This is a genomic window from Pseudomonas sp. BCRC 81390, assembly GCF_030341915.1.
GTDB lineage: Bacteria > Pseudomonadota > Gammaproteobacteria > Pseudomonadales > Pseudomonadaceae > Aquipseudomonas.
In genome coordinates, this window is sequence record NZ_JATAAG010000009.1 from 1 (window position 1) to 55391 (window position 55391).

At 64.4% G+C, this 55391-nt stretch carries 53 protein-coding genes and 1 rRNA gene (1 of these 54 running past the window's edge); 21 read left to right on the forward strand and 33 right to left on the reverse strand.

Annotation, left to right across the window (positions count from 1 at the left end):
- Positions 1–71: ribosomal RNA gene (locus tag QSV36_RS03700) — 16S ribosomal RNA — on the reverse strand; the annotation flags it as partial.
- A gap of 525 nt (positions 72–596) precedes the next feature.
- On the opposite strand from QSV36_RS03700, the gene rhtA reads away from it, so the two are divergent.
- Together rhtA and QSV36_RS03710 are read left to right on the forward strand one after the other, a co-directional pair.
- On the forward strand, positions 597–1484 hold the full coding sequence (gene rhtA, locus QSV36_RS03705; RefSeq protein WP_289129970.1) for a threonine/homoserine exporter RhtA: 888 nt from the start codon (positions 597–599) through the stop codon (positions 1482–1484).
- Positions 1485–1674: 190 nt separating this feature from the next.
- Entirely contained in the window at positions 1675–1956 is a 282-nt protein-coding gene (locus QSV36_RS03710) for a hypothetical protein (RefSeq protein ID WP_289129972.1), read from the forward strand.
- 43 nt (positions 1957–1999) lie between these two features.
- On the opposite strand, the gene QSV36_RS03715 is transcribed toward QSV36_RS03710, so the two are convergent.
- A complete protein-coding gene (locus QSV36_RS03715; RefSeq protein WP_289129975.1) occupies positions 2000–3808 on the reverse strand; it encodes an aminopeptidase P family protein in 1809 nt (602 codons plus the stop codon).
- A gap of 218 nt (positions 3809–4026) precedes the next feature.
- Here QSV36_RS03715 and QSV36_RS03720 point away from each other — a divergent pair, with 218 nt between their 5' ends.
- Together QSV36_RS03720 and QSV36_RS03725 are read left to right on the forward strand one after the other, a co-directional pair.
- Positions 4027–5145, forward strand: a complete 1119-nt coding sequence (locus QSV36_RS03720; protein WP_289129977.1) for a DUF3182 family protein — start codon at positions 4027–4029, stop codon at positions 5143–5145.
- Positions 5129–5899 carry an alpha/beta hydrolase family protein gene (locus tag QSV36_RS03725; protein ID WP_289129979.1) on the forward strand — a complete coding sequence of 257 codons (771 nt, stop codon included), beginning with the start codon at positions 5129–5131 and terminating at the stop codon, positions 5897–5899. The genes QSV36_RS03720 and QSV36_RS03725 overlap by 17 nt, the downstream gene beginning before the upstream one ends.
- Here the strand turns inward: QSV36_RS03725 and QSV36_RS03730 are convergent.
- Together QSV36_RS03730 and QSV36_RS03735 are read right to left on the reverse strand one after the other, a co-directional pair.
- Positions 5878–6258: an antibiotic biosynthesis monooxygenase gene (locus QSV36_RS03730; protein ID WP_289129981.1), complete on the reverse strand. Its 381-nt coding sequence runs from the start codon at positions 6256–6258 to the stop codon at positions 5878–5880. The two genes, QSV36_RS03725 and QSV36_RS03730, sit on opposite strands and share 22 nt — an antisense overlap.
- Positions 6259–6317: 59 nt before the next feature.
- Positions 6318–7349 (reverse strand): GlxA family transcriptional regulator, encoded by a 1032-nt coding sequence (locus QSV36_RS03735; protein ID WP_289129984.1) that lies wholly within the window; start codon positions 7347–7349, stop codon positions 6318–6320.
- Positions 7350–7431: 82 nt separating this feature from the next.
- Between QSV36_RS03735 and QSV36_RS03740 the strand changes: the two genes are divergently transcribed.
- Entirely contained in the window at positions 7432–7980 is a 549-nt protein-coding gene (locus QSV36_RS03740; protein WP_289129986.1) for a cysteine hydrolase family protein, read from the forward strand.
- Positions 7981–8030: 50 nt separating this feature from the next.
- On the opposite strand, the gene QSV36_RS03745 is transcribed toward QSV36_RS03740, so the two are convergent.
- Positions 8031–8594 (reverse strand): helix-turn-helix domain-containing protein, encoded by a 564-nt coding sequence (locus tag QSV36_RS03745; RefSeq protein WP_289129989.1) that lies wholly within the window; start codon positions 8592–8594, stop codon positions 8031–8033.
- 83 nt (positions 8595–8677) lie between these two features.
- Between QSV36_RS03745 and QSV36_RS03750 the strand changes: the two genes are divergently transcribed.
- The 7 genes from QSV36_RS03750 to QSV36_RS03780 all read left to right on the forward strand — a co-directional run bounded on the left by QSV36_RS03750 (position 8678) and on the right by QSV36_RS03780 (position 15829).
- Positions 8678–9610 (forward strand): DMT family transporter, encoded by a 933-nt coding sequence (locus tag QSV36_RS03750; RefSeq protein WP_289129991.1) that lies wholly within the window; start codon positions 8678–8680, stop codon positions 9608–9610.
- A gap of 161 nt (positions 9611–9771) precedes the next feature.
- On the forward strand, positions 9772–12687 hold the full coding sequence (locus QSV36_RS03755) for a monovalent cation/H+ antiporter subunit A (protein ID WP_289129992.1): 2916 nt from the start codon (positions 9772–9774) through the stop codon (positions 12685–12687).
- Positions 12687–13031: a Na+/H+ antiporter subunit C gene (locus QSV36_RS03760; protein ID WP_289129994.1), complete on the forward strand. Its 345-nt coding sequence runs from the start codon at positions 12687–12689 to the stop codon at positions 13029–13031. The genes QSV36_RS03755 and QSV36_RS03760 overlap by 1 nt, the downstream gene beginning before the upstream one ends.
- Positions 13028–14707 carry a monovalent cation/H+ antiporter subunit D gene (locus QSV36_RS03765; RefSeq protein ID WP_289129996.1) on the forward strand — a complete coding sequence of 560 codons (1680 nt, stop codon included), beginning with the start codon at positions 13028–13030 and terminating at the stop codon, positions 14705–14707. Before QSV36_RS03760 ends, QSV36_RS03765 begins: the two co-directional genes overlap by 4 nt.
- Positions 14704–15192 (forward strand): Na+/H+ antiporter subunit E, encoded by a 489-nt coding sequence (locus tag QSV36_RS03770; protein WP_289129998.1) that lies wholly within the window; start codon positions 14704–14706, stop codon positions 15190–15192. Before QSV36_RS03765 ends, QSV36_RS03770 begins: the two co-directional genes overlap by 4 nt.
- The gene (locus QSV36_RS03775; protein ID WP_003259015.1) at positions 15189–15467 is read left to right on the forward strand and encodes a K+/H+ antiporter subunit F; all 279 of its coding nucleotides are present in this window, start codon (positions 15189–15191) and stop codon (positions 15465–15467) included. The genes QSV36_RS03770 and QSV36_RS03775 overlap by 4 nt, the downstream gene beginning before the upstream one ends.
- Positions 15464–15829 carry a Na+/H+ antiporter subunit G gene (locus QSV36_RS03780; RefSeq protein WP_225777114.1) on the forward strand — a complete coding sequence of 122 codons (366 nt, stop codon included), beginning with the start codon at positions 15464–15466 and terminating at the stop codon, positions 15827–15829. The genes QSV36_RS03775 and QSV36_RS03780 overlap by 4 nt, the downstream gene beginning before the upstream one ends.
- A gap of 9 nt (positions 15830–15838) precedes the next feature.
- Here QSV36_RS03780 and QSV36_RS03785 read toward each other — a convergent pair whose 3' ends face one another.
- The 14 genes from QSV36_RS03785 to QSV36_RS03850 all read right to left on the reverse strand — a co-directional run bounded on the left by QSV36_RS03785 (position 15839) and on the right by QSV36_RS03850 (position 31006).
- Positions 15839–16051 carry a hypothetical protein gene (locus QSV36_RS03785; RefSeq protein ID WP_289130002.1) on the reverse strand — a complete coding sequence of 71 codons (213 nt, stop codon included), beginning with the start codon at positions 16049–16051 and terminating at the stop codon, positions 15839–15841.
- Complete coding sequence (locus QSV36_RS03790) at positions 16048–16518, reverse strand: hypothetical protein (RefSeq protein WP_225777112.1); 471 nt, start codon at positions 16516–16518, stop codon at positions 16048–16050. The genes QSV36_RS03785 and QSV36_RS03790 overlap by 4 nt, the downstream gene beginning before the upstream one ends.
- A 404-nt stretch (positions 16519–16922) precedes the next feature.
- A complete protein-coding gene (locus QSV36_RS03795) occupies positions 16923–17117 on the reverse strand; it encodes a hypothetical protein (protein WP_170029161.1) in 195 nt (64 codons plus the stop codon).
- A 179-nt stretch (positions 17118–17296) separates the two neighbouring features.
- Positions 17297–17701, reverse strand: coding sequence for a TraR/DksA family transcriptional regulator (locus QSV36_RS03800; RefSeq protein WP_225777110.1), 405 nt, complete (start codon positions 17699–17701; stop codon positions 17297–17299).
- 222 nt (positions 17702–17923) lie between these two features.
- Positions 17924–18133 (reverse strand): hypothetical protein, encoded by a 210-nt coding sequence (locus QSV36_RS03805; protein ID WP_289130003.1) that lies wholly within the window; start codon positions 18131–18133, stop codon positions 17924–17926.
- A 435-nt stretch (positions 18134–18568) separates the two neighbouring features.
- A complete protein-coding gene (locus QSV36_RS03810; RefSeq protein ID WP_289130005.1) occupies positions 18569–18844 on the reverse strand; it encodes a hypothetical protein in 276 nt (91 codons plus the stop codon).
- The gene (locus QSV36_RS03815) at positions 18841–19614 is read right to left on the reverse strand and encodes an enoyl-CoA hydratase (RefSeq protein WP_170029160.1); all 774 of its coding nucleotides are present in this window, start codon (positions 19612–19614) and stop codon (positions 18841–18843) included. Before QSV36_RS03815 ends, QSV36_RS03810 begins: the two co-directional genes overlap by 4 nt.
- Positions 19615–19627: 13 nt before the next feature.
- Positions 19628–20755 (reverse strand): acyl-CoA dehydrogenase, encoded by a 1128-nt coding sequence (locus QSV36_RS03820; protein ID WP_289130008.1) that lies wholly within the window; start codon positions 20753–20755, stop codon positions 19628–19630.
- A gap of 8 nt (positions 20756–20763) precedes the next feature.
- Positions 20764–21957, reverse strand: a complete 1194-nt coding sequence (locus QSV36_RS03825; protein WP_289130010.1) for an acetyl-CoA C-acyltransferase — start codon at positions 21955–21957, stop codon at positions 20764–20766.
- Between the two features lie 11 nt (positions 21958–21968).
- A complete protein-coding gene (locus QSV36_RS03830) occupies positions 21969–22736 on the reverse strand; it encodes an SDR family NAD(P)-dependent oxidoreductase (protein WP_289130012.1) in 768 nt (255 codons plus the stop codon).
- 13 nt (positions 22737–22749) lie between these two features.
- Positions 22750–24396 carry an AMP-binding protein gene (locus QSV36_RS03835; RefSeq protein ID WP_289130014.1) on the reverse strand — a complete coding sequence of 549 codons (1647 nt, stop codon included), beginning with the start codon at positions 24394–24396 and terminating at the stop codon, positions 22750–22752.
- A gap of 121 nt (positions 24397–24517) precedes the next feature.
- Positions 24518–28948 (reverse strand): NEL-type E3 ubiquitin ligase domain-containing protein, encoded by a 4431-nt coding sequence (locus QSV36_RS03840; RefSeq protein WP_289130016.1) that lies wholly within the window; start codon positions 28946–28948, stop codon positions 24518–24520.
- Between the two features lie 114 nt (positions 28949–29062).
- Positions 29063–30085, reverse strand: a complete 1023-nt coding sequence (locus tag QSV36_RS03845; RefSeq protein WP_289130018.1) for an AraC family transcriptional regulator — start codon at positions 30083–30085, stop codon at positions 29063–29065.
- A gap of 57 nt (positions 30086–30142) precedes the next feature.
- A complete protein-coding gene (locus QSV36_RS03850; RefSeq protein ID WP_289130020.1) occupies positions 30143–31006 on the reverse strand; it encodes a LysR substrate-binding domain-containing protein in 864 nt (287 codons plus the stop codon).
- A 112-nt stretch (positions 31007–31118) separates the two neighbouring features.
- Here QSV36_RS03850 and QSV36_RS03855 point away from each other — a divergent pair, with 112 nt between their 5' ends.
- Both QSV36_RS03855 and phnX read left to right on the forward strand, forming a co-directional pair.
- Entirely contained in the window at positions 31119–32225 is a 1107-nt protein-coding gene (locus tag QSV36_RS03855; protein WP_289130021.1) for a 2-aminoethylphosphonate--pyruvate transaminase, read from the forward strand.
- A 34-nt stretch (positions 32226–32259) separates the two neighbouring features.
- Positions 32260–33087 (forward strand): phosphonoacetaldehyde hydrolase, encoded by an 828-nt coding sequence (gene phnX, locus QSV36_RS03860; protein ID WP_289130022.1) that lies wholly within the window; start codon positions 32260–32262, stop codon positions 33085–33087.
- Between the two features lie 34 nt (positions 33088–33121).
- Here the strand turns inward: phnX and QSV36_RS03865 are convergent, their stop codons facing one another.
- The gene (locus QSV36_RS03865) at positions 33122–34186 is read right to left on the reverse strand and encodes an AI-2E family transporter (protein ID WP_289130023.1); all 1065 of its coding nucleotides are present in this window, start codon (positions 34184–34186) and stop codon (positions 33122–33124) included.
- Between the two features lie 133 nt (positions 34187–34319).
- Here QSV36_RS03865 and trhP point away from each other — a divergent pair, with 133 nt between their 5' ends.
- The 3 genes from trhP to QSV36_RS03880 all read left to right on the forward strand — a co-directional run bounded on the left by trhP (position 34320) and on the right by QSV36_RS03880 (position 37332).
- Positions 34320–35654: a prephenate-dependent tRNA uridine(34) hydroxylase TrhP gene (gene trhP / locus QSV36_RS03870; protein WP_289130025.1), complete on the forward strand. Its 1335-nt coding sequence runs from the start codon at positions 34320–34322 to the stop codon at positions 35652–35654.
- 106 nt (positions 35655–35760) lie between these two features.
- Positions 35761–36189: a DUF411 domain-containing protein gene (locus QSV36_RS03875; protein ID WP_170029148.1), complete on the forward strand. Its 429-nt coding sequence runs from the start codon at positions 35761–35763 to the stop codon at positions 36187–36189.
- A 144-nt stretch (positions 36190–36333) separates the two neighbouring features.
- Positions 36334–37332, forward strand: coding sequence for an alpha/beta fold hydrolase (locus QSV36_RS03880; RefSeq protein ID WP_289130026.1), 999 nt, complete (start codon positions 36334–36336; stop codon positions 37330–37332).
- Between the two features lie 31 nt (positions 37333–37363).
- On the opposite strand, the gene QSV36_RS03885 is transcribed toward QSV36_RS03880, so the two are convergent.
- From QSV36_RS03885 to QSV36_RS03910, 6 genes are all read right to left on the reverse strand, one after another.
- On the reverse strand, positions 37364–37945 hold the full coding sequence (locus QSV36_RS03885; RefSeq protein ID WP_289130028.1) for a DinB family protein: 582 nt from the start codon (positions 37943–37945) through the stop codon (positions 37364–37366).
- 14 nt (positions 37946–37959) lie between these two features.
- On the reverse strand, positions 37960–39066 hold the full coding sequence (zapE, locus tag QSV36_RS03890; protein WP_289130030.1) for a cell division protein ZapE: 1107 nt from the start codon (positions 39064–39066) through the stop codon (positions 37960–37962).
- Between the two features lie 189 nt (positions 39067–39255).
- Positions 39256–40404 carry a PQQ-dependent sugar dehydrogenase gene (locus QSV36_RS03895; protein ID WP_289130031.1) on the reverse strand — a complete coding sequence of 383 codons (1149 nt, stop codon included), beginning with the start codon at positions 40402–40404 and terminating at the stop codon, positions 39256–39258.
- A 24-nt stretch (positions 40405–40428) separates the two neighbouring features.
- Positions 40429–40746: a hypothetical protein gene (locus QSV36_RS03900; protein WP_289130032.1), complete on the reverse strand. Its 318-nt coding sequence runs from the start codon at positions 40744–40746 to the stop codon at positions 40429–40431.
- Between the two features lie 190 nt (positions 40747–40936).
- Complete coding sequence (gene speB, locus QSV36_RS03905) at positions 40937–41899, reverse strand: agmatinase (protein ID WP_289130035.1); 963 nt, start codon at positions 41897–41899, stop codon at positions 40937–40939.
- 24 nt (positions 41900–41923) lie between these two features.
- Entirely contained in the window at positions 41924–43003 is a 1080-nt protein-coding gene (locus QSV36_RS03910) for a polyamine ABC transporter substrate-binding protein (RefSeq protein WP_289130036.1), read from the reverse strand.
- A 102-nt stretch (positions 43004–43105) separates the two neighbouring features.
- Here QSV36_RS03910 and QSV36_RS03915 point away from each other — a divergent pair, with 102 nt between their 5' ends.
- Positions 43106–43996 carry a LysR family transcriptional regulator gene (locus QSV36_RS03915; RefSeq protein WP_289130038.1) on the forward strand — a complete coding sequence of 297 codons (891 nt, stop codon included), beginning with the start codon at positions 43106–43108 and terminating at the stop codon, positions 43994–43996.
- Between the two features lie 84 nt (positions 43997–44080).
- On the opposite strand, the gene QSV36_RS03920 is transcribed toward QSV36_RS03915, so the two are convergent.
- Complete coding sequence (locus QSV36_RS03920; protein WP_289130214.1) at positions 44081–46504, reverse strand: TonB-dependent receptor; 2424 nt, start codon at positions 46502–46504, stop codon at positions 44081–44083.
- A 148-nt stretch (positions 46505–46652) separates the two neighbouring features.
- Positions 46653–47774: a sigma-70 family RNA polymerase sigma factor gene (locus tag QSV36_RS03925; protein ID WP_289130040.1), complete on the reverse strand. Its 1122-nt coding sequence runs from the start codon at positions 47772–47774 to the stop codon at positions 46653–46655.
- 134 nt (positions 47775–47908) lie between these two features.
- Between QSV36_RS03925 and QSV36_RS03930 the strand changes: the two genes are divergently transcribed.
- Positions 47909–48391 (forward strand): LEA/WHy family protein, encoded by a 483-nt coding sequence (locus tag QSV36_RS03930; RefSeq protein ID WP_289130042.1) that lies wholly within the window; start codon positions 47909–47911, stop codon positions 48389–48391.
- 18 nt (positions 48392–48409) lie between these two features.
- On the opposite strand, the gene QSV36_RS03935 is transcribed toward QSV36_RS03930, so the two are convergent.
- Positions 48410–48673 (reverse strand): hypothetical protein, encoded by a 264-nt coding sequence (locus QSV36_RS03935; protein WP_289130043.1) that lies wholly within the window; start codon positions 48671–48673, stop codon positions 48410–48412.
- 122 nt (positions 48674–48795) lie between these two features.
- Here QSV36_RS03935 and QSV36_RS03940 point away from each other — a divergent pair, with 122 nt between their 5' ends.
- Entirely contained in the window at positions 48796–49116 is a 321-nt protein-coding gene (locus tag QSV36_RS03940; protein WP_225777085.1) for an ElaB/YgaM/YqjD family protein, read from the forward strand.
- Between the two features lie 22 nt (positions 49117–49138).
- Here the strand turns inward: QSV36_RS03940 and QSV36_RS03945 are convergent, their stop codons facing one another.
- Entirely contained in the window at positions 49139–49756 is a 618-nt protein-coding gene (locus tag QSV36_RS03945; protein ID WP_186678418.1) for a MiaE family protein, read from the reverse strand.
- Between the two features lie 153 nt (positions 49757–49909).
- On the opposite strand from QSV36_RS03945, the gene QSV36_RS03950 reads away from it, so the two are divergent.
- Positions 49910–50773, forward strand: a complete 864-nt coding sequence (locus tag QSV36_RS03950; protein WP_289130046.1) for a universal stress protein — start codon at positions 49910–49912, stop codon at positions 50771–50773.
- Positions 50774–50951: 178 nt separating this feature from the next.
- Here QSV36_RS03950 and QSV36_RS03955 read toward each other — a convergent pair whose 3' ends face one another.
- The 3 genes in view from QSV36_RS03955 to QSV36_RS03965 are tightly spaced (each overlapping or abutting the next) and all read right to left on the reverse strand, a layout consistent with a single transcriptional unit that may run on beyond the window.
- Positions 50952–51155, reverse strand: coding sequence for a formate dehydrogenase subunit delta (locus QSV36_RS03955; RefSeq protein ID WP_289130049.1), 204 nt, complete (start codon positions 51153–51155; stop codon positions 50952–50954).
- Entirely contained in the window at positions 51152–54034 is a 2883-nt protein-coding gene (gene fdhF, locus QSV36_RS03960; protein ID WP_289130051.1) for a formate dehydrogenase subunit alpha, read from the reverse strand. Before fdhF ends, QSV36_RS03955 begins: the two co-directional genes overlap by 4 nt.
- On the reverse strand, positions 54031–55391 hold the 3' portion of the coding sequence (locus QSV36_RS03965; protein ID WP_289130054.1) for a formate dehydrogenase beta subunit. Its footprint extends 199 nt past the window's final position; 1361 of the gene's 1560 nt are visible here — the last part of the coding sequence; its start codon lies beyond the right edge, outside the window; its stop codon occupies positions 54031–54033. Before QSV36_RS03965 ends, fdhF begins: the two co-directional genes overlap by 4 nt.

Consider the following 55391-nt stretch of genomic DNA (forward strand, 5'->3'; position numbering starts at 1 on the left):
ATCCGCTCGACTTGCATGTGTTAGGCCTGCCGCCAGCGTTCAATCTGAGCCATGATCAAACTCTTCAGTTCAATACTGCTTGGGTTTTTAAGAAACCCTAAACTTGGCTCAGCATTCTCAAATGACTATGTGATTTCTCGCATGGCCACTTGTGATGCTGATAATCTTTGTGACTATCAGTCCGTACTCACAAGCACCCACACGAATTGCTTGATTCGATTTGTTAAAGAGCGTTTGGTTAAGAGTGTTTCGTCTCAACCGAGGCGCGCATTCTACGCTTTCCTCATTGGCTGTCAAGCGTTTATTTTGAAGTTTTTTGCGAGAAACTCGTTTAGCTTCAAACACTTGACCCAACATGATGGCTTGCTTCGCTTCGCTACCGCGTTGGAGTGGGGCGCATTATAGGGCGATATCCGAAGCGGTCAACCTTTAATTTCAAAGATCTGGAATATTTCTGAAAATCGACGGCGACAGGGCTGACGTGCGCCCGGGCCAACCCACCTGTGCGGTCCCTGGTGCCTGCGGTGTCTGTTCCCTTCCAGAGCAATTGCGCACTATAGTGCTCACTTCAACCTGCCACGGATCGCCGCACAGAAATGAACACCCAACCCCGCAGCCTGGCCGCTACCCTCTTCCCGATCGGCCTGCTGCTCATCGCCATGGCCTCGATACAGTCCGGTGCCTCCTTGGCCAAAAGCATGTTCCCCATCGTTGGCGCACAAGGCACGACCACCCTGCGCCTGATCTTCGCCAGTATCATCATGCTGTTGATACTGCGCCCTTGGCGCGTCCGCATGACAGGCAACACCCTGCGCAACGTGATCATCTATGGCCTGGCGCTGGGTGGTATGAACTTCCTCTTCTATATGGCCCTGCGTACGGTACCGATCGGCATCGCCGTGGCGCTGGAATTCACCGGACCACTGGCGGTGGCGATCTTCTCCTCGCGTCGGCCAATCGACTTCCTGTGGATTGCCCTGGCCATCGTCGGCCTGCTGCTGTTGCTGCCGGCTGGCGATGGCGGGCAGGCCCTCGACCCGGTCGGCGCAGCCTATGCCCTGGGCGCCGGTGTGTGCTGGGCCCTGTACATCCTGTTCGGGCAACGGGCCGGGGCCGAGCACGGCATCCAGAGCGCGGCGCTCGGGGTGGTGGTGGCTGCCCTGTTCGTCGCCCCCATCGGTATCGCCCACGCTGGCAGCACCTTGCTCACGCCCGCGGTGCTCCCCATGGCCCTGGGTGTTGCGGTACTGTCCACCGCCCTGCCCTACAGCCTGGAGATGGTCGCGCTAACGCGCATTCCGGCGCGCACCTTCGGCACCCTCATGAGCATCGAACCGGCGTTCGGCGCGCTGTCCGGCCTGCTGTTTCTCGGCGAGGTGCTGACGCTCACCCAATGGCTGGCAATTCTGGCGATCATCACTGCGTCGGTCGGCACCACATTGTCCATGCGCAAGGAGCCGAGCCCGGCGGTCGCCGCAGACTGACATGAGAAATAGTTTCATTTGAGGCAGGAATAGTGATTGTGGCAACCGGTCTCGCTGATTAAGCTGTCACAAGATCATCATCTTTACGCTATCTACTGGACCGAACACGGACGCTGGGGAATTTTCAGGAAGAACCAAAGCGATAACGACGGGGCCAGACAACTGATCCGCTCCGCATTTAAGGACAGGAATGAAACGTATTTTTCTCATCCTGGCCATCTTGGCCATTGCCGGATGTGCTGCCACGGCCAAGACCGAGGTCAAAAGGGGCAAGAAGGGCCTGCATATCAGTTGCTCCGGCCTTTCTTCCTCGTGGGACAATTGCTACAGCAAGGCTGCAACTTCCTGCAGCACGCGTGGTTACCGCGTCATTGCCCGCTCTGGCGATAGCGACGAAGAAGCCGGTGACTACCTGTTCGGTATCAACCCGGCGGGCTACACCAGCCGCAGCATGATCGTCATCTGCAAATAACGGAAAGGGCAGCTTGCACGCTGCCCTTTTCGTTTACGCTGCCTTACACCGGCGCAGTGCGCGCTTCCAGCCAGGCCAGCGCTTCGCCCTGGAGCAACGGTGCCAGTCGCTCACGCACCTGGGCGTGGTAACCATTCAACCAGTCCAATTCCTCTCTGGTCAGCAGTTCGGGCAACAGGCAACGGGTGTCGATCGGGCACAATGTCAGGGTTTCGAAGTTGAGGAACTCGCCAAACGCGCTCTTGCCGGCCTCGCGCGTGGCGACCAGGTTCTCGATGCGCACGCCCCACTGCCCTGGGCGGTAAGTGCCTGGCTCGATCGAGCTGATCATGCCCGGTTGCATCGCGGTCTGCGGTGTGGGCGCCGCCTGATAGGCAATCACCTGCGGCCCCTCGTGCACGTTCATGAAGTAACCCACCCCATGCCCGGTGCCGTGGCCGTAATCCACCTGGTCAGCCCAGATCGGCGCCCGCGCAATGGCGTCGAGCAAAGGCGACAGCACGCCACGCGGGAAGTTGGCACGCGAAAGGGCAATCATGCCCTTGAGCACGCGCGTGCAGTCCTGCTTCTGCTGCAGGCTGGGGCTGCCTACCGGCACCATGCGGGTGATGTCGGTGGTACCGCCCAGGTATTGCCCGCCCGAATCGATCAGCAGCAGGCCATTACCCTCGATGACCGCATGCGACTGTTCGGTGGCGCGGTAATGCGGCATGGCGCCATTGCCATTGAAGGCGGCAATGGTCGCGAAACTCAACGAAACAAAGCCTGGACGGCGGGCACGCGCGGCCCGCAACTGTTCGTCGACGGTGAGTTCGGTAATGACTTCCTGACCGAGGCGGGCTTCGAACCAGGCGAAGAATTCGCACAAGGCTGCGCCGTCCTGCTCCATCGCCTGGCGGATGTGAACCAGATCGTCCTCACCCTTGCACGCTTTGCTCAGGGTGGTGGGGTTGATCCCCTCGATCAGTTCAACCCCGGCGGCCAGGTTATCCAGCAGGCCACAAGTGACCCGGGCCGGGTCGAGCAGCAAGCGGCTGCCGGCCTGCAGGGCGCCAAGGGCCGTGCCTGCCTCGGCGTAGTCGCGCACCTCGATGCCATCGGCGTCCAGCACCTGGCGCAGATGGTCATCGAGCTTGTCCAGGCCAACGAACAGGACGGCTTGCTGCTGGCTGATCAGGGCGAAGGCCAGGAACACCGGGTTATAGGACACATCACTGCCGCGCAGATTGAACAGCCAGGCGATGTCATCCAGGCTGGCGATGAAATGCCAGTCGGCCCCCTTGGTCTGCAGGCTGTGGCGCAACTGCTGGAGTTTTTCCGCCCGACTGACCGTCGCGTGGGGCGGCAAGTGCTGGTAAACCGGGTTGCCCGGCAGCGCCGGGCGCCCATCCCAGACCTGCTCCAGCAAGTCCTTGTCTGTCACCAGTCGTGCCCCGCGCAGCTTCAGCCGCTCGCCCAGCTGCCGTGCCGACGCCAAGGCCATGACCGCACCATCCACGGCCACGCTGCCATCAGGCTGGACGTTATCGCCCAGCCATTCCAGCGCGCCAGGCTTGCCTGGCAGCAGCTTCATCAATTCGATGCCAGTGCCTGACAACTCATGCTCCGCCTGTTCCCAATACCGGCTATCGACCCATAACCCGGCAAAACCAGCCGTGACCACCAGCGTGCCCACCGAGCCGTGGAACCCAGACAGCCAGCGCCGCCCCTGCCAGTAGCCCGGCAGGTATTCGGAAAGATGGGGGTCGGCCGAGGGTACCAGCAAGGCATCGATGCCCTCTGCAACCATGGCCTGGCGAACCTGCGCCAAGCGCTGCGGCACGCTTTGCTCAAGGGTGGTCTGAACGTTCATGCGCTCTCCTGCGGCTACATCACGGTTGATCCAGTGTGCCGATAATGGAACAGCCGTCGAAGCCCTGCAATCGTGGCGACCGACACACGGCATGCATTGCCCGCCACGCCCTGCGCAAGCCAGACATTTCCTACAGCACGCCCAGGACCACCGATCAACTCCCGCTGAACTTCGCCAAAGTAGCGGCTTCACACAGATACGTTCGTTACATAAGGCAAATGACCATGCCCAACGTCTGCGCCCCTAAAAGCGGCGTGGTGCTGCTCGACACCCGGGTACGCACCCCCGACCACGAGCATGCCGTGCATCTCAAGCTTGCCGAAGGCCTGGCCTGCCTGCTGGGTTGCCCGCATGTGCAGCCCAGCCAGCCGCCGACCGCCGCCGATGGCTACTATTACCTGCCCACCGAAACCTTGGTCGACCCCAGGCGCCAGTCTGCCCTGGGCATCCAGAGCGAACACGACCTGTTCGGCGGCCTGGTCGCCTACCCCTACATGGCGACCAAGGCAATCTCGCACCCGTTGCCGGGCGGGGCCAGTTTCCCTCCGGGCTGGACCGATGCCTTCGCCCGACACGCCAGCGACGCCCTGTTGCGCGGCTACACAGTGTTCAACAAAGCCGACGCGCGCAACGCTGCACGCCAGCTGCTGCTGGACGGCCCCTTGCGGATCAAGCCGGTGCTGGCTTGTGCAGGCCGCGGGCAAGAGGTCATTACCGCGCCGGATGCGCTGGAACCACTGCTGGCCGGCATGGATGACCAGGAGCTGGCACTGTGGGGGCTGGTGCTCGAAGAAGACCTCAGCGAGGTGCAGACCTTCAGCGTCGGTCAGGTACGCGTCGCCGGGCAGACCTGCAGTTACCACGGCACCCAGCACCTGACCCGCGATCATCAGGGTATCGAAGTCTATGGCGGCTCCGACCTGGTGCTGGTGCGCGGCGGCTACGACGCGCTACTGCAGCTTCCACTGGAGGACCACGTGCGCCTGGCCATCAACCAGGCCATCGTCTACGAGCAAGCGGCCGAACGGCACCTGCCGGGCTTCATCGCCTCCCGCCGCAACTACGACATTGCCCGCGGCTTCACCGCCCAGGGCCACTTGCGCAGCGGCGTACTCGAACAATCCTGGCGACTGGGCGGCGCCAGCAGTGCCGAACTGCTGGCCTTGCAAGCCTTTGCCGACGACCCGGCATTGCAACAGGTGCGAGCTTCCACCCATGAAGTATTCGGTACCCCCGAATTGCCCACTGACGCCACCCTCTTCTACCAAGGAAACGACAGTGAACTCGGACAACTCAGCAAATTTGCGCGGATTCGCGAATATGACCATTCAGAGTGAAACCATTGAACTGCAGGTCGAAGGTGACAGCATCGTCGGCACCTTGGTCAGCCCTGGCAGCAAGATGCCGGGCATTCTCTTCGTGCATGGTTGGGGCGGCAGCCAGCAACGCGACCTGGCACGCGCCCGGCATATCACCGGGCTGGGCTGCGTGTGCATGACCTTCGACCTGCGCGGCCACGAGAAGACCGAAAGCCAACGGCTGACCGTCACCCGCGAACAGAACCTCATGGACCTGATTGTGGCCTACGACCGCCTGGTCAGCCACCCTGCCGTCGACAGCAGCGCCATCGCCATCATCGGCAGCAGCTATGGCGGCTACCTGGCCACCCTGCTGACCCGCGAGCGGCCAGTCAAATGGCTGGCCCTGCGCGTACCGGCCATGTATTGGGACGAGGAATGGGAGATTCCCAAGCAGACCCTCGACCGACAGCGCCTGCACGCTTACCGCCAGCGCCCGCTCGGCCCGGCGGACAACCGTGCACTGGCAGCCTGCGCCGAGTTCGCCGGCGACGTGCTGCTGGTGGAGTCCGAACAGGACGACTACGTGCCGCACAGCACGCTGATGAGCTACCGCTCGGCATTCGTCAGCGCCCATTCGCTCACCCACCGCATCGTCGACGGTGCCGACCATGCGTTGTCCAGCGAAGCGAGCCAGAAAGCCTACAGCTCGATCCTGGCGTCCTGGATCAGCGAAATGGTCATCGGCGCCCGGTTGGACCGCTATCCACACTATGCGCCCTGGTATGCCTGAGCATCACTCAGTTGACAATGCAGGCCGCCATCGGTACCACGCACCAGGCTGCGCAGCGCCTGGTAGGCGGCAAACCTGACGCCACGCGCCTGATGCCGGGCAAGCAGTTCGAGAAACGGCTCCTCGACGAAGTGCACGGCTGCTGCTGCCCACGCCTGGCGGGACTGCCACTGCAGGTACTGCAACACCCGGCTGCCATCGTCACTGGCCTGGATGCTGACCCCCTGCAGCCCCTCACAGCGTGTGGCCAGCTCTTCGCTACGCGCCACCAGCGCCTGGGCCAATGCCTGCTGGCAGACGCCGGGCACTTCATATTCGATCAACTGGGTAAACCACAAGGCATGGGGTGTTGCGATCATGAGCAGTCTCCTTGCTACGGACGCATGCAGCGCGATGCCGGGCAGGGTAAAACCTCAAGTTATGTCAAGGTCAAGCGTTTTCCCGCCGCAGATGCGCTGCACTCGTCCTGGCCAGATACCGCAAAGCGCCGGCGATAATCACTCGGTGTCAGGCCAGTGATGCGCTGAAACACCTTGCGAAACGCGCCCGGGTCCTGATAACCGACACCCCAGGCGATCTGATCGACGGTGCGCCGGGTGAACTCCAGCAAGCGGCACGCCCGGCCTACCCGCACGTGCTGGCAGTACTCGGTCGGCCGTAGCCCGGTTGCTGCACGAAACCGGCGCAGGAAGGTGCGTGCCTCCAGCCCCGCGCAGGCTGCCATGCCGGGCAGGTCGGCATCCTGCCCGCCATTGCCTTGCAGCCAGTGCTGGACTCTCAGCACTGCCTCGTCGCCATGTTCAAGGCGCGGGCGGAACACGGCCCCCGGCAGCGGCGCCGCCACCGGCTCGACTGCCAGGTAACGGGCGGTTTCCCGTGCCAAGGTCGCCCCCATGAAGCGCTCCAGCAAACGCAAGCCCAGGTCGGTCCAGGCCATCAAGCCGGCCGAGGTGATCAGGTCGCCGTCATCCAGCAGCGGCTGCTGGGCCTCGACGCGTATCCTGGGAAAGCGCTGGGCCAACGCCTGCACGTAGTTCCAGTGGGTACAGGCCGGGCGCCCGTCGAGCAGGCCACTGGCCGCTATGAAGAACACACCGATGCACACCGACGCCAGCACCGTGCCACGCCCGTGCAGCTCGCGTAGCGGCACGCGGTGGCGCTCCAACAGCTCGGCTTGCGGCGCCGACTCCAGGCTCGGCGGTATGATCAGCACACGCAGCTCGGAAACAGCGACGCCAGGGCTCTCGGGAGCAGGCTGCAACTGCCCCGTCTCGTCAGCCTGCCAGAAGCTGACGCGTACCTGCGGCAACTCGACGGCCCCCAGCTCGCCGGCTACCCGGTTGGCCACCAGAAACAGGTCGGCCAGGCCGTGCACGGCAGCACGCTGCGCGCCCTGGTACAGCAACAGGCCGATATCCAGGCTGGTGGCATTGTCAGTTTTTGCCCGCATAGTGTCGTTTGCGCCAATCCTCAGGTCAGTCGCCACAGCCTATAACTAACGTCATCCAACGACTACTGCCACAGGAGGCAGCATGAGCAAGCAGGCGCTGATCATCATCGACATTCAGAACGACTATTTCCCCGGCGGCAAATGGACCCTCGATGGCGCTGAACAGGCGGCCGACAACGCCGCACGCCTGCTGGCGGCGGCGCGCCAACGGGGCGACCTGGTGGTGCACGTGCGGCATGAGTTCGAGAGTGCCGATGCACCATTCTTCGCGCCGGGCTCGCAGGGGGCTGCCATCCACACCAAGGTCCGGCCCGAAGCGGGTGAGCCGGTGGTGCTCAAGCACAAGGTCAATGCCTTCCTCGGGACCGACCTCGAACACACGCTGGACCAGCATGGTGTCGAAGCCCTGACCATCGTCGGCAGCATGAGCCACATGTGCATCGACGCCGCTACCCGAGCCGCAGCAGATCTGGGCTACCAGGTGACCGTGGCGCACGATGCCTGTGCAACCTTGCCCCTGGAGTTCGCTGGCAAGCAGGTGCCGGCGGCAGACGTGCATGGTGCGGCAATGGCGGCGCTGGCGTTTGCCTATGCCAAGGTGGTGAAGACCGATGAGCTGCTGAAAAGCTGATCGGCGCGGGATTCGCTGGGGGCTGCCGTGCAGCTCCTAGGCCTGCAAACTCAAATGACCACATTACGCACGAAGCGCACCGCCAAGGCCCCGTCATTGCGGTAGGCATACCGGCAATTGCTGGGAAACACATGAAACTGGCCTTGCCGCAGGCAGTACTCGGCCCCTTCGATGATCAATGTCAGCTGACCTTCGGCCACATAGATCTGCTCGCTCCAGCCCTCGGCGTCGGCTTCGCTGCGGTAGCACTCCCCGGGTGCCAGGGTCCACTCCCAAAGCTCCACCTCGCGCCTCGCCGGGCTGCTGCCCAGCAGCACCGCCCTGCTCTGCGGATGCTCACCCGCCCAGGCCAGTTCTTCGATGCGGCCCGGGTCGCGCTGGTCAGGTGCCTGGATCAGGGTACTGAAGGCCACGCCAAGGGCTTCGGCAATCAGGTCGAGGGTCGTCAGGCTGACATTCTTCTCGCCCGCCTCGATCGCCACCAGCATGCGCCGGCTGACCCCGGAACGCTCGGCTAGCGCGGCCTGGCTGACACCTGCGGCGTTGCGCAACCTGCGTACATTGAGGCTGACATGTTGCAGCACCGAAGCCCGGTGCAAAGATTCTTTGTGCACTATAGTGCTCACTGGTAGGAATTGCGCAGTATACTGCCCACTTTGCGGCGATTGTGCGCCGCCCCTTCCGAGTGCGCAAGACCATGAACCAGCCCAGCAGCAAGCCGACCCCTGCCCTCACGTTTCGCCTGAGCAAGGCCGAACTGGTGCTGGTATTCATCACCATGCTGTGGGGTGGCACCTTCCTGCTGGTGCACAACGTGATGTCCGTCAGCGGGCCGATGTTCTTCGTCGGCCTGCGCTTCGCAGCCGCCGCGCTGTTCGTGGGTGTGGTCTCGGCGCGGGCGCTGCCAGGGTTGACGCTCACCGAACTCAAGGCCGGCATGTTGATCGGCGTGTCGATCATGCTCGGCTACGGCTTGCAGACCATGGGCCTGCAAACCATCAGCAGCAGCCAGTCGGCATTCATCACCGCGCTGTATGTGCCGTTCGTGCCGCTGCTGCAATGGCTGGTGCTGGGCCGCCGGCCTGGCCTGATGCCGAGCATTGGTATCGGCCTGGCATTCACCGGCCTGATGCTGTTGGCCGGGCCTGAAGGCGGCAGCCTGCACTTCAGCGAGGGCGAACTGGTGACATTGGTCAGTGCGGTAGCCATCGCCGGCGAAATCATCCTGATCAGCCGCTATGCCGGCCAGGTCGATGTGCGCCGGGTCACGGTAGTGCAACTGGCGACCGCCTCGCTGCTGGCATTCCTGATGATCGTGCCGACCCAGGAGCGCATTCCCGATTTTTCCTGGCTGCTAGTGGCCAGTGCGGTGGGCCTGGGGGCGATGAGCGCAGTGATCCAGGTGGCGATGAACTGGGCACAGAAATCGGTCTCACCCACCCGCGCGACCCTGATCTATGCCGGCGAACCCGTGTGGGCCGGGATCGTCGGGCGTGTGGCCGGCGAACGCTTGCCGGGCGTGGCACTGCTCGGCGGCCTGTTGATCGTGATCGCGGTTGTGGTCAGCGAACTCAGGGTGCGCCGCACCGACGAAAACCAGACAGCACTGGCAGCACAGAGTGAACGCTGACGGCACGCCCATCTCTAAACCTGCGGCTATGCTTTGTAAGAAAGTGTTATAAAAAACCAGCGTTTCACAGCCTGTTTGTAGGATTCTGCGACACCTTGCGTGTTGGTGATCACACCTCTGGCACGTATGATTCCGGGCAAACTTCTCCAGAATAGGCCGCTATGTCATTGATAGTGCTACTGCTTCTGCCGTTCGTTGGCAGTTGCCTGGCAGCCGTGCTGCCGCACAACGCACGTAATGCGGAGTCCATTCTCGCCGGGCTCGTCGCCCTGGTCGGCACGGTCCAGGTAGCACTGCTGTACCCTCAGGTTGCCCACGGCGGCGTGATCCGCGAAGAATTCCTCTGGCTACCCAGCCTGGGCCTGAACCTGGTGCTGCGCATGGACGGCTTCGCCTGGCTGTTCGCGCTGCTGGTACTGGGCATCGGTGCACTGGTGTCACTGTATGCGCGCTACTACATGTCGCCACAAGACCCGGTACCGCGCTTCTTCGCCTTTTTCCTGGCCTTCATGGGCGCCATGCTCGGCCTGGTGATTTCCGGCAACCTGATCCAGCTGGTGTTCTTCTGGGAACTCACCAGTCTGTTCTCCTTCCTGCTGATCGGCTACTGGCACCACCGTGCCGACGCCCGTCGCGGTGCCTACATGGCGCTGATGGTCACGGGCGCGGGTGGCCTGTGCCTGCTGGCAGGCGCCCTGCTGCTCGGCCACGTGGTGGGCAGCTACGACATGGACAAGGTCCTGTCTGCTGGCAACGTCATCCGCCAGCATGCACTGTACCCAGTGTTGCTGCCGCTGATCCTGATCGGCGCCCTGAGCAAGAGCGCGCAGTTCCCCTTCCAGTTCTGGCTGCCCCATGCCATGGCAGCACCGACCCCGGTATCGGCCTATCTGCATTCGGCGACCATGGTCAAGGCCGGGGTATTCCTGTTGGCGCGCCTGTGGCCGGTGCTCTCGGGCAGTGAAGAGTGGTTCTGGATCGTCGGTGGTGCAGGCGCGCTTACCCTGCTGCTCGGCGCCTTTGCCGCCATGTTCCAGAACGACCTCAAGGGCCTGCTGGCCTATTCGACCATCAGCCACCTGGGCCTGATTACCCTGCTGCTTGGCCTCAACAGCCCGCTGGCCGCCGTTGCCGCCGTGTTTCACATTCTCAACCATGCGACCTTCAAGGCTTCGCTGTTCATGGCCGCTGGCATCATCGACCATGAAAGCGGCACGCGGGACATCCGCCGCCTGAGCGGCCTGGTCCGCCTGGTGCCGTACACCGCCACCCTGGCGATGGTGGCCAGCGCCTCGATGGCCGGCGTGCCGTTGATGAACGGCTTCCTGTCCAAGGAAATGTTCTTTGCCGAAACGGTATTCATCAGTTCCACCGCCTGGGTCGAGGCCATCCTGCCGCTGATCGCCACCCTGGCCGCGACCTTCAGCGTGGCCTACGCACTGCGCTTCACCGTCGACGTGTTCTTCGGCCCCAGCGCCACGGACCTGCCGCATACCCCGCACGAACCGCCACGCTGGATGCGCGCGCCAGTCGAGCTGCTGGTGCTCACCTGCCTGGTGGTGGGCATCTTCCCGGCCCAGTCGGTCGGCCCGCTACTGGCCGCCGCCGCCCTACCGGTGGTGGGCGGCACCCTGCCGGAATACAGCCTGGCCGTCTGGCACGGCTGGAACGCGCCACTGATCATGAGCCTGGTGGCCATGGCTGGCGGTAGCGTGCTGTACCTGGTACTGCGCAAACAGTTGCGCCTGGGCCGTTTCCCGTATCCGCCGCTGATCGAGCGTTTCAACGGCAAGCGCCTGTTCGAGCAAGGCCAGGTGCAACTGATGTTGCTGGCGCGGCGCATCGAACGCCTGCTCACCACCCGCCGCCTGCAGTCGCAATTGTTCATGCTGGTGCTCGCCGCCTTCCTCGCCGGCCTCGTCCCCATGCTCTACAGTGGCCTGAGCTGGGGTGAGCGGCCGAAGATTCCCGGTTCGGGCGTGTTCGTCGCGCTGTGGCTGATTGCGATCGCCTGCGCCATCGGTGCCGCCTACCAGGCCAAGTACCACCGCCTGGCAGCGCTGACCATGGTCAGTGTCTGTGGGCTGATGACCTGCATCACCTTCGTCTGGTTCTCGGCGCCCGATCTGGCGCTGACCCAGTTGGTGGTGGAAGTGGTCACCACCGTGCTGATCCTGCTCGGCCTGCGCTGGCTGCCACGGCGGATCGAAGGTGTGTCGCCACTGCCGGGCAGCCTGGACCGCGCGCGCGTGCGGCGCCTGCGCGACCTGCTGCTGGCGGTGCTGGTAGGTGGCGGCATGGCGGTGCTGTCCTACGCCATGTTGACCCGGCCAACGCCCAACGACATTTCCTCGTTCTACCTCAGCCGTGCGCTGCCCCAGGGCGGTGGCACCAACGTGGTCAACGTCATGCTGGTCGACTTCCGCGGCTTCGATACCCTCGGTGAAATCACCGTGCTGGTGGCCGTTGCGCTGACCGTGTTCGCCCTGCTGCGGCGCTTCCGCCCACCGAAGGAAAGCATGCAGTTGCCATCGCAGCAGCGCCAGCTGGCACCCGACGTGGTCACCGACCTGATCAACCCACGGCATGCCACCGACACCGCGCTGGGCTTCATGATGGTCCCTGCAGTGCTGGTGCGCCTGCTGCTGCCGATCGCCCTGCTGGTATCGATGTACCTGTTCATGCGTGGCCACAACCAGCCCGGGGGCGGCTTCGTCGCCGGCCTGGTGATGTCGGTGGCGTTCATCCTGCAGTACATGGTCGCCGGTACCCAGTGGGTCGAGGCGCAGATGAGCTTGCGGCCGTTGCGCTGGATGGGCACTGGGCTGCTGTGTGCAACCCTGACCGGGGTGGGCGCCATGCTGTTCGGCTACCCGTTCCTCACCACCCATACCGCCCACCTGCACTTGCCGTTGCTCGGCGATGTGCACGTGGCCAGCGCGCTGTTCTTCGATGTTGGCGTGTTCACCGTGGTGGTCGGCTCGACCCTGCTGATCCTCACCGCCCTGGCGCATCAGTCGGTGCGCGCCTACCGCCCGGGCAACCCGGCGAAAACCAGCCAAGCAGGAGCCGCCTGATGGAAGAAGTGATTGCAAGCGCCATCGGCGTCCTGGCCGCCTCGGGGGTGTGGCTGATCCTGCGCCCGCGCACCTATCAGGTGATCATGGGCCTGTGCCTGCTGTCGTATGGGGTCAACCTGTTCATCTTCAGCATGGGCAGCCTGTTCATCGGCAAGGAGCCGATCATCAAGGACGGCGTGCCCCAGGACCTGCTGCACTACACCGACCCGCTGCCACAGGCGCTGGTGCTCACCGCCATCGTCATCAGTTTCGCCATGACCGCACTGTTCCTGGTGGTGTTGCTTGCCTCGCGCGGCCTGACCGGTACCGACCACGTCGATGGCCGGGAGCGTGACGAATGAGCGGCATGAGCCAACTGATCATCGCGCCCATCCTGCTGCCGCTGGTAACCGCAGCGGTGATGTTGCTGCTGGGCGAAAAACACCGGCAACTCAAGGCCCGGCTGAACCTGCTGTCGACCTTTACCGGCCTGGCCATCGCGGTCAGCCTGCTGTTGTGGGTGCGCATCCAGGGCCAGGCAGAATCGATCGGCGTGTACCTGCCGGGCAACTGGCCGGCGCCGTTCGGCATCGTGCTGGTGGTCGACCACCTGTCGGCGCTGCTGCTCGCCCTCACCGGCACCATCGGTTTCAGTGCCCTGCTGTTTGCCCGGGCCCGTTGGGATGGTGCTGGGGCCAGCTTTCACGCGCTGTTCCAGATCCAGCTGATGGGCTTGTACGGTGCCTTCCTTACTGCCGACCTGTTCAACCTGTTCGTATTCTTCGAGGTGCTGCTGGCCGCCTCCTATGGCTTGCTGCTGCACGGTTCTGGCCGCGCCCGGGTGCGCGCCGGCTTGCACTACATCGCCATCAACCTGTTTGCTTCGTCACTGTTCCTGGTCGGCGCGGCGATGCTGTATGGCGTGACCGGCACGCTGAACATGGCAGACCTGGCCGTGAAGATCCCGCTGGTGCCAGAGGCCGATCGGGGCTTGCTGCATGCCGGTGCGGCCATCCTGGCCATCGCCTTCCTGGCCAAGGCCGGCATCTGGCCATTGAACTTCTGGCTGGTACCGGCCTATGCCTCCGCCAGTGCGCCAGTGGCGGCGCTGTTCGCGATCATGACCAAGGTCGGCCTGTATGCCGTGCTGCGCCTGTGGACCCTGCTGTTCTCGGGGCAGGCCGGGGCTTCGGCGCACTTCGCTGGCGAATGGCTGGTAGCGGGTGGCCTGGTCACCCTGGCGGTGGCGGCGGTCTCGATCCTGGCCGCACAGCGCCTGGAGCGCATGGCCGCCCTCAGCATCCTGGTCTCGGCCGGCACCCTGCTCGCTGCCATCGGCTTCGCCCAGTCGGCGCTGACCGGTGCAGCGCTGTTCTACCTGGTCAACTCGACCTTGGCGCTGTGCGCACTGTTTCTGCTCGCCGAGCTGGTCGAACGCTCGCGCTCAGCCAATGAAGCGCCGCTGGAGGAAGAAGAAGACGCCATGCCGCCGCCGCTGGAGTCACTGCACCCACCCAAGGGCATCAACCTCGACGACGAGCAGAAGGTGGTGATCGGCCAGGTCATCCCGTGGACCATGGCATTCCTCGGCCTCAGCTTCATTGCCTGTGCCCTGCTGATCATTGGCATGCCACCGCTGTCAGGCTTTATCGGCAAGCTCAACCTGATCAGCGCACTGTTCAATCCCCAAGGCCTGGGCGTGCCACCGGAGCAACCCCTGGGGACATCCGGCTGGGGCCTTGTGACCTTGCTGATCCTGTCAGGCATGGCCTCGCTGATTGCCTTTGGCCGCGTCGGCATCCAGCGTTTCTGGAAGCCCGAGGAGCGTCCATCGCCGCTATTGCGCCGCTATGAATGCCTGCCCATCGTCATCCTGCTCGGCCTGTGCATCATCCTCAGCTTCAGGGCCGAGCCGTTACTGCGTTATACCCAGGACACCGCTGCCAGCCTGCAGGCTCCCGAGCTTTACATCCAGGCAGTAATGGCCGCCCGGCCGATCCCCGGTCCCACCTCGCTCGACGCACAGGTGCAGCCATGAAGCGACTGTTCCCTGCCCCGCTGTTATCGCTGTCGCTGTTCGCGCTGTGGCTGTTGCTGAACCTTTCGCTCAGCCCCGGCAACCTGCTGCTGGGGGCCGTGCTTGGCGTACTGGCACCGCTGCTGATGGCACCGCTGCGCCCTCAGCATGCCCATGTGCGGCGGCCGCTGGCCGTTGCCCGGCTGGTCGGCCGGGTCGCTATCGACGTGATCCTGTCCAACCTGCTGGTCGCGCGTGGCGTGCTGCGTGCCGGCAAGCAGCCGCCACGCTCGGCGTTCGTGCACATCCCGCTGAGCCTGCGCGATGCGCATGGCCTGGCGGCGCTGTCGATGATTACCACGGTGGTGCCCGGCACGGTCTGGTCCGAGCTGGCGCTGGACCGCAGCGTGTTGCTGCTGCATGTGTTCGACCTGGATGACGAGGCGGCCTTCATCCGGCATTTCAAGGACACCTACGAACGCCCGCTGATGGAGATCTTCCAATGACAGGCCTGCTCGCCAATGCTGTCCTCGCCAGCCTGTTCATCTTCGCCCTGGCCATGGCCCTGGCGCTGATCCGGCTGTTCCGTGGCCCCTCCGCGCAGGACCGGGTCCTGGCGCTGGACTACCTGTACATCCTGGCCATGCTGACCATGCTGGTGCTGGGCATCCGTTATGCCAGTGACACCTACTTCGAAGGTGCCCTGCTGATTGCGCTGTTCGGCTTCGTGGGCTCGTTTGCCCTGGCCAAGTTCCTGCTGCGCGGTGAGGTGATCGAATGACTGAAGCCCTGCAACTACCGCTTTGGGTAGAGCTGGCTACCGCCGTACTGCTGCTGGTCGGCAGCCTGTTCGCGCTGATCGGTGCCGTGGGCCTGTTGCGCCTGAAGGACTATTTCCAGCGCATGCACCCGCCGGCACTGGCTTCGACCATCGGCGCCTGGTGCGTGGCACTGGCCTCGATCATCTACTTTTCCTGGCTCAAGGAAGCACCCGTGCTGCACGCCTGGCTGATTCCGATCCTGTTGTCCATTACCGTGCCGGTAACCACGCTGCTGCTGGCCCGGGCAGCGCTGTTCCGCAAGCGCATGGCCAACGAGCCGGTGCCAGAAGAAGTCAGCAGCGGACGCGATCGGGGCAACTGACAAGCCGCTTCACTGCTGGCTGAGGCGCTGCAGCTCGCGGCGGACCATGGCCACATAAGGCGGCGGGCCAAGGCGGTACAATTCGCTTGCGACCCAGGTCAACCAGGCGCCCTGCAGTTGCGCGCGCCTGGCCAGCAAACGCTCGGCTTCAGCCACGGCACCCGCCTGATGCTGGCGATGAAACTCGGCACGCGTGGTGGGCGTGGCGTCACTGCGGGTCATTCACTGGCCTTGAAGGTGGTCAGTTCACCTTTGCGCCATTTGGCAACCTTGCCAGTCACCGTCTTCAGCAACTTGCCCAGGCCTTCCTGTATTTGCTGCTGCGCGGCGAACACCAGCATCACACCGTGGCCCTCGCGGAACACGATGCCCTCGCCTTCGGGGACCGAGACGAAGGCGTAATCGCCTACGCCATAGACGTTCAGCTTGATTTCGCGAAAACGCATTTCCAGTTTGCCGCCTTCCCGGCTAGGCAGTACGGCGGCGCGGAAGTGGTCGCCGACTTTCAATTCGAGGCGCTGCTTGTCATCGACCACCAAAGCGCTTTCGGTGTCGATCTCGGCCATGTACAGGCCTTCGGGATTCTGTTCGGTGACATAGACAAAGCGGCCCTGGAACAGCTGGGCCAATTTACCGCGCAAGTCGCCCAGGGCGAACAACGCATGGGTATCAAGAGTGCTAACTGCCAATGAAGTAATCCTCAACCGGTTACAACCCGCGCTCACCCAAGCTCGGTGAAGCACGGCCATTTCTTGTCGATAGGCGAAAAGAGTAATGAAGCGATATACGAAGCGTCTGCACCTGCCGGCGATGCGGCGTGCGGGATTCTTTACTCTGGCTTGCCAGATCCGGCCTCAATACAGGCTTTCGGCATATTCCCGATCCGGGAAGTGTAATGTCTGACAGCAAACCCGCCAGAAAGGTGCGACAGGTAATGCCGGAACGCACGTGAAAACGGGCCCGACAATCCATCAGTGCATTACTGAGGGCAGAATATGCACGAAAACACCAAAATCCGTCGAGAGGCAAAGCGCTTTTCTTGTCGTCGAACCAGCCTGCCCTGCTTTTACCGGAGCCGGCACAATCGACGCGCTCAGGCGGCCAAGCCTTTCTTCAACTGCTGCAACCAGGCTGCCTGGCACTCCAGCGCCTCTTCGCGCGTGGCGAAGGCGGTGCCGCGGCGCTCGCCATTGACCAGCACCACCCAGCAGATGCGTTTACCCAGCGCCCGCAGCGTGGCCGGCACACCCGAGCCAATCATCACGGCTACGTCGACCCGGCTATTCATCCTTACCTCCGGAATTTAATTAGCACCCTAACGATGTAGCCATGATACGCACGCTCGCCGCGCAGAAACAGCGCATCCCGGTATAGCAGTATTACACGCGGGGCAACAAAACCGCCGCCGGCAAAGAAACGCAAAAAGCCCCAGGGATCGCTCCGTGGGGCTTGCTCCACCGCGCGGGATTACACCTGGCGCTGGTGGCGATCGAGCTGCTCGTGGCGCTCCTGGGCTTCGATGCAGTACTTGGTGGTCGGGCTGATCAGCAGGCGCTTCAGGCCGATTGGCTCACCGCTGTCGTCGCACCAGCCGAAGCTCTCGTCGGCGATACGCTCCAGGGCCATTTCCAGCTGGGGCAGCAGACGCTGGTCGCGGTCGATGGCATTTACCAGCCAGCTACGCTCCTCTTCTACCGAAGCCACGTCGGCAGGGTCCGACGGGGTGTCCAGGCCTTCGATGGTGGCGCGGCTCAGCTCGATGCGTTCATGGGTTTCGACTTTCATCGCCTGTAGCAGGCCAGCGAAGAAAGCCAGCTGCTCAGCGTTCATGTAGTCATCGGCCGACATGGCCAGCAACTGTTCCTTGGTCATCGATTTCTCTATGAAAAAATGTGCATTTGGGCGATTCATATGCTACCGACGCCTTGGCATCGGTGGCGGAATTCTTCAAGCGCCAACCGGCACTCTTTTACAGGGGGCGGAAGTCTAAGGCGCCACGTCGCGTGGAGCAACTGCAATCGGGTGGGAATTTGCTTCCACTGTCTACATTCCGCTGGTCGGTGCCTTCAGCTCAATGCGATCGCCGCCCTCATACTAGGAGTCTGGCCGTGGCCCTGCGTCGCGCTGGCGCTGACGCTTGCTCTTGCTCTTGCTCTTGCTCTTGCTCTTGCTCTTGCTCTTGCTCTTGCTCTTGCTCTTGCTCTTGCTCTTGCTCTTGATCTTGATCTTGCTCTTGCTCTTGATCTTGATCTTCGCGACTTCAGGAGGCCGAACGCAGGTCTTGCGGAGGGAGGTGACGGGCATGGATGCCCGTCAAGCGCTGAGGCCCCATGGATGGGGCCTGCAGCGCGTCCTCCCGGGAGCAAGGCCGGAGTGAGGGAACCCCGGAGCGCAGCGTAGGGGCCGGATGATGGGAGCGCAGCGTTTTTTGGTTACTTTTTGCCGCGTTTGGCAAAAAGTGACTCGCCGTAAGGGCGAAAAGGTGAGTCAGCGTCGCCATCGCCAATGGACTTTGCGCGCGCTAAAAACCGGTGCTATCCCGCTTTTCGCTTTTCGCTTTTCGCTTTTCGCTTTCAGGCGTAGGCTTCAACAACAAGGTCAACATTCATTTTCAAAGGCGGCGCTTAATCACCTTTCCGCCCTTACGGCGGGTCACTTTTTGCCAAACGCGGCAAAAAGTAACCAAAAAACGCTGGCTCCCATCATCCGGCCCCTACGCTACGCTCCGGGGTCCCCTCGCTACGGGCATGCTCCCGGGAGGACGCGCTGCAGGCCCCATCCATGGGGCCTCAGCGCTTGACGGGCATCCATGCCCGTCACCTCCCTCCGCATGCCCTTCGCTCGGCCTCCTGAAGTCGCATTCGGCGGCGCCTGAACTATCGCGCGCTTAAAAGCAACGGCAAAGGCAAAGGCAAAGGCAAAGGCAAAGGCAAAGGCAAAGGCAAAGGCAAAGGCAAAGGCAAAGGCAAAGGCAAAGGCAAAGGCAAAGGCAAAGGCAACGAATGCTGCTATCACCGATCCTTGAATTGCGCCTCACGCTTGCCGATGAACGCAGCCATGCCCTCTTTCTGGTCCTCGGTAGCAAATGCTGCATGGAACACTCGCCGCTCAAAGCGCACCCCTTCGCTGAGGGTCACTTCGAAGGCCCGATTGACGCTCTCCTTCACCATCATGCTCACCGGGATCGACTTGCTGGCAATGGTCGCCGCCACCTTCAGCGCCTCTTCCACCAGCTCCGCCTGCGGCACGATACGCGCCACCAGGCCTGCGCGCTCGGCTTCTTCAGCACCCATCAAACGGCCAGTCAGGCACAGCTCCATGGCCTTGGCCTTGCCTACCGCACGGGTCAGGCGTTGGGTGCCGCCCATGCCCGGCAGCACGCCGAGGTTGATTTCCGGCTGGCCGAACTTGGCGTTGTCAGCCGCCAGGATGAAGTCACACATCATCGCCAGCTCGCAGCCACCGCCCAGGGCAAAGCCGGACACCGCGGCAATGATCGGCTTGCGCCGGTTGGCAATACGGTCGGCATCGCTGAACAGGTCGTCGACGTAGATTTGCGGGTATTGCAGCTCGGCCATTTCCTTGATGTCGGCGCCAGCGGCGAAGGCCTTGGCGGAACCGGTCAGCACCACGCAGCCAATGTTCGGGTCCCGCTCGAGCTGGTCCAGGGCCTGGTTGATCTCGCCGACGATCTGCGCATTCAGCGCGTTCAGCGCCTGCGGGCGGTTGAGGGTGATCAGGCCGACCTTGCCGTGGATGTCCAACAGGATGGTTTCGAATGCCATGCAGTCTGCTCCTTCAAAGATTGCGCGCAATGACCATGCGCTGAATGTCGCTGGTGCCTTCATAGATCTGGCAAACCCGAACGTCGCGGTAGATGCGCTCCAGCGGGAAGTCGCTCAGATAGCCATAACCGCCAAGGGTCTGCAAGGCATCCGAACAGACCTTTTCGGCCATTTCCGAGGCAAACAGCTTGGCCATCGACGCTTCCACCAGCGCCGGACGCCCGGCATCGCGCAACGCGGCGGCGTGCAGCACCATCTGCCGGGCCACGGCGATTTTCGTCGCCATGTCGGCCAGGCGGAACGCCACGGCCTGGTGTTCGATCAGCGTCTTGCCGAAGCTCTGCCGCTCGTTGGCATAGTCGCGCGCCACTTCGAACGCCGCGCGAGCCATGCCCACCGCTTGCGCGGCAATGCCGATACGGCCGCCTTCGAGGTTGGCCAGGGCAATCTTGTAGCCCTCACCCTCCGCACCCAGGCGGTTGGCCACCGGCACGCGCACATTGTCGAAAACGATCTGGCAGGTGTCCGAAGCGTGCTGACCAAGCTTGTCCTCGACCCGCGCCACCTGGTAACCCGGTGAATCCGTGGGCACGATGAAGGCGCTGATACCGCGCTTGCCGGCGTCCGGGTCGGTGACAGCGAACACGATCACCACCCCGGCGTTCTGCCCGGAGGTAATGAACTGCTTGCTGCCGTTGAGCACATAGTGGTCGCCATCCAGGCGCGCACGGGTCTTCAGGCTGCTGGCATCGGAGCCAGCCTGCGGTTCGGTCAGGGCGAAGGCGCCGAGCATCGCGCCGCTGGCCAGCGGGGCCAGGAACTGCGCTTTCTGCTGCTCGTTGCCAAAGCGCAGGATCGGCACGCAACCGACCGAGTTGTGCACGCTCATGATGGTCGAGCAGGCGCCATCACCGGCGGCGATCTCCTCCAGGGCCATGGCATAGGCCACATAGCCGGTGTCGCTACCGCCCCACTGCTCCGGCACCAGCATGCCGAACAGCCCCAGTTCGGCCATCTCCCCGATGGCTTCCCTGGGGAAGCGATGTTCCTTGTCCCATTGCTCGGCAAACGGCTTCAGGCGCTCCTGGGCGAAGGCGCGCACCGCGTCGGCGATCTGTTGTTGCTCGTCAGTTACCAGCATGGTTCACCTCAGTACAGGCATTCGACAGCCATGGCCGTGGCTTCGCCACCGCCGATGCAAATGGCCGCCACCCCGCGGCGCAGGTTGTTCTGGCGCAGGGCCGAGAGCAGGGTCACCAGGATGCGTGCGCCGGAGGCGCCGATCGGGTGGCCAAGGGCGCAGGCACCACCATGGATGTTGACCTTGTCGTGTGGCAGGTCGAGGTGCTTCATGGCCGCCAGGGTGACCACGGCGAAGGCCTCGTTGATCTCGAACAGGTCGACCTCGGCCAGGTTCCAGCCGGTGCGTTTCATCAGCTTGTCGATGGCGCCGATCGGAGCGGTCGGGAACAGTGCCGGGGCGTCGGCGAAGGCAGCATGGCCATGGATCACCGCCAGCGGCTTGAGGCCACGCTGGTCGGCTTCGGAGCGGCGCATCAGCACCAGCGCCGCGGCACCGTCGGATATCGAACTGGAGTTGGCCGCAGTCACCGTACCGCCTTCGCGGAACGCCGGCTTGAGCTGCGGGATCTTGTCCAGGCGGGCCTTGGGTGGCTGCTCGTCGTCCTTGACCAGGCGCTTTCCCTTGCCCTCGGTGACTTCCACCGGGACGATCTCGGCAGCGAAACGGCCATTGCTGATCGCCGCCTGGGCACGGGTCAGCGAGGCGATGGCGAACTGGTCCTGGGCCTCACGGCTGAAGGCATTGGCCTGGGCGCAGTCTTCGGCGAAGGTGCCCATCAGCCGGCCCTTGTCGTAGGCGTCTTCCAGGCCGTCCATGAACATATGGTCGATGACCCGGCCGTGGCCCATGCGATAGCCGCCACGTGCCTTGTCCAGCAGGTAGGGGGCATTGGTCATGCTTTCCATGCCACCGGCCACTACCACGTCAGCGGTGCCGGCCAGCAGCAGGTCATGGGCCATGATCGCCGCCTGCATGCCTGAGCCACACATCTTGTTCAGGGTGGTGCAGGTGGTGTGCTTGCCCAGCCCGGCCCCCAGCGCAGCCTGGCGGGCCGGCGCCTGGCCCTGGCCAGCCGGCAGTACGCAGCCGAACAGGACCTGCTCGACACTGGCGGCATCGATGCCAGCACGCTCGACGGCAGCACGAATGGCCGCGCTGCCCAGTTGTGGCGCCGTCAGGCTCTTGAGGTCGCCCTGCAGGCCGCCCATGGGCGTACGCACAGCGCTGACGATGACGATCGGGTCGTTGGCGAGGGTCATGTTGCTTCTCCTTACTTGGCGGCCATGCGCAGTGCACCGTCGAGGCGGATCACCTCGCCGTTGAGCATGCTGTTCTCGATGATGTGGCGGGCCAGCGCGGCATATTCCTGCGGGCGGCCCAGGCGTGGCGGGAACGGCACGCCGGCCGCCAGCGATGCCCGTACTTCCTCGCTCATGCCGGCCATCATCGGGGTTTCGAAGATGCCAGGGGCGATGGTCATCACCCGGATGCCGAAGCGCGCCAGCTCGCGGGCAGCCGGCAGGGTCAGGCTGGCGACGGCACCCTTGGAGGCCGCGTAGGCGGCCTGGCCGATCTGGCCGTCATAGGCGGCGATGGAAGCGGTGTTGATGATCACCCCGCGCTCACCAGCCTCGTCGGCCACCCCTTCGGCCATGGCCGCTGCGGCCAGGCGCAGCAGGTTGAAGCTGCCGATGAGGTTGACGTTGATGACTTTGGCAAAGCTGGCCAGGCCGTGCGGGCCCTGCTTGCCAAGCACTTTTTCGGCCCCGACGATGCCGGCGCAGTTGACCAGCCCGTGCAGGCTGCCAAAGGCACTGACAGCCGCGTCGACCGCCGCCTGGGCAGCCTGCTCGTCGCTGATGTCGGCCACCGCGAAGCGGGCGTTGGCGCCCAGTTCGCGGGCCTTGGCTTCGACAGCCTGGGCATTGAGGTCGACCAGCATGACCTTGGCGCCGGCCTCGACCAGCATCTGCGCGGTGGCAGCCCCCAGCCCGGAGGCGGCGCCGCTGACGATGAAATGTTTGTTGGCTATTTGCATGTTCGGTTTCCTTTCAGGCGCTGGCAGGGGTGGCCTGTTGCGCTTGTTGTTTGGCGACTTCCTGGTTACGCAGGATGAAGCGTTGCAGCTTGCCGCTCGGGGTCTTGGGCAGCTCGCTGACGAATTCGATTTCCCTGGGGTAGGCATGCGCATACAGGCGCTGGCGCACGTGCTGGCGCAGGGTTTCTTCCAGCTCGGCGCTGGCGACGTGGCCGCTGGCCAGGACCACGAAAGCCTTGATCAGCTCGGTACGCTCGGGGTCCGGTTTACCGATTACGGCAGCCTCGACCACCGCTGGGTGCTCGATCAGCGCGCTTTCCACATCGAACGGGCCAACCCGGTAGCCTGAGGTGGTAATCACGTCGTCGCTGCGGCCGACGAAGCTGATGCTGCCATCCGGGTTCAGCTCGACGGTGTCGCCGCTGAGGTAGTACTTGCCGACGAAGGCTTTGGTCGGCAGGCCGTGGTAGCCGGCGAACCAGCACAGCGGCGACTGTTCGCGGTCGACGGCCAGGATGCCCGGCTGGCCGGCGGGCAGTTCGTTGCCCTGCTCGTCCAGCACCACGATGCGGTGGCCAGGTATGGCGAAGCCGGCCGAGCCCAGGTGCACCGGGTGCTGCAGGCCATGGTGGTTGCATAGCACCATGCCCAGCTCGGTCTGGCCATAGTGGTCGTGGATGGTCACCCCCAGCTCGTTGGCAAACCAGCGGATCACTTCCGGGTTGAGCGGCTCGCCGGCGCTGCTGACCACGCGCAGGCGGCCCTTGACCGGCCTGGCGAAGTCGTCGCCGGCGGCAATCAGCAGGCGGTAAGCGGTGGGCGAGCCGGCCAGGTTGGTGATGCCCAGCGTGTCGATCACCCGGGCGCAACTGTCGACGCTGAACGGGCCATCGTAGAAGGTGGTGGCGTGGCCCAGCGACAGCGGGCCGGTCACGGCGTAGTACAGGCCATAGGCCCAGCCCGGGTCGGCCAGGTTCCAGAAGTTGTCTTCCGGGCACAGGCCGATGGCGTCACGCATGTAGCCCTGGAACGCGACGATAGCGCGCAGCGGCACCTCCAGCGGCTTGGCCGGGCCGGTGGTACCGGATGTGAACATCAGCAGGAACGGGTCGTTGCCTGAACGCATCACTGGCTCGCAGCGCTCCGTTGTGCTGGCCAGGCTCTGCTGGAAATCCAGCTCGCCGCTGCGGGCGTTGACCGTGACGACGGTCGGGCAGCCGCGTACATCGTCCAGCTTGGCGCGGTTGTTGCCGTCGGTGACGACGACGCGGGCGTGGGACTGTTCCAGGCGGTGCTCGATGGCCTTGGGGCCGAAGGCGGTGAACAGAGGCTGGTACACAGCCCCGAGACGCCAGGTGGCAAGAATCGTGATCAACAGTTCGGCGGTACGCGGCATCAGGCCAGCGACACGATCTCCCGCTTGCACCCCTTGGGCCTTGAGCACTGTGGCGAAACGGGCTGCCAGGTCGCTGAGCTGGTCGAAACTGTACCGCGCAGTGTTGCCGTCGCGGTCCATGCAGACCAGCGCCAGCTTGCCGCCCCCGGCATGGCGGTCGCAGCATTCGACACAGGCATTGAGGGCAGCGAGGTCACCATGCAGCGCCGCAGCAGCAGCCTGGTCATGGTCGAATGCACGAATGGCCTCGGCGTAATCACGCATCGTCGGACTCCTGGTTTGTTGTTTTTGGAGTTAACCATCGGTCCGACGATGTTCGCGCTGCTCAGGCATGGCGACAATGGCCAAAGCTGTCAATCTGGATGACCGGTTTGGCCGCCTTGGCTCAGCCCTCGCCGCGCTCTGCGGCTCGCAGGTACGACTGGGTCAGCCCGCTGATCAGGCGCTCGATCTCAGCGGTTTCCTGATCGTGTAGCAAACCTAGTCGTGCTGCGTACTCGGCTGGTGACAAGGCGGGCCGCTCCGCTTGCAGTTGAATCGAGCGCTGGTTGTAATCAGCCGTGATGGCATCGAACATTTGGCCATGCCGCTGCTGCAGGTAGCGGCGCCAGAATTCGCGCTGGCTCAAGCTATTTGTCAGCGCGCTGAGCGTTTGCGCGTGGGTAACCCGCTGGAACGCATCCTCGACCGAGGAGTCCGTCAGTTCCACAGCATCGGGATAGCGCATGGCATAGGGCTGGCTGGGCAAGCCCAGACGAATACGCAGGCGCACTCTATAAGCGAGCTGCAGCGCCACCTCATCGACATGCTGGCTAGCCGAGCGACGCTGCCGGCAATCCCGATAAGCGATGTCCTCAAGCCGCTCCAGGCGGAACAACTGCCGGCCCAGCTCCAACAAGCGGCTTCTGTTCTCAGGGTTTAGCGCCTGGGTTACGGCCTGGGCCTGGGTTACCTCCACTTGCAGTGCACTGAAGTGGCTGGCCACCGCATCCGAACAATACTGCGACAGGCCGGCACGCTGGAAAACCCGTACGCAGAGCACCGGGTCAGCGTCCAGCGCACCCAGCATTTGCCACACGGCTTCGATCAAGGCAGCTCGCCCCTGCCCCGCCTGGAGATAATCTGCGGTGAACTCCAGGCGAGCCAGCAGCTTGAACAGCCGGCTGCTGGCCGGTTGCTCCAGCAGTCGCTGCCACAACGCCTGCCGTACCCGCTGCTCTGCCGCGTCTGCATCACCCGTCAGCAGCGTAAGCGTCCGAGGCAGGTCGACCGGCCAAGGCGTCTCAGGCGAATGCCCGTGCTCGTTGATGACGTCAAGGGCATACAACCGCTGCAAGGCCATGCGCGACAGCGGATTGCGATCTGTCAGGATGGCGCGGCGGAATGCGTAGGGCATCAGCTGGATATCGTCCGGCACCGTGCGCAACTGGTTGTCACGCAGGTCGGCACGCTCGAGCGAACCACACAGTTCCAAGTACTGTGGCCATGTGCCAAGCCGACAATGGCGCAGGTTCAGGCTGGTCAACCGGGAGAAATGGTGAAACCTCAGGTCCAGCGCCTCCAGCCGGTTGTAGCTCAGGTCGAGGTGGACCAGATTGGGCAGGCCGTGGAGGATCTCGATTGCCTGAGCATCGAGCCGGATCTGGTTATGTGCCAGGCGCAACACCTGGACATTCGGCAGATAAGCGATGCCCAAAGGCAGGCGCAGCAACTGATTGCCGCTCAGGTTCAGTTCGGTCAGGGCAGTGAACGGGCGCAGGAAATCGACCGGGATATCCTGGACCAGCGTATCGTGAAGGCTCAGCACCGTGACGCGATGAAACTCGATCTGCGGCGGCAACGATGGCAGCGTGCGCAATTGCGTGCCTGTCAGCGACAAGCGCTGTCCCTGCGCTCGACCCTCGCCAGCCGCGACCACCTCACCTTGTAGTCGCCATGCCCGCAAGATGCTGTCTGCGCCCAACCTGCGCGCGGCCTGGCGACTTTCCTGCAACTCGCTGGCGACCCAGCGGTTCAGCTGCCGGACCAACTGGTCGTGGTCGTCCTGCAGCTGCACCAGTTGCTCGAATATCGGGCGCTCGCCCTGCTGCAGGCGCGCCAGCTCCTCATCGAGCGCTGGCTCGTCCAGGCCTGGATAGAGCGCGCGCAGGCGGTCGCGAGTTATCGCCTGTTCGTCCCTGGGGTTGGCGGCGGGATGGTCGCTGAGGGGGTACCCCACACGTCCATCCGGCAGACGACGGCCCGGGTTGAACCAGCTGCGCTGCTCTGGCCAACCAAGCATGCGGGTCACGCCCCAATGCGAAGCAGGCAACTGTGCCAGCAGCCGCTCGCGCAACTGCTCCGCCGAATCGATGCCTGGCCGCTGCGCGGGCGTCAGCGCGGCGAAGATGGCCTCGAAGATGCAGCCGGGGTCGGCCAAGGTGACCGTTTGCTCCTCGCCCAGGCCGTTGTAAAGCTGGAACCGGCCATTGCTGCGCACCAGTATCCTGTCGGCCTGACCTTGCCCGGCGCTACCGAGGAGCTTGATCGAGCGGCCATCCACCCCGCCCTCACGCAGGTCGATCGCGACGTCTTCGAGATCGAGACTATCGAGCAAGGCCAGCGCCAGCTCACCCGTTTCATCGCTGTAGCCGGTACTCAGGTATAGCCCGGCCAATGCCCGGTTCAGCCGGGCCAGACGCAACAACGAACGTGCGGCGTGCGCACAGTTCAACGGCAAGCGTTGCTCGATCCTTGCCATGTCCCGCTCCAGTTCGCTTGCCTGCCCGACCACTTCTTTCACATAGGCCGAAGGCAACCCTGGAAAGTCACGCCTGACCAACAGCGTAAGCGGGTCCTCGGCAAATGGCTGCTGCGTCAGCTGGGCAAACAGTTGCGGCCGTAGTTCAGCTTCATGCTCCAGCACCTTGGCCAGCCCCTTGCCAACCTGCGGCAGGCCCTCACACCAGGCCAGCAGCTCACTGTCGGGCGGCATCAGGGTGTTCAGGCGAGCGCGCGCGAAGAACGTTTCAATGCGTGCCTGTGCCTGGAAAGCCCGCAGGGTTTGCCCAAGATTTACCGGGGCGCGGCGGTTCTCCACCAGCACGCCACGCAGCTCTTCCAGGTCGACACCCGCCACCTGCAGTACCTGCTCGGCCTGCCCAGCCTCGATGGCCGGATGCTGTGGCCACAGCACATCCAGCATCGCCCCAGGTTCTTCCCAGGTTAGCGGCTGCTGGTGCAACAACCGCCAGCCGCGCTCGCCATTGTGCAGCACCACCGGGCCGTAACCGCCATCCACCGAGGCATGGCGCAACCGATAGGGCCCATCGGCAACGGGCTTGTGCACCTCCAGGTAATGCCCGTCGATGCGCACCCAGCGGCGCTCAGCCACGGCAAAGCGCCCGTCTTCATGCAAATCGATGGTGTCTGGCATGGAGCGGTACTGGGCAGGGTCATAGCGCCACAGGCGACTCTCCCCGTTGCCCATGCTGACCGGCTCCAGGCCTTCAACGAAAGCGCTGCGCAGGAAACCGGCCGCCGCCACCGTAGCCGCTGTGGCCGCCAGCGTCTCGGCGACGCATAGCAAATGATCCAGCGCTTCATGCTGGTGGCCCCTGGCCCAATCCGTCACCCCTTCGAACACGTCCGAGCAGACCTGGACCACCAGCTGCCCCATCAGCAAGGCGCCCACCACCGGAATGAAGAACCCGGCCAGGTTCGCAAGGTCCAGCCCTACGGTTTTCCACTCGGCGTGCCTGGCCTGTACCGCGAGGCTGTCGGCATCGGCGCTCGAGACCAGCAACAGACGCGCGTCATCCTTGACCCGCTGTACCTGCAGGGTCGCCAGTTGGGTGAAAATGCTGCCTTCCTGCGGCACGCTTGCAAGCTGCAAGTCTGGCCGCTCGTCACGCAGGCGTTGGCCGAGCAGCGTGAGGAAACTTGCGCGCTGCTCCAGGCTTATCAGCTGAGTGAAGTACTGCCGGTAGGCCTTCTTCTGCAACTGCTGCGCGATGGCGTTGTTCATGGCCGCCGGCGTTTCGAAGTGACGCAAGGCTTGCTGTGGATCGCTGGGTAGGTACAGCACAGTACCCCGCTCCACGTCGCTGTTATCACGTAACTGAATCAGCAAGCCGTCCGCCACCGGTTGCCCGAGCATCGTCAGCAGCCTGGGGGCACCCTTGAGCCCTTGCGGGCGATGCACCTGACCGTGGTCTACCACCTCGCGCAGGGCAACCTGGACCTCGGCGCTGATGTCGCCTTGTAATGCGGCCACTTCGATCGCAAGCTTCAGGCCCGAGCGCTTGTCCTCAGCCAGGATCGCCTGGGTAGCCGGGCTGAACACCCGGCGCAGCTCATCCTGGTAGCACCGCCCCACATCCAGCTCGCGGCACGCTGCGATGAACGCGTCCAGCGATGCGGTCAAGGGCTGATCCCGGCCTGGCAGCACCAGCCCTGTGCCTTTGAAATAGCTGGTACCTGCGGCAAAGTTACGCATTAACCGCTGCAGGCCGTTTTCACGGCTTTCGCTGTATTCGTAAATCTGTATCAGTGTGCCCGGAACCCTGCCGAACCGCGGTGCCACCTGCAGCCATTCGAGCTGGGCGAACGCCACCCCATCCGGCAACGGCGCATCCAGCAACGCCGTCAGGCGCTTTTCGGCGAACTGCGGCGGCGGCAGCAGATCATGCATCAGCCCACGCAGGCGGGCCTGGCTGGCATGATGTGCGTTAAGGCTGTTACGCAGGGTGTTGATCTGCGCTCGCGAAGCGCGTTTGAGCCAGGCCGGCAACCGGGCTCCTATGAATTGATCGTGACTGGCAGTGGCAGCGGGCATGAGTGGCTCCTGAGTGTTGAGCAGGGCCGGTCATGCTGTACAAATGACAAGGCACAACGCAGAGGGAAGAGTATCGTGCATCTGGAACTGCCGCCTGGCAGCCAGGCCTGCACCTCAACGCCCCGGGGCGCGGGCCTGGATCAATGCGCGATAGTGCCCGGGGTTGCAGCCGAACCACTTTCGGAATGCCTTGTAGAACGAACTGCTGTCGGCAAAGCCCAGGCGTTCGGCGATCTCGCCCAGGGCAGCCTCTTCCCCGCTCAGCCAGGCAATCGCCAGTTCCCGTCGCACGCTGTCCTTGAGGCCTTGGTAAGTCTGCCCTTCTTCGGCGAGACGGCGGCGCAAGGTCGATGGTGACAGGCACAATTGCCGGGCCAGGCTGTCGCCATCAGGCCATTGCCCAGGGGCCTGATGCAGCAAGTCATGGCGAATACGCCGGGCGAAGCTGGCTGGGTCGCGGTACTTGACCAGGATATTGCCGGGGGCTTCGGCAAGAAAACGCTGCAGTTCTTCCTGCGTGCGCCGGATCGGCAGGTCAAGGCTGTCGGCGGCAATGATCATGCGCGTGCGCGGGCGCTCGAACTGCAGGTTTTCCGAGAACATCACCCGGTAGTCATCGCAGAACGGCGGCTCGGCACAACGCAGGTCGATGGCCAGGATCGGGATGCGCCGCCCGGCCAGCCAGCAGGTTACGCCGTGCACGATCATCCAGAAGGTGAAATAGGTGAAGGCCCGGCGTGGCGCGTCACGCGGTTCGTTGATGACGATCTCGGCCAGGCCTTGCTGGCGCACCAGGCTCGGCTGCAGGTCTTCAAGCATCAGCGAGAGGAACGCCAGTGCGGTGTCCAGGCCGGCGCCGAGCGTCGGCTGCGCCATGCTGGCCCGGCACATGAAGGCCAGGCTGCCGCTACGCAGGCCACGAGGGTCCATGGCGAAGAATTCGTCGTTGCAGCGCCGCGTCAGCAAGCGCCAGAGCCGGGCATAGGCTTCGGCGCTGACGCGGGCCTGTGGCAGGTGCAGTTGTTCGACGGCGATGCCAGCCCTGGCCAGCAGGCCGCTGTCGGGCTCGCCAGCGGGGCAGGTCTGCAACAGTGCTTCACGCACCAGCTGCATGGAAATAGTGTCTTTTTCGCTCATCGACGACGGTGTCCGCTCAATTCCGGCCATCTTAGGCCGCCCCATGCAAAACAGCCATCACAGCCCCGCAGCCAGGCCCAGGAAGGCCTGGATCAGGCGCAGCTCACGGCGGCGCTCCAGGCAACCAACCAGGTGCTGATTGACCAGGCCTCGACCGGCCAATGGCCGCGCCACTACCCGTGGGTCATTGGCCACTTCGGTCGACGACACCACGCCGATACCCAATTCGCAGGCGACGGCCTCGGTCACCGCTTCACGGCTGTCCAGCTCCAGCAATACCCGAGGCTGCACAGCGGCCTGGCTGCACGCCTGGTCGAAGGTGCGACGGGTGGTGGAGTTCGGCTCGCGCAGCACCATGATCTGCTGGTGCAGCGCCGCCAGCGGCAGGTCACCCTCGCCGCTGGCCCAGGCATGCCCGGCCGGCAGCAAGGCACACAGCCGCGACTCGCACAGGTTCTGCAAGTGCAGGCCCTTGCGCGGCTCGATCTCGGTCAGCACCGCTACATCGGCGTGTTCGCCAAGCAGTGCCGCGAGGGTCTCCTGGGCATTGCCCAGGCGCAGGTTGACCGTAATGCCCGGGTAGCGCTCGCGCAACAGTGCCAACATCGGCATGACCCGGTGCGGGCCATCGGCCGCCACCTCCAGGCGCCCGGTCAGCAGTTGGCGGTTGGCCTCGAGCATGACCTGCGCCTCTTCGGCCAGGCCGAACATGGCGCGGGTGATAGCCGCCAGGCGGGTGCCCTCTTCGGTCAACTCCACCCGCCGCGCAGTACGCCGCAGCAAGGTGATCTGGTAGTGCTCCTCCAACGCTTTCACGTGCCCGGTCACCGCCGGCTGGCTGATGAACAGGCGCGCCGCAGCACGGGTAAAACTGCCCTCACGGGCGACCGCATCGAAAGCGCGCAACTGGAACAGGTTCATGCGTATCAGCCTGACTTATAGCTTGGATAACAACAAACAATTTGATTGATAGAAGCCTGAATTGCAACCTAGGCCCGCTAGTTTCAGCCCACCGCTTGCGAGGAATAACGGCATGAGCAACGCCCCGATTCTGCTGACTCCCGGCCCCCTGACCACATCGATGCGCACCCGCCAAGCCATGCTGGTGGACTGGGGTTCATGGGACCGCGACTTCAACCAGCTGACCGCCAGCGTATGCGAGCAGCTGCTGGCGATCATCGATGGCAGCGCCAGCCATCACTGTGTCCCCCTGCAGGGCAGCGGTACCTTCGCCGTGGAAGCCGCCATCGGCACCCTGGTGCCACGTGACGGCAAGGTCCTGGTATTGATCAACGGCGCTTATGGTCAACGCCTGGCGAAGATCTGCAAGGTCCTCGGCCGCGCCTTCAGCACTTTCGAAACCGCAGAAGACCAACCGACCACCGCCGCCGATGTCGAGCGCCTGCTGGCCGCCGACCCGACGATCAGCCATGTCGCGCTGATCCATTGCGAAACCAGCACCGGCATTCTCAACCCGCTGCGCGAGATCGCCCAGGTAGTCAAAGGCCACGGCAAACGCCTGATCATCGACGCCATGAGCTCGTTCGGTGCACTGCCCATCGATGCCCGCGAAATCCCCTTCGAGGCACTGATCGCCGCTTCCGGCAAGTGCCTGGAAGGCGTCCCAGGGATGGGCTTCGTGTTCGCCGAAAAAGCCGCCCTGGCCGCCGCCGAAGGCAATGCCCACTCGCTGGCCATGGACCTGCACGACCAGCACGCCTACATGGCCAGGACCGGCCAATGGCGCTTCACCCCGCCAACCCATGTGGTGGCCGCGCTGCATGAAGCGCTGCAACAGTACAACGAGGAAGGGGGCCTGCCAGCGCGTCATCGGCGCTACGCCGACAACTGCAAGACCCTGCTCGCCGGCATGGCCGCCATCGGCCTGCGCAGCTTCCTGCCGGCCGAGATCCAGGCGCCGATCATCGTCACCTTCCATGCGCCGAACGATGCCCGCTATCAGTTCAAGGACTTCTACGAGCGGGTCAAGGCCAAGGGCTTCATCCTCTACCCGGGCAAGCTGACCCAGGTCGAAACCTTCCGCGTCGGCTGCATTGGCGTGGTCGGGGCGGACGGCATGCAAGCCGCCGTGAATGCCGTGGCCGACGCGCTGCGGGAAATGGAAGTACTGGATATCTGACCCGTTGCCCACCCGAATTCAGGAATCAGCGCACATGAACTACAGCAACCCCACCCAACTGCAGGCCGCCATTCTCGACTGGGCCGGTACCGTGGTCGACTTCGGCTCCTTCGCCCCGACCCAGATCTTTGTCGAAGCCTTCGCCGAATTCGATGTGCAGGTCTCCATCGAGGAAGCCCGCGGCCCGATGGGCATGGGCAAATGGGACCACATTCGCACCCTGTGCGATGTGCCGGAAATCGCCGAGCGTTACCGCCAGGTGTTCGGCCGCACCCCGACCGATGATGATGTCACCGCCATCTACAACCGTTTCATGCCGCTGCAGATCGAGAAGATCGCCGTGCACTCGGCGCTGATCCCCGGCGCCCTGGAAACCCTCACCGGGCTGCGTCAGGACGGGCTGAAGATCGGCTCGTGTTCTGGCTACCCGAAAGTGGTGATGGACAAGGTGGTGGCGCTGGCAGCACAGAACGGCTATGTGGCCGACCACGTGGTGGCCACCGATGAAACCCCGAACGGCCGCCCCTGGCCGGCCCAGGCCCTGGCCAACGTGATCGCGCTGGGCATCGACGATGTGGCAGCCTGCGTAAAGGTCGACGACACCGTGCCGGGCATCCTCGAAGGCCGTCGTGCCGGCATGTGGACCGTGGCCCTGGTGTGTTCGGGCAATGCCCTGGGGCTGACCTGGGAAGGCTACCGCGCGCTGAGCGCCGAGCAGCTGGAAAGCGAACGCCAGCGCATCCACGCGCTGTTCGCCGGCTCCCGTCCGCACTACCTGATCGACACCATCAACGAACTGCCCGAAGTGATCGCCGATATCAACCGGCGCCTGGCCAAGGGCGAGATGCCGCAGGCATCCTGAACCTTCATCGGGGCCGCGCTGCGGCCCATCCCTCCTATTCCGGCAACTGCACCTGTGGCTTGGTCGCGGCGAAGATCGCCCAGCTCGACACGAACAGCGCCGCGATCAACGGCCCGATGACAAAACCGTTGAGGCCGAACACGGCCAGCCCGCCCAAGGTCGACACAAGGATCAGGTAATCCGGCATGCGCGTATCCTTGCCCACCAGGATCGGCCGCAGCAGGTTGTCCACCAGGCCGATCACCAGCACGCCGAACGCGGTCAGGATGACCCCCGGCAGGATCGCCCCGGTCAGCAGGAAATACGCCGCTACCGGCGCCCATACGATGCCCGCGCCCACCGCCGGCAGCAACGACAGAAACGCCATCAGCACCGCCCACACCAGCGCGCTGGGAATGTCCAGCACCCAAAAGATGAAGCCGCCCAGCGCCCCTTGGGTAATGGCCACCAGTACATTGCCTTTCACCGTCGCCCGCACCACACGGTTGAACTTCAACTGCAGGCGGCGCTTCTGCTGCTCGGGCAGTGGTACCGCCAGCCGCACCCGGCGGGCGACCTCCGCGCCTTCGCGCAGGAAGAAGAACAACAGGTACATCATGACGCCGAAACTGACCACGAACTCGAACGTGCCCTGGCCAAAGCTGAATGCCCGGCTGGCGAGCACCTGGCTACCCTGGGTCGCCCACTTGCTGATCTTGTCGCGCAACCCGTCCAGGTTACCCATGCCCATGCTGTCCAGGCCGCGCTGGGCGAAGGTCGGGAGCATGTCCTTGCCGCGCTCGACATAGCCGGCGATGTCCAGTTGCCCGCTCTCGATGCGCTGGTACAACACGGCGCCCTCCTGCACCAGCAGGGCGCTGGTGATGATGACCGGCAACACCGCCACCAGCAGGCACACCAGCAGGGTGGTGGCCGCAGCCAGGTTGCGTCGGCGCCCGAAGCGGATCAACAGGTGGCGCTGCAACGGGGCGAACAGGATGCCGAGTATTACCGCCCAGAAAACCGCGCCATAGTAGGGCAGCAGGATCCATACGAAGGCAATGGTCACCAGCGCCAGGAGCACTGCCAGGGCTCGGTTCTGTAAAGCGGTTTCGTTCATCGCCTGTCCTCGCGTGGCTTCTGGGATATTAGTGCGCGCCGCGTGGGTAAAAGTGCCACGCTTTCCTTGATGCAAATCAATACTCGCAATGTCCGTGAGCACTAGCATCCGCGCTTTTTGCCCCGGTGCGCACATGAACCCTACCGCCAAGCCCGAACTGCTGGCCCCCGCCGGCACCCTCAAGACCATGCGCTACGCCTTTGCCTATGGCGCCGACGCGGTCTACGCCGGCCAGCCGCGCTATAGCTTGCGGGTGCGCAACAACGAGTTCGACCATGCCAACCTGGCACTGGGCATCCAGGAAGCGCATGCCTTGGGCAAGCGCTTCTATGTGGTGGTCAACATTGCCCCGCACAATGCCAAGCTGAAGACCTTCCTCAAGGACCTGGCGCCGGTGATCGAGATGGCGCCGGACGCGCTGATCATGTCCGACCCTGGCCTGATCATGCTGGTGCGCCAGCACTTCCCGCAGATGCCGGTGCACCTCTCGGTGCAGGCCAATACGGTCAACTGGGCCAGCGTGCAGTTCTGGCAACAGCTGGGCCTGAGCCGGGTCATCCTGTCGCGCGAGCTGTCGCTCGAAGAAATCGAGGAAATCCGCCAGCAAGTGCCGGACATGGAGCTGGAGGTGTTCGTCCACGGCGCCCTGTGCATGGCCTATTCCGGGCGTTGCCTGCTGTCGGGCTACCTCAACAAGCGCGATGCCAACCAGGGCACCTGCACCAACGCCTGCCGCTGGAAGTACGACGCCACACCCGCCACCGAGAATGCGACCGGCGACATCGTGCGCGAAGTACAACCGACCCTGGGCCTGGGTGCACCGACCGACCAGCTGTTCCTGCTCCGCGAGAGCAACCGCCCCGGCAGCGAAATGCCTGCATTCGAGGACGAACACGGCACCTATATCATGAATGCCAAGGACCTGCGTGCCATCCAGCATGTCGCCCGCCTGGCCGACATGGGTGTGCACTCGCTCAAGATCGAGGGCCGCACCAAGTCGCACTTCTACTGCGCGCGTGCCGTGCAGGCGTACCGCCAGGCCATCGACGACGCGGTGGCCGGGCGGCCATTCGACCGCGCGCTGATGGACAACCTCGAGTCGCTGGCACAACGTGGCTACACCGAAGGCTTCCTGCGCCGCCATGTGCACGACGAATACCAGAACTACCAGCGCGGCAACTCGGTATCCGAGCGCCAGCAGTTCGTCGGTGAGCTGACCGGGGCGCGTGTCGATGGCCTGGCCGAAGTCCGAGTGAAAAACCGCTTCGCGGTGGGCGACCACCTGGAGCTGATGACGCCGCGCGGCAACTACCACTTCGACCTGCACCGCTTGTGCAACCGCCAGCAGCAGCCGATCAAGGTGGCGCCAGGTGACGGCCATGTGGTGTACCTGCCGATTCCCGAGCAGGTGGTCCTCGACTACGCCCTGCTGATGCGCGACCTCGGCAGTGACGAGGTGGCCAGCTGACAATCCTGTAATGTGCGTCTCAGCTGCCTGACAGCTGCCAGGGGCGAACATCTTGCAAGCCGCTTACACTAAGCGGCTGACCTACCGCTGGAAGGAGTGCTTCCCCATGCTGCGCAAACACCTGCTGACCCTGGGCCTGCTGGCCGTCACCGGCCTGGCCCAGGCCGCCGAGACCATCGACGTGTACCGCGACCCCAATTGCGGCTGCTGCAAAGCCTGGATCAGCCACCTGCGCGACAACGGCTTCACCGTCAATGACCACGTCGAGCCGAACATGAGCGCGGTCAAGCAGCGCTTGGGCGTGGCGCCACGCCTGGCGTCCTGCCACACCGGGGTGATCGACGGCAAGTTCGTCGAAGGCCACGTGCCGGCCGAACAGGTACGCCTGCTGGCCAAGCGCAACGACCTCAAGGGCCTGGCCGTGCCGGGCATGCCGATGGGCTCGCCGGGCATGGAAATGGGTGATCACAAGGATGCCTACCAGGTCATCGGCGTGACCCAGGATGGCCAGGACACCGTGGTCGCCAACTACTGATACCGGCCACCCGCGCCGGCACTGATACAGCAGGCGAAAAACCAGCCTGACCGGTTTCATGCCTGGTAACACCTTTCCCGCTCCGTGTGGTCCATCGACTGTTACAGTCGCCTATTCCTACATGGTCCTACACGGAGTGCCCCCATGCTGCGCGCAACCGCCCTGGCCCTGGCCTGCCTTGTCGGCAGCCCGGCCATCGCCGCCGAGTCGCCCACCTACGGCCCCCAACTCGAAGGCTTCAGCTACCCGTACCCACTCAGGCATTTCAATTTCCAGTCCCAGGGCCAGGCCCTGCAGATGGGTTACATGGACGTACCCGCCCAGGGCCAGGCCAACGGCCGCAGCGTGGTGCTGATGCACGGCAAGAACTTCTGCGCCGCCACCTGGGAAACCACCATCGATGCCTTGAGCAAGGCCGGCTACCGGGTTATCGCCCCCGACCAGGTCGGTTTCTGCAGCGCCAGCAAGCCGGCGCATTACCAGTACAGCTTCCAGCAACTGGCGAGCAACACCCACGCCCTGCTCGAACAGCTGGGCGTGAAGCAGGCCATAGTGCTTGGCCATTCCACCGGCGGCATGCTCGCCACCCGCTACGCGCTGATGTACCCGCAACAGGTGGAACGCCTGGCGCTGGTCAACCCCATTGGCCTGGAAGACTGGAAAGCCCTGGGCGTGCCCTACCGCACGGTGGACCAGTGGTATGCCCGCGAACTCAAGCTGGACGCCGACGGTGTACGCGAGTATGAGCGCAAAACCTACTACGCCGGGCGCTGGAAGCCGGAGTACGAGCGTTGGGTACAGATGCTGGTCGGCCTCAACCAGGGGCCGGGGCATGAAGCGGTGGCATGGAATTCGGCGCTGATCTACGACATGATCTTCACCCAGCCGGTGTATTACGAATTCAAGGACCTGCAGATGCCGTCCCTGCTGCTGATCGGCGACCAGGACAGCACGGCCATCGGCAGTGATATCGCGCCGCCGGAGGTGAAGGCCAGGCTGGGCAAGTACGCCGTGCTGGGGCCACAGGTGGCCAAGCTGATGCCCAAGGGTGAACTGATCACCTTCGAAGGCATGGGCCATGCGCCGCAGATCGAAGAGCCGGTGCGGTTCAACCGGACGCTGGTCGAGTGGCTGAGCAAATGAACCGGTAGTCGAGGGGCTGCTTTGCAGCCCCCTAACCTTTCCAGATTTGCGCCTCGGTCCAGCCCAATTCGGCAAAATCGCCTGCCCGCAAGCCAGCTTCTTCCTCGCAGAAAAATTCGTCCAGCTGTGGCGGCCGGATTGCCGTGTCGCTGAGCATCGCGTGCACTTGCCCTCGGTGATGCACCTGGTGCTCGAACAGGTGTGCCAGCAGGCGCAAGCGTTGCTCGCGCTGTACCCGGTCGGGCCGCACGATGTTCAAATAGCGCCCCAGTTCGTCATCATGCAAACCACGACAATAGCTGATCAGCCGGTGATCGGCCTGGGCCTGTTCGGCCTGCAGGTCGGTACAGGTGGCAAACGGCTGTTCCGGTTCGAAGAAGCGCTCGCCATCGGCGTCGGGCAACTCCCCACGTTGCTCGCACTCGAGCATGTGCAGGTAGAACCAGTCCACCGTCAGCAGGTGGTTGAGGGTGGCCTTGATCGATGGGAAAAAGCTGCAGCGCGGGGCAACGAATTCATCCTGGGTCAGTTGCAGGCAGGCCTTGTACAGGCGGTGGTTGGCCCAGCCATTGTTGTAGGCCTGGGTCAGCAGATAGTGCGACAACGGCTCCATGGCTACACTCCTTTTCAGGCAAAGCGTTGCAGTTGCATCTCCCGCAGCCGGCTCAGGGTCCGTTGGTACGGGAACGCCAGATACCCTTGAGTGTAGAGGGCATCGAGCGGCACCTGTGCTTCCAGGTACAACGCTACCCGGCGGTCGTAGCATTCGTCGACCAGGGCAATGAAGCGGCGCACCGCATCATCCTTGGGTGACAGCGCCGGCAGTTCACGCTCACCCGCCACCACCCGCTGCGCGCCGTCCTCGGTGCCACGGGCGATGCGCCCGGCCCGCTGTTCGCCGCCCAGCGCCGGTATGCCCGATACCAGGATGGCCGGGAACCGGTCGCACAGGGCCATGAACTCCGTGGCCGCCAGCGGTTGTTCGCACAAATCGCTGAAGCGGCACCAGATAGCCTGCTCGCTGCGCCGCACCACCTGCACCTGCCTGGCACCGAGGGCCAACGGCTGGTCGTGGCCGCTGTCGCTCGGGCTGAGTTGGCGGAACACTTCAGCCAACGGGCTGGCCTGCCCCGCCTGCGCCACCCAGTAACGCTGGTGGGCGGCACCGGGGTGCAGGCGATGGTCCTGCTCGCCGGCTACCGGCAGTACCTGCATGTGCCGCTGGATGGCGGCGATGGCGGGCAGGAAACGCTCACGGTTGAAGCCGTCGCGATACAGCTGTTCGGGTGGCTGGTTGGAGGTGGCGACGATGACCACGCCCTGTTCGAACAGCACCTGGAACAGGCGACCGAGGATGATCGCGTCACCGATGTCGTTGACGAACAGCTCGTCGAAGCACAGCACGCGGATCTGCCCGGCCAGCTCCCGGGCCAGCGCCAGCAGCGGGTCGGCGGTGCCGTTGAGCTGGAACAGGCGCTGGTGGACCCAGGCCATGAAATGGTGGAAGTGCTGGCGCCGGCTGGGCACCTGCAGGCACCGGTGGAACTGGTCCATCAGCCAGGTCTTGCCACGGCCGACCGGGCCCCAGAGGTAGATGCCCTGGGTGGGGTGGCCTTGTCCGACGGCCTGAAAGCAGGCTTGCAAGGCCTCGACGGCGCAAGCCTGGGCGGGGTCGGCAACATAGCCTTGGGTGGCCAGGGCTTGCTGGTAGAGGGAGTGGGGATCGATAGCCATGCGGCATTCTACACGGCTGGCATACCGCGGACCTTGTGGAAAAAACGGTCTTATCTGAATTCAAAAGGCTGCCGCGATCCCTGTGGGAGCGGGCGTGCCCGCGAACACGGGCGAAGCCCGCGCCATCCTCCGCGGCGCCTGCTTCGCGGGTATGCCCGCTCCCACAGGGGCCGCGTACAGCAGTGGTGATCAAGCGTCGCCCAGGCCTACCTTGAGCAGCGCACCGTCCTTGTCGTCGGTCAGTACATACAGGTACCCGTCCGGCCCCACCCGTACATCGCGGATACGCGCCTTGAGCTCACCCAACAGCCGCTCTTCATGCACTACCTTGTCGCCATCCAGCTGCAGACGGATCAGTTCCTGGGTGGCCAGCGCGCCAATGAACAGGTTGTGGTCCCACGCCTTGAACGTCGGGCTGTCGTAGAACGCCATGCCGCTGACCCCCGGTGACTGCTCCCAGACATGCTGTGGGTCGACCATCCCGTCCACGTGCTTGCCCTCGGCCTCGGGAACAGGCAGCAACGAGTAGTTGATGCCATGGGTCGCCAGCGGCCAACCGTAGTTCTTGCCAGGCTTGGGGATGTTGATCTCGTCGCCGCCACGCGGGCCGTGCTCGTGGGCCCAGAGCTTGCCAGTCCAGGGGTTGAGCGCGGCGCCCTGCGGGTTGCGATGGCCGTATGACCAGATCTCCGGCCGCACATTGTCCCGGCCGACGAAGGGGTTGTCCTTGGGTACCTCACCGTCTGGCAGGATGCGCACGATCTTGCCTTGCAGCTTGTCCAGGTCCTGGGCGGTCGGGCGCTGGTTGTTCTCGCCGAGGGTGATGAACAGGTAGCCGTCGCGGTCGAACATCAGGCGCGAGCCGAAGTGGTTGCCGACCGACAGCTTGGGCTGCTGGCGGAAGATCACGTTGAAATTTTCCAGCCGGGCACGGTCGCTGGAGAGCTGGCCACGGCCCACTGCGGTACCGGCCTTGCCATCACTGCCCTCCTCGGCATAGGCCAGGTAGACGGTGCGGTCCTTGGCGAAATCCGGTGACAGCACCACATCCAGCAGGCCGCCCTGGCCTTCGGCCCAAACCTTGGGCACGCCGCTGATCGGTGGGCCAACCTTGCCTTCGGCGTTGACCAGCCGCAGGTTACCGGCGCGCTCGGTGACCAGCATGTCCTTGCCGCCCGGCAGGAACGCCAAGGCCCACGGGTGGCGCAGGCCATCGGCTACGGTGTTGACGGTCAGGCTGCCTTCTTCGCTGCGAAACTGCTGTTCGGCCGCCGCCTGCGCCAACAGCGGCAGCAGTGCGGCGGCAGTAACGGTGACAAGCCAGGTTGCGTGGCGCATGCAGGATTCCTTTGCGTATTTGGCTCACGGCGCGCGCGGGTTGTCGCGGGGCGGCCGGGTGGGTTCCAGGTTCGGGGTCTGTTGCTGGCGACGCAGGTTGTCGCCGTTGCCAATGCCACGATTATCCAGCGTGGGTGGGCGCGGGGAAGGCTCGGTGGACGGGCCACGCAGCGGCGGCGTGGCCGGCATGCTGCCCTGGCGACTGTTGGGGTTGGCGCGCTGGATCGGGCTGTTGTAGGGGTTGTTGTCGCTGGCGGCAATTTGCATGGGTGGCGCGACTGCGGCGTGCGCGGGCAAAGACAGCGCCAGGCCGAGTGCCAGGATGGGCCATATCGGGGTCATGCTTCACCTCCTGTACGAAATTGCCGCGCTCGGTGGGTTGGATAGCCTACGGCGCGAAGGGTTCGCGGCAAAAGTGTGAATGCGGGCAGAGATGATTCCTGATGTTTCAGTATGGGCTTCGGGGGCGGCTTCGCAGCCCTTCGCGATACATGGCCGCTACCGAGAAACCGCTCTCCCCGGCCCCGATTATCTATTGGTCCTTCACCTTGTGCCGCGCTGCATACAGGCACAGCATTTCCATTGCCAGGGTAGCCCCTGCCAGCGCGGTGATATCGGCGTGGTCATAGGCCGGCGCCACCTCCACCAGGTCCATGCCCACCAGATTGATACCGCGCAAGCCACCGAGAATTTCCAGCGCCTGCAGCGTGCTCAGCCCGCCGCACACCGGCGTGCCGGTACCGGGCGCGTAGGCCGGGTCGAGGCAGTCGATATCGAAGGTCAGGTACACCGGTCGTTCCCCCACCCGTTGGCGAATCGCCGCAATCACCGCCTCGGTGCCCTGGCGATGCACCTGGCGGGCATCGAGGATGGCAAAGCCCTGGCTATCGTCATTGGTGGTGCGCAAACCGATCTGTACCGAACAGGCCGGGTCCACCAGGCCTTCACGGGCGGCATGCCAGAACATGGTGCCGTGGTCGATGCGCTGGCCCTCCTCGTCCGGCCAGGTGTCGCTGTGCGCATCGAAGTGGACCAGCGCCAGCGGGCCGTGGCGCCGGGCGTGGGCCTTGAGCAGCGGATAGCTGATGAAATGGTCGCCACCCAGGGTGAGCATGGCGCAGCCCGCCTCCAGGATATGCGCCGCATGGGCCTCGATGCTGTCCGGGACCGATTGCGGCGTGCCGCTGTCGAAGGCGCAATCGCCGTAATCGATCACCGCCAGGTGGTCGAACGGGTCGAACGTCCACGGCCAGTGTCGGGCCCAGGCCTGCTGCACCGAGGCGGCGCGGATCGCCCGCGGGCCGAAACGCGCGCCGGGGCGGTTGCTGGTAGCCGTATCGAACGGCACCCCGCTGACGACCACATCGACGCCGCGCAAATCGCGGCTATAACGGCGGCGGGAAAAACTGGTGATACCGGCATAGGTACTTTCCGCGGCGGTGCCATACAGGCTGTCGCGGGTCATGGCCTGGTCATTGTCTGCAGCGTGCTCCACGGTCGGGCTCCTCTTCATCATCGGTTACTGGCGGCTGCGGAAGGCGATCCACAGGCGGTTGCGCTGGCGCAGGTCGGCCAGGGCCATGCTGCGGTCGGCATATAGCCGCTGGCGTACCGCCTGCGGCGGATAGATATCCGGGTCATTGCGCACGGCTTCGTCCACCAGCGGCGTGGCTGCCTGGTTGGCGTTGGCGAAGAACAGCGTATTGGTCAGCGCGGCGACCGACTCGGGCTTGAGCATGAAGGCAATGAACGCCCGCGCCGCTTCGGGGTGTGGCGCGTCCCTGGGGATGACTAGGTTGTCCTGCCAGACCAGCGTACCCTCGCGGGGAATGCGGTAGATCAGTTCGAACGGCTTGCCGGCGCGGCGCGCCTGGTCGGCCGCCATCGCTGCATCGCCGTTGTAGGTCAGTGCCAGGCACACGCTGCCGTTCGCCAGGTCGCTGATCTGCCGGCCATTGGCGACGTAGCTGATCGAAGGCTGCAACTGGCTCAACAGCTGCTGCGCCGCAGCCAGGTCGGCCTTGTTCTGGCTGTACGGGTCCTTGCCCAGGTAGTTCAGGGCGACGCCGATCACTTCCTGCGGCGAGTCGGGCATGGCGATGCCACAGTCCTTGAGGCGGCTGGCGTACTCGGGCTTGAACAACAGGTCGAGGCTGTCCAGCGGCACATCGCCCAGGCGCTGGCGTACTGCTTCGACATTCACCCCCAGGCCCAGGGTGCCCCAGGTGTAGGGCACGGCATGGCGGTTGCCGGGGTCGGCCTCGGCGAGCTTGGCCAGCAGGTCCGGGTCGAGGTTGGCATAGCCGGGCATGCCCTGGGCATCGAGCGGCTGCAGGGCATTGGCCTTCAGCGCGCGGGCCAGTACGCTGGAGGACGGCACCACCACGTCGTAGCCACTGCCCCCGGTCAGCAGCTTGGTTTCCAGCACCTCGGTAGTGTCGAAGGTGTCGTAGCGCACCTTGTAGCCGGTCTCCTGCTCGAAGCGCTGCAGGGTTTGCGGGGCGACGTAGTCGGCCCAGCTGTAGAGATTGACGACCTTTTCCTCGGCCTGAAGCGGCAAGGCCAGGAGCAGAGACAGCAGGCACAACGAGCGATGCATGGCGGACACCTCGGCAAATGGGTGGATGCCGCGAGCATGGCAGCCGGGTTACATTGCAGGAATGGCAAGTTTGCAAAGCTGACATTCACCAGGAGCAATGTAATGCTCGGACAACTGCACGACCCCGACCTGCACCTGCTTCGGCTGTTCGTCACTGTAGTCGAGGCCGGTGGCTTCAGCGCCGCCCAGGGCGTACTGGGCCTGAGCCAACCCACCATCAGCCAGCGCATGGCGCAGCTGGAGACGCGTTTGGGCTACCGCCTGTGCAGCCGGGGCAAGGGCGGTTTTGCCCTGACCGAAAAAGGCGCGTTACTGCTGGACGCAACGCGTGGCCTGCTGCTGGACATCGAGCGCTTCCGCCAGCAGGCCAATGGCGTTGCCGGGCAGTTGTTGGGGACGGTTCGGGTCGGCATGGCAGAGAACCAGGACAAGGCGGTGAACCTGCGGCTTGCAGCGGCCATCGCGGCGTTCCGTCGGCGTGCCGAAGCGGTGCAGCTGGAGCTGATCAGTGCGCCACCGGCGGAGCTGGAGCGGCTGTTGCTGGAGCAGCGGCTGGATTACGCCATCAGCTATTTCTCCGGCAACCAGGCGGCGTTCGATTACCAGCCGCTGTTCGAGGAGCGGCAGCGGCTGTATTGCGGCAACGGGCATGTGCTGTTCGGCGTAACAGGCGTGGCGCGCGAACGCTTGCTGGAAATGGACCAGGTGCGCCATCCGTACCGGTTTCTCAAGGGCGGCGAGCCGTTCCAGAGCCGGCGCAGCATGGCAGTCGCGGAGCAGATCGAGAGCGTGCTGACGTTTGTCCTGTCGGGGCGGCATATCGGTTACCTGCCCTGTCATTACGCGCAGACGTGGGAGGATGCGGGGCTGTTGTGGGCGTTGGATCCGGGGCTGGATTTCGTGGTGCCGTTTACCTTGGCCCGGCATCGCGCGCAGGGGGTTGGCGAGGCACAGCAGGCATTTGCGCAGGATTTGCTGGCGGCGTTTGCCTGAGCACCGCTTCGCGGCTTGCCCGCTCCACAGGTACCGCGTTGGTGCGGTACTGCAGGAGCGGCCAGGCTCGGTTTGGGGGCCAGGTTAGTAAGCCATGCTCCAGGTCAGGGTGTAGGTGCGCCCACGCCCCTGGTAGTCATACAGGTACGCCGGCCCGTAGGTTGGCGAGTAGAACAGCGTCGCGCGCTGCCCCCAGACCGTGCTGTACTGCTTGTCCAGCAGGTTCTGGATGCCGGCGCTGAAGGTGCCGAAGCCGGTGTCCTGGCTACCCAGCAGGTCGAAGGTGGTGTAGCCGTCGATCTCGTGGTCGGCGTCGTCCTTCAAGCTGAACGCGTGGTTGGCCTGCAACCGCGCCGTGCGCCCGTCACCCTTCCAACCGACAAACGCGGTGGCCTTGGACAGCGAGGCATAGCGGGCATCCCGCTTGATCCAGTCGCCATCGGCGTCCTCTTCTTCGGAACGGGTCAGGTGCAACGTGCCGCCGGTTTCCCAGCCGCTCTGGAAGTGGCGGGTCAGCGCACCTTCGAAACCGAAGTCACGGCTCTTCTGCTCTTCCACATCGATGGTCAGGGTTTGCGAATCGACGTTGATGATCTTGTCCGACCAGATGTAGTACAGCGCTGCCTGGGCATCCCAGTCCAGGTCGGCATAGCGCCAGCCCAGTTCCACCTGGCGGCTCTTGATGCCGGCCAGCGGGTTGTCGGCGACACTCAGGCCGGGCTTGCCGTAGTACTTGGCCGGGTCGGGCAGGTCGAAACCTTCGCCGTAGTTGGTCCACACCTGGTGGCCGTTCTTGAAGTCGTAGATGGCGCCGACGTTGAACAGGTTGACCTGGTAGTCGTTGCTGCCGCCCGGCACACCCTTGAAGTCGCTGACGTCCACGTCCATCTGCTGACGCCGGGCGCCGCCGGACAGGGTCAGGTTGTCGTTGGCATGCCAGTCCAGCTGGGCATATACCGATACACCGTCGACCTGATAGCTGGGGTAGCGCGCGGCCTTGCTGTCCTTGTCCAGCTGCAAGCCGCCGGATTCGGAGGAAGTCCGGGCGTTGAAGGTGGTCTGCTGGGCATTGAAACGCTCATGGTCCAGATCGACACCATACGTCAGCTTCAGCGTGTCCCACTGCTTGGCAAACAGGCCCTTGAGGCTGGTGACCTCGAAGTTCTGCTGCGAAGCGGCAAAGTACACCCCGCGCGAGCCCGTGGGGGTGGCGCGGTTGTAGTACGGGAACGGGTAGAAGTTATCGTTTTCCTTGCGGTAAGAGGCCTGCAGGTAGAAATCCTGGCCCAGCACGTCGGTGTGGTGGTAGTTGGCGTTGAGCAGCAGGCGCCGGGTACGCGGCTCCAGGCCCGACGAGTAGCCGCTGCGCAGCTCGGCGTCTTCCAGGTCGGACGGGGCGTTGTAGTTGAGGTTGGGGAAGTAGATACCCGTGCTGCCATGGTTACCCGAGTCATAGTACTGGGCCAGCAGGTCGAGGCTCTGCTGGTCGTTCAATTGCAGCCCGAGAGTACCGAGCACGTCGACAGTGCGGTTGTACTGCAGGTCGGTCTGGGTGTTGTCGATGAAGATCTGCTCGCCCGCGCCGTCGTAAAAGGCCTCGTTCTGCTCGCCGGAGATACCCAGGCGGGCATTGACCCGCTCGTTGCCACCACTGATCGACTGGGCGATACGGGTGGCCAGGTCGTCGCTGTTGTTGAAGCCGCTGCTGGCGCCAAGCTGGGTCTCGAAGCGCGCCGGGCCCGGTTCGCCCTTCTTGGTCACGATGTTGATGATGCCGCCAGTGGCGCCGCCGCCGTAGATGGCGCTGGCGCCGGACAACACCTCGACCCGCTCGACGTTGAACGGCGAGATGCTGTCGAACTGGCGCGACAGGCCGCGCGAGCTGTTCTGGCTGACCCCGTCGATCATCACCAGTACGTTGCGCCCGCGCATGTTCTGGCCATAGTTGGTGCGCCCTTCCGGCGCCAGGTCGAGGCCTGGCACCAGTTTGCCGATGGCTTCCTTCAGGCTGACACCGCTGTCGATCTGCTCGCGCAACTGCTGCTGGTCGACCACCCAGACGGTGCCGGGGATTTCACTGATCGCGGTACTGGTGCGCGAGGCCACGCTGACTTCGATCGGCTTGAGGTTGACGGCCTGCGGCGCCGTCTCGGCCTTGTGCAGGGTCACCGTGCCGGCATCGCTGAACTGCCAGCGCATGCCGCTGCCGGCCAGCAGCTGCTGCAGCGCCTGCTCGATGCTGTAGCTGCCCTGCAAGGCCGGGCTGGCCTGGCCGGCGACATCAGCGGTGGTGTACAGCAGGTGCAGGCCGGCCTGGTCGGCGAAGTGGGTCAGGGCCTGGTCCAGGGGTTGGGCTGGCAGGTCCAGCTGGACCTGGCGCGCCTGGACCTGGGCCTGGTCGGCAGCAGTCGCGGCGCCGGCCTGCAGCGGGCCGAGCAACAGGGCCAGGGCACTGCAGGAGATCAGGGCGTGGTGAAAAGGGACACGGCGGGGCAAGGGCTTGAGCATCAGAGGCACGGATGAGCTTCCAGACAAGTCGTAAATGAGAATGAGTTGCTGATCAGTCTCCCTACGACGATCTGGCGTGCCGAAACTTGCAGTGGCAAATGGAAAATATTTCCATTCCCGTGCCCGCGAAGCGGCACGCACAGGCAAATCAATAAACCACTGCAAGCCACGGCAGGTAGGTAACCCGCAGGCCATAGCGCTGCTCCAGGGTCCGCAGCAGGGCTTGCGGCTCATCGAGGTCGAACACCCCGCTGACTTCCATCGCCGCCAGCTTGCTGTCCGACAACACGATCCGCCCATGCCGGTAACGCTCGAGCTCCGCCAGCACCTGCCCCAGCGGCTTGCCGTTGAAGATCAGTTTGCCGCGCTGCCAGGCCATCTGCGCGCTGGCATCGGCAGCGACGGGCAGCGCATGCCCGCCAACCCTGGCCTGGCCACGCGCCAGCACCACATGGCCATCACGGCGTACGCTGAAGGTGGCCGCACTGCCCTGCACAGGCTCGCCGGCGGTGTCGACCACAAACGGCCGCGGATCATCGCGGGTCTCGAACAAGGCCTCCCCGGACTCCAGCACTACCCGCCGTTCATGGTCATTGAACACCACGCTCAAGGCACTGGCGCTGTTCAGCGTCACCCGCGAACCGTCGGCCAGGATAATGACCTGCCGCTGCCCTACCCCGGTGTGATAATCCGCCAGCAGCACCGGCGCCTGCTGCCAACCGGCCGCACCAACGGCCAGCAACAGTGCCGCAGCCAGCCCTGCCTGCCTGAGGTGGTTGCGGCAATGGCGCAGGGCCTGGCCGATGTACTTGGCCACCATGCTCTCGGAGACGCCCAGCCGTTGTGCAACCTGTGCCTGGGTCAGACCGTCGATGCGGTTGAGCAACAATGCCTGGCGGGCATTGGTGGGCAGCTGCAGCAGCGCCTGGTCGAGGGCTTGCAAGCGCTCGCGGGCCAGCAACGCAGCCTCCGGCGCCGGTGCCGGGCAGGCTACTTCGCCGGCCTCGTCGCCATACCCGTGGCTGGCCGCGATGCGCTGTTCGCGCCGCAAGGCATCGATCGCCAGGTTACCGGCCACGCGGAAGATGAAACGCCGCGCGTGCAGCACCGGTACCGCCTGCTGGTCGATGTTGACCAGCTTGAGGTAGGTTTCCTGCGCCACGTCGGCGGCACGCTGGCGGTCGCTCATGCGCCGGGTCAAGAACTGCAGCAGGTCGTCGTAGTGTTCCTGGAAACTCGTCAACAGGCCCGACACGGGTGAAGTCAGCATGGGGTAGGTACGGCCAGTAAGAGAAATTATCGGACGTGAATGAGAAACAGTATCTTTCATCTGTACCGACACTTTCAACGCCGTCGCGCATTTGCCACACTGACCGACCGCTCACTACGACAAGGTCGTCCGCCATGACTGCCCGTCTGTATCGCTACACCCGCCTGTCGCTGATCGTGCTGCTGGCCTGCGCCCAGGCGGCCTGTGCCCTGTTCCAGCCACGCGACCCGGTGACGATCAGCGTGATCGGCATCGAGCCGCTGCCAGGGCAGGAACTGGAGCTGCGCATGGCCGTGAAAATGCGCGTGCAGAACCCTAATGAGACGCCAATCGACTACGACGGCATTGCCTTGAACCTGGAGGTGAACGGCCAGCCGCTGGCCGCTGGGGTCAGTGACCAGCAAGGGCATATCGGCCGGTATGGCGAAGCAGTGGTCGTGGTGCCGGTGAGCATCACGGCGTTCGCCTTCCTGCGCCAGGCCTATGGGCTGGGCCAGGTGGATTCGCTGCAGGGCTTGCCTTACAAACTGCGCGGCAAGCTGGCCGGCGGCGCGCTGGGGACGGTGCGTTTCAGCGACGAGGGCCAGCTGGACCTGCCCAAGGGCGCCTACCGCTAGGCGCCGGGCCAGGGCTGCTCAGCGGTTGGCGTTGGCGGCGGCCATCAGCTTGTTGACTTCGCTGCGCACCATGTTGGCGTATTCCGGTGGCGACATGCCGTCCAGCTCGGCACGCACCCACTCGGCCCACTTGCCCTTGCGCCGGGGTTTTTCGGCGATCAGTCGCGCCGCTTCGCCCTTGGCCTTGCCCAGGTTGTTCTGCCACAGCTCGAACAGCCGGGCCTTCTCTGCCTCGATCTGTGCCCGTTCCTCGAAGCTCATGTTGGCCAGATTGAAACTCATGAATCACCTGCCTGATCGTAAATGGCGGCTATCTTACACCAACAGCTCAGCCACGCGCCGAAGCAACTTTTCTGGCGCACCAGTATCCATTGTTCAAACCAACCATCGACGAGGACGCGTTCATGGCCCGCAAAAACGCCACGCTGACTGACAGCGATCAGATCAAGGACCAGGTATTCAGTGAACTGCAGGCGCTGATCGAAGAATCAGAACGGCTGCTGAACGATAGTGCCGCCCTGGTAGGCGACGAGGCAGAAACCTTGCGCGCCCAGGTGAGCCTGAAACTGCGTCAGGCGCGCCATGCCGCCAACAGGGTGCGCAACAAGGCACAACCGATGGTGGAGGCAACCCAGGACTACATCGGTGGCCACCCGTGGCAGACCGTGGCGGTTTCTGCCGGCCTCGGTCTGCTGGTCGGGCTGCTGCTGGGGCGCCGCCACTGATGCCCGGGCCGCCGGGTGCGAATCAGGCGGCCTGCGCCAGCGGGATACCACTGTGGAAGCGCAGCTCCTGATCCGGTGACTGGATCAGCTCGACTTCCGCTGCGCGGACCAGTTCCACCCGGCGGGCAATGTCTGCCTCATCGCCGTAGTGATGCGCCAGTTTCAGGTAGCCCTGGTAGTGGCGCGCTTCGCTTTTCAGCAGGCCGTGGTAGAAGCGGCCCAGTTCCTCGTCCAGGTGCGGCACCAGCGCGGCAAAACGCTCGCAGCTGCGCGCCTCGATGAACGCCCCGACTACCAGCGTATCGACCAGCTTGACGGGCTCGTGGGCACGCACCAGGCGCCGCAGGCCCGACGCATAGCGCCCCGCCGACACCGGGCGCAGCGGCACGCCACGGCGTTTCATCAGGCGTAGCACCTGCTCGTGATGCACCAGCTCCTCGCGGGCCAGGCGCGACATCATGTTGATCAGGTCAAGGTGCGTATTGTACTTGGCGATCAGGCTCAACGCGGTGCTGGCTGCCTTGAATTCGCAGTTCTTGTGGTCGATCAGCAGGGTTTCCTGGTCGGCCAGCGCCGCTTCGATCCAGGCATCTGGCGTCGGGCAACCAAGAAAAGCGTCGATTTCGGGGATCAGGGACATAAGCGTGCAACCACACAGGCCAGGCAGGGCTGGCGATTATACCGGCGGCGACGGGCGACGCCAGTGACTATGCTTGATGTGTATCAAGCGCCAGTGGGGGTAGCGCCGACTATAGTCAGGCATTGGTCGCCACCTTGAACGGAGTTCACGCCCATGCAAGCCGTCCGCAGCATCCTCGTCGTGCTCGACCCCGCGCACGCCCACAGCCGGGCCCTGACCCGGGCCAAGCTGATTGCCGGCGTCACCGGCGCGCGCCTGCACCTGCTGATGTGCGACAAGAAGCATGACCACAGCGCACTGCTGAGCCTGCTCGGCAGCCAGCTGCATGATGACGGCTACGACAACGTCACCCATGAACAGGCCTGGCATGACAGCTTGCATGAATCGATCATCGCGGTGCAGCAGGCCGAAGGCTGCGAGCTGGTGATCAAGGAACACCGCCCGGACAACCCGCTGAAAAAGGCCCTGCTCACCCCCAGCGACTGGAAACTGCTGCGCCAGTGCCCGAGCGCCGTGCTGATGGTCAAGAGCGAGCGACCATGGACCGGTGGCAACATCCTCGCCGCCGTGGACGTGGGCAACCAGGACGAAGACCACCGCCGCTTGCATGCGAGCATCATCGACCATGGCTTCGAGATCGCCACACTGGCCCATGGCGAGCTGCATGTGATCAGCGCCCATCCCTCGCCAATGCTGTCGGCCTCGGACCCGGTGTACCAGTTGAGCGAGACCATCGAACAGCGTTATCGCGAGGCATGCCTGGCGTTCCAGGCCGAGTACGACATCAGCGAGGAGCGCTTGCACGTGGCCGAAGGGCCGGCGGATGTGCTGATTCCGCATACCGAGCGGAAGCTCGATGCGGTGGTGACGGTGATCGGTACGGTATGCCGCACGGGCATTTCCGGGGCGTTGATTGGCAATACCTCGGAAGTGGTGCTGGATGCGCTGGTGGGGGATGTGCTGGTGCTCAAGAGCGAAGAGGCCATTGCCCACCTGGCGGAACTGGCCCGCGGCTGAAACCAGCCTGTCGCGACCCTGTCGCCGCTCCGACAGTTGGCGCCGTACCTGTAGGAGCGGCTTCAGCCGCGAACACCGGCATAGCCGGTGCCAGCCACCGCGTCGCCGGCTTCGCGGATAAATTGACGCGGTGCCTGTGAGCGCTGGCCGGCGATGGGCTGCAAAGCAGCCCCGGTGGCTAGCCCAACGCCTCCCGCACCTTCGGGTCAAGCCCCTCCCCCGCGTGGGCCTCACTCCATTGCGCCAATTGCCGGCGCATCGCCGGCGTCCAGAAGCTCTGCAGGTGGTTGCGTACCCCTTGCACCGCCAGCGCGTGGTCCGGCTCGCTGTCGAAGTAATGGGCAATCTGGTTGGCCATCTTGACCAGGCTGTCGGCACTCATCGGCGCACCTCGGCCTTCTCTGCGCTACGGCGCTCCTGCAGCAACCGCTGCTGCTCCTCGCTGAAGTCCTGGTAACGCTTCTGCCACTGCGAAGGCTGGAACACCTTCACCACCTCCACCGCCGTCACCTTGTACTCGGGGCAGTTGGTGGCCCAGTCGGAATTGTCAGTGGTGATCACGTTGGCCCCCGATTCGGGGAAGTGGAACGTGGTGTACACCACCCCCGGCGCCACCCGCGTACTGACCTTGGCGCGCAGCACGGTCTGTCCGGCGCGACTGCCGATGCCGACCCAGTCCCCATCGTGGATGCCGCGGCTTTCGGCGTCGTTCGGGTGAATTTCCAGGCGGTCGGCGTCATGCCAGGCGACGTTGGCGGTGCGCCGGGTCTGGGCGCCGACGTTGTACTGGCTAAGGATGCGCCCGGTGGTCAGCAGCAGCGGGTAGCGGTTGTTGACCTTCTCGTCGGTGGCCACGTAACCGGTGAGCATGAACCGCCCCTTGCCGCGCACGAACTGGTCGATGTGCATGGTTGGCGTGCCGTCCGGCGCAGCGTCGTTGCACGGCCATTGCAGGCTGCCGTGACGGTCGATCTCGGCGTAGCTGACGCGGTGGAAGGTCGGCGTCAGGCGGGCGATCTCGTCCATGATCTCGGACGGGTGGCGGTAGTTCATCGGGTAGCCCAGGGCATGGGCCAGGGCCACGGTTGCCTCCCAGTCGGCCTTGCCCGCCAGCGGCTCCATCACCTTGCGCACGCGCGAGATGCGCCGCTCGGCATTGGTGAAGGTGCCGTCCTTTTCCAGGAACGAGCTGCCCGGCAGGAACACATGGGCAAACTTGGCGGTCTCGTTGAGGAAGATGTCCTGCACCACCACGCACTCCATGGCCAGCAAGGCTGCGGTGACGTGCTGGGTGTTGGGGTCGCTCTGGGCAATGTCCTCGCCCTGGCAGTACAGCGCCTTGAAACTGCCGTCCAGCGCCGCCTCGAACATGTTGGGGATACGCAGGCCCGGGTCAGGCTGCAGGGTCACGCCCCAGGCACGCTCGAACTCGGCGCGGACACCCTCGTTGGAAATGTGCCGGTAGCCGGGCAGTTCGTGGGGGAACGAGCCCATGTCGCAGGAACCCTGCACGTTGTTCTGCCCGCGCAGCGGGTTCACCCCGACCCCTTCACGGCCGATGTTGCCAGTGGCCATGGCCAGGTTGGCGATGCCCATCACTGCGGTACTGCCCTGGCTATGCTCGGTCACGCCCAGGCCGTAGTAGATGGCTGCGTTGCCGCCGGTGGCATAGAGCCGGGCGGCAGCGCGGATCTGTTCGGCCGGTACGCCACACACCGGGCCGAGCACTTCGGGGGCATTCTCCGCCAGGCTGACAAAATCGCGCCAGCGGGTGAATGCCTCGGTCTCACAGCGCGCGTCGATGAAGTCCTGGGCCAGCAGGCCTTCGCTGACGATCACGTGGGCCAAGGCATTGAGCATGGCCACGTTGGTGCCCGGGCGCAACTGCAGGTGCAGCTCGGCGCGGGCATGCGGCGAATCGACCAGGTCGATGCGGCGTGGGTCGATCACGATCAGCCGCGCGCCCTGGCGCAGGCGGCGCTTGAGCTGCGAGCCGAACACCGGGTGCGCGTCGGTGGGGTTGGCGCCGATCACCAGCACCACGTCGGCCTGCATCACCGAATCGAAGCTCTGGGTACCGGCGGACTCGCCCAGGGTTTGCTTGAGGCCGTAGCCAGTGGGCGAATGGCACACTCGCGCGCAGGTGTCGACGTTGTTGTTGCCGAACGCGGTGCGTACCAGCTTCTGCACCAGGTAAGCTTCTTCGTTGGTGCAACGGCTGGAGGTGATGCCGCCAATCGAATCGCGCCCATACTTGAGCTGAATGCGGCGGAACTCGCTGGCCGCGTAGCTCACCGCCTCGTCCCAGCTGACTTCCTGCCAAGGGTCTTCCAGGCGCTTGCGGATCATCGGCTTGGTGATGCGGTCCGGGTGGGTGGCGTAGCCCCAGGCGAAACGGCCCTTGACGCAGGCATGGCCGTGGTTGGCGCCGCCGTTCTTGTCGGGCACCATGCGCACCAGCTGGTCGCCTTTCATTTCGGCGCGGAACGAGCAGCCGACGCCGCAGTAGGCGCAGGTGGTAACGACCGAGCGCTCGGGCTGGCCCAACTGCACCAGGCTCTTTTCCGTCAAGGTTGCGGTCGGGCAAGCCTGCACACAAGCACCGCATGACACACATTCGGAGGTGAGGAAGTTGTCCCCTCCCGCCGCCGCCACGCGGGACTCGAAGCCGCGGCCGGTGATGGTCAGGGCGAAGGTGCCCTGAATGTCCTCGCAAGCACGCACGCAGCGGCTGCAGACAATGCACTTGCTTGGCTCGTAATCGAAATACGGGTTGGACACGTCTTTCTTTTCAGCCAGGTGGTTGGCCCCGTCGTAGCCATAGCGCACCTCGCGCAGGCCGACCTGGCCGGCCACGGTCTGCAGCTCGCAGTTGCCGTTGGCGGAACAGGTCAGGCAGTCCAGCGGGTGGTCGGAGATGTACAGTTCCATGACGTTGCGGCGCAGCCCGGCCAGGCGCGGGGTTTCGGTGCGCACCACCATGCCTTCGCTGACCGGCGTGGTGCAGGACGCCGGGTAGCCGCGCATGCCTTCGATTTCCACCATGCACATGCGGCACGAACCAAAGGCTTCGAGGCTGTCGGTCGCGCACAGTTTGGGGATGCTGGTGCCGAGCATGGCGGCGGCACGCATTACCGAGGTGCCGGCAGGCACGGTGACGGACCGGCCATCGATGCTCAGGCTGACCTGCACCTCGCTGTCACGCGCCGGGGTGCCGAGGTCGCTGCTTTTATCAGAAGCGGGGTCGAAGAAATTGATCACTGCGCGGCCTCCGTGTGGGTCAGCCCGAAATCGGCGGGGAAGTACTTCAGGGCGCTGGCTACCGGGTAGGCGGTCATGCCGCCCATGGCGCACAGCGAACCGTACTGCATGGTGTCGCACAGGTCGCGCAGCAACAGGGCCTGGTCATGGCGCTCGGTCAGGTCGCTGGTGGCGATCAGGCGGTCGACCACTTCCATGCCGCGGGTCGAGCCGATGCGGCACGGGGTGCACTTGCCGCAGGATTCCTCGGCGCAGAATTGCAGGGCGAAGCGCGCCATACTGGCCATGTTCAGGGTGTCGTCGGCCACCACCACACCGCCATGGCCGAGCATCGCGCCCATGGCCGCGAAGGCTTCATAGTCCAGCGGCGTATCGAAATGGCTGGGCGGTACCCAGGCGCCAAGCGGGCCACCCACCTGCGCCGCCTTCAGCGGCCGACCACTGGCCGTGCCGCCGCCATAAACTTCCACCAGCTCGCGCAGGGTCAGGCCGAAGGCTCGCTCGACCAGGCCACCGTGGCGAATGTTGCCGGCCAGCTGGAACGGCATGGTGCCCAGCGAGCGGCCCATACCGAAGTCACGATAGAACGCCGCGCCCTTGGCCAGGATCACCGGCACCGAAGCCAGGGTCAGTACGTTGTGCACCAGCGTCGGCAAGCCGAACAGGCCTTGCAGCGCAGGCAGCGGTGGCTTGGCACGGACGATGCCGCGCTTGCCTTCGATGGACTCGAGCAATGCGGTTTCTTCACCACAGATGTAGGCACCGGCGCCAACCCGCACTTCCAGGTCGAAGGCCTGGCCGCTGCCGGCCACGTCGCGGCCAAGGTAGCCGGCATTCCGGGCGATGGCGAAGGCCTGGTCGAGCACGCGGATGGCGTCGGGGTATTCCGAGCGCACGTAGATGTAGCCCTTGTCGGCGCCCACGGCGAGGCCAGCGATGATCATCCCTTCGATCAGCAGGAACGGGTCGCCTTCCATCAGCATGCGGTCGGCGAAGGTCCCCGAGTCGCCTTCGTCGGCGTTGCATACCACATACTTCTGCCCTGCCCCGGCGTCGCGCACGGTGCGCCACTTGATGCCAGCCGGGAAGGCCGCGCCACCGCGGCCACGCAAGCCGGAATCGAGCACGGCGGTGACCACATCGGCACCACCCAAGGCCACAGCCGCTTCAAGGCCGGCGAAACCGCCATGGGCACGGTAATCGTCCAACGACAGTGGCCGGGTGATGCCGGCACGGGCAAACAACAGGCGCTGCTGGGTCTGGAGATACGGAATTTGTTCGACCGGCCCCAGCGCCAGCGCGTGGCCAGCAGGTTCGCCGGCCAGAGCATCGAGCAAGGCCGGTACGTCTTCAGGGG

Excerpts from the sequence above, each read along its gene's own strand:
- QSV36_RS03880 (WP_289130026.1), top strand. The coding sequence starts at position 36,334 with ATGCTGCGCGCAACCGCCCTGGCCCTGGCCTGCCTTGTCGGCAGCCCG.
- QSV36_RS03855 (WP_289130021.1), top strand. The coding sequence starts at position 31,119 with ATGAGCAACGCCCCGATTCTGCTGACTCCCGGCCCCCTGACCACATCG.
- phnX (WP_289130022.1), top strand. The coding sequence starts at position 32,260 with ATGAACTACAGCAACCCCACCCAACTGCAGGCCGCCATTCTCGACTGG.
- QSV36_RS03735 (WP_289129984.1), bottom strand. The coding sequence starts at position 7,349 with ATGCGGGCAAAAACTGACAATGCCACCAGCCTGGATATCGGCCTGTTG.
- QSV36_RS03770 (WP_289129998.1), top strand. The coding sequence starts at position 14,704 with ATGAAGCGACTGTTCCCTGCCCCGCTGTTATCGCTGTCGCTGTTCGCG.
- QSV36_RS03920 (WP_289130214.1), bottom strand. The coding sequence starts at position 46,504 with ATGCTCAAGCCCTTGCCCCGCCGTGTCCCTTTTCACCACGCCCTGATC.
- trhP (WP_289130025.1), top strand. The coding sequence starts at position 34,320 with ATGAACCCTACCGCCAAGCCCGAACTGCTGGCCCCCGCCGGCACCCTC.
- QSV36_RS03835 (WP_289130014.1), bottom strand. The coding sequence starts at position 24,396 with ATGCGTGATTACGCCGAGGCCATTCGTGCATTCGACCATGACCAGGCT.
- QSV36_RS03945 (WP_186678418.1), bottom strand. The coding sequence starts at position 49,756 with ATGTCCCTGATCCCCGAAATCGACGCTTTTCTTGGTTGCCCGACGCCA.
- QSV36_RS03895 (WP_289130031.1), bottom strand. The coding sequence starts at position 40,404 with ATGCGCCACGCAACCTGGCTTGTCACCGTTACTGCCGCCGCACTGCTG.
- QSV36_RS03795 (WP_170029161.1), bottom strand. The coding sequence starts at position 17,117 with ATGAATAGCCGGGTCGACGTAGCCGTGATGATTGGCTCGGGTGTGCCG.
- QSV36_RS03845 (WP_289130018.1), bottom strand. The coding sequence starts at position 30,085 with ATGAGCGAAAAAGACACTATTTCCATGCAGCTGGTGCGTGAAGCACTG.
- QSV36_RS03785 (WP_289130002.1), bottom strand. The coding sequence starts at position 16,051 with ATGACCCGCAGTGACGCCACGCCCACCACGCGTGCCGAGTTTCATCGC.
- QSV36_RS03730 (WP_289129981.1), bottom strand. The coding sequence starts at position 6,258 with ATGATCGCAACACCCCATGCCTTGTGGTTTACCCAGTTGATCGAATAT.
- zapE (WP_289130030.1), bottom strand. The coding sequence starts at position 39,066 with ATGGCTATCGATCCCCACTCCCTCTACCAGCAAGCCCTGGCCACCCAA.
- QSV36_RS03760 (WP_289129994.1), top strand. The coding sequence starts at position 12,687 with ATGGAAGAAGTGATTGCAAGCGCCATCGGCGTCCTGGCCGCCTCGGGG.
- QSV36_RS03755 (WP_289129992.1), top strand. The coding sequence starts at position 9,772 with ATGTCATTGATAGTGCTACTGCTTCTGCCGTTCGTTGGCAGTTGCCTG.
- QSV36_RS03950 (WP_289130046.1), top strand. The coding sequence starts at position 49,910 with ATGCAAGCCGTCCGCAGCATCCTCGTCGTGCTCGACCCCGCGCACGCC.
- QSV36_RS03780 (WP_225777114.1), top strand. The coding sequence starts at position 15,464 with ATGACTGAAGCCCTGCAACTACCGCTTTGGGTAGAGCTGGCTACCGCC.
- QSV36_RS03720 (WP_289129977.1), top strand. The coding sequence starts at position 4,027 with ATGACCATGCCCAACGTCTGCGCCCCTAAAAGCGGCGTGGTGCTGCTC.
- QSV36_RS03725 (WP_289129979.1), top strand. The coding sequence starts at position 5,129 with ATGACCATTCAGAGTGAAACCATTGAACTGCAGGTCGAAGGTGACAGC.
- QSV36_RS03765 (WP_289129996.1), top strand. The coding sequence starts at position 13,028 with ATGAGCGGCATGAGCCAACTGATCATCGCGCCCATCCTGCTGCCGCTG.
- QSV36_RS03875 (WP_170029148.1), top strand. The coding sequence starts at position 35,761 with ATGCTGCGCAAACACCTGCTGACCCTGGGCCTGCTGGCCGTCACCGGC.
- QSV36_RS03940 (WP_225777085.1), top strand. The coding sequence starts at position 48,796 with ATGGCCCGCAAAAACGCCACGCTGACTGACAGCGATCAGATCAAGGAC.
- QSV36_RS03925 (WP_289130040.1), bottom strand. The coding sequence starts at position 47,774 with ATGCTGACTTCACCCGTGTCGGGCCTGTTGACGAGTTTCCAGGAACAC.
- QSV36_RS03740 (WP_289129986.1), top strand. The coding sequence starts at position 7,432 with ATGAGCAAGCAGGCGCTGATCATCATCGACATTCAGAACGACTATTTC.
- QSV36_RS03865 (WP_289130023.1), bottom strand. The coding sequence starts at position 34,186 with ATGAACGAAACCGCTTTACAGAACCGAGCCCTGGCAGTGCTCCTGGCG.
- QSV36_RS03800 (WP_225777110.1), bottom strand. The coding sequence starts at position 17,701 with ATGACCAAGGAACAGTTGCTGGCCATGTCGGCCGATGACTACATGAAC.
- QSV36_RS03955 (WP_289130049.1), bottom strand. The coding sequence starts at position 51,155 with ATGAGTGCCGACAGCCTGGTCAAGATGGCCAACCAGATTGCCCATTAC.
- QSV36_RS03915 (WP_289130038.1), top strand. The coding sequence starts at position 43,106 with ATGCTCGGACAACTGCACGACCCCGACCTGCACCTGCTTCGGCTGTTC.
- QSV36_RS03935 (WP_289130043.1), bottom strand. The coding sequence starts at position 48,673 with ATGAGTTTCAATCTGGCCAACATGAGCTTCGAGGAACGGGCACAGATC.
- rhtA (WP_289129970.1), top strand. The coding sequence starts at position 597 with ATGAACACCCAACCCCGCAGCCTGGCCGCTACCCTCTTCCCGATCGGC.
- QSV36_RS03825 (WP_289130010.1), bottom strand. The coding sequence starts at position 21,957 with ATGACCCTCGCCAACGACCCGATCGTCATCGTCAGCGCTGTGCGTACG.
- QSV36_RS03820 (WP_289130008.1), bottom strand. The coding sequence starts at position 20,755 with ATGCTGGTAACTGACGAGCAACAACAGATCGCCGACGCGGTGCGCGCC.
- QSV36_RS03900 (WP_289130032.1), bottom strand. The coding sequence starts at position 40,746 with ATGACCCCGATATGGCCCATCCTGGCACTCGGCCTGGCGCTGTCTTTG.
- QSV36_RS03930 (WP_289130042.1), top strand. The coding sequence starts at position 47,909 with ATGACTGCCCGTCTGTATCGCTACACCCGCCTGTCGCTGATCGTGCTG.
- QSV36_RS03750 (WP_289129991.1), top strand. The coding sequence starts at position 8,678 with ATGAACCAGCCCAGCAGCAAGCCGACCCCTGCCCTCACGTTTCGCCTG.
- QSV36_RS03715 (WP_289129975.1), bottom strand. The coding sequence starts at position 3,808 with ATGAACGTTCAGACCACCCTTGAGCAAAGCGTGCCGCAGCGCTTGGCG.
- QSV36_RS03815 (WP_170029160.1), bottom strand. The coding sequence starts at position 19,614 with ATGGCATTCGAAACCATCCTGTTGGACATCCACGGCAAGGTCGGCCTG.
- QSV36_RS03710 (WP_289129972.1), top strand. The coding sequence starts at position 1,675 with ATGAAACGTATTTTTCTCATCCTGGCCATCTTGGCCATTGCCGGATGT.
- QSV36_RS03805 (WP_289130003.1), bottom strand. The coding sequence starts at position 18,133 with ATGCCCGTCACCTCCCTCCGCAAGACCTGCGTTCGGCCTCCTGAAGTC.
- QSV36_RS03830 (WP_289130012.1), bottom strand. The coding sequence starts at position 22,736 with ATGCAAATAGCCAACAAACATTTCATCGTCAGCGGCGCCGCCTCCGGG.
- QSV36_RS03840 (WP_289130016.1), bottom strand. The coding sequence starts at position 28,948 with ATGCCCGCTGCCACTGCCAGTCACGATCAATTCATAGGAGCCCGGTTG.
- QSV36_RS03850 (WP_289130020.1), bottom strand. The coding sequence starts at position 31,006 with ATGAACCTGTTCCAGTTGCGCGCTTTCGATGCGGTCGCCCGTGAGGGC.
- QSV36_RS03910 (WP_289130036.1), bottom strand. The coding sequence starts at position 43,003 with ATGCATCGCTCGTTGTGCCTGCTGTCTCTGCTCCTGGCCTTGCCGCTT.
- QSV36_RS03775 (WP_003259015.1), top strand. The coding sequence starts at position 15,189 with ATGACAGGCCTGCTCGCCAATGCTGTCCTCGCCAGCCTGTTCATCTTC.
- QSV36_RS03885 (WP_289130028.1), bottom strand. The coding sequence starts at position 37,945 with ATGGAGCCGTTGTCGCACTATCTGCTGACCCAGGCCTACAACAATGGC.